Here is a 57,671-nt window from a genome sequence, read left to right as displayed (position 1 = left end):
CAACAACCACATCTCCAGTAAAACCCGTATTAGTATTGTTGAATTGACATATACCAGAGCCTGTTTTAGTTATTTGGTGCACACCAATAATAGCAGCCGCAATATCAAGATTACCCGAAGCATCAATTGTCGCTTCTCCTTTGGTTTTAATAGTGCCTGATAATGACACACTAGCAGCAGAAGATAGGATTGATTGGTTAAGTGTTAATAAAGTTGCTGAACTATTTGCTGAAACATCAATAGTTGCGCCATTTACTAAATTTAAATCGGCCGTAAAATTGCCTCCATTAGCGTTTAAAATCACGCTGCCATTAACATTTGCAACTTCCGAAACTGCAGGAACGCCATCAGGATTCCAGTTATTGGCCTCCAACCATGCGTTGTTAGCGGCGCCACCATCCCAATTATATACCGTTACTGTTGGTGCTATTGCTGTAGGATCCCAATTATCTGAACCTGCCAATACAATTTCTGGCTCGTATAAATCGGCTTCATTTTGATCGACCATGGCTCTTAATCCTGCCCAATTCGCTCTACCGCTCATATTCGCGCCGGCACCAGTATTCATCCATTCATATAAATGAAGATCTGTACTCGTATCAGAATAGGACATATTCCATTTATCGCCCCAACCCTCTGGATGGATTTTTTCAGTCATATTACAATATAACCATGCTACTTTAGGGTATTCATGCCATGGACGGCCTAATCTAATTAGTGCACTGTCATCTGTGGTGCCATTAGTCTTAAAAGTTAAATTACATTTATAAAACACAAAGCCATAAGTTTGATTGATTGTAGTGGAGGGAGCTGTAATCCAGCCACCACCAAAGCTTCTAATTTCACATGCGTTAAAAAAAGCCACACCACGACCATAGATGTAATCTGTTCTGCCTTCAATAACACAAGTATCAAAATAGGCACGCGAGGTTTCGGCCATCCAAAAATAAATGGTGTCTTGATATGCTAATATATCGCAGTTAACAAACACATTTCTATCTGACTGAATTGTGATGGCTTGTGCCTGACCTACATTACCTGCCGTATTTTGGATGGTTATATTTTCAGCCCTAAAATTGTTGGCTTGAATGGTTAGCGTCGCAGCTGTTCGTACAAGTTCACTATTGCTTGACCAAAGCGCTACTTTGTTATCTGGACAAAGTCCGTCGCCACCATCATTACAATTATAAATGTTATAAGAAATAATGGTTTCTTCCCTACTTTCCCCTATTAACGTAATATTTGTTTTATTAGGAGGAACAATTAACTTTTCTTGATCGTAAAGACCTCGTTTTACATAAATTATTGTAGGTGTACCTGCAGGAGCAGCATCAAAAGCGGCCTGAAGCGTTGTAAAATCGCCAGTTCCATTAATGTCCACAACAATATCTGGACTAAAGTTTTGTGCAAATGAAAAATAGGAAACCAAAAGACCAATAAACAAAAGGCCAAAGCTTTTAAATGATTTCATAATACGAAGTAGTTTTGTTTTATATGGCTTAGTTAAATTTAATACTCAATGCAATCGATTACAAATATAAAGTTTAAATTCATTAATTATATGGTCAAATAACAAAAAAAAGTGTCAAACAACAAAAAACTATTTTGGTCATTATAATACATTTTGATAAAAAGACACGAATTCAAGATTCTAAAACCATGTTTAGAACTATTGCAATCAAAAAACGTAACACCTAAACAATTGATGATTTCAAATAAGAATCTTAAAAAATTAACCATGTTAAAGTTAATAGGCCAGTTATCCTAAAACATTTAATATTTATAAGCTATTAAACGTATGGATTGGTACGCGTGGAGACGGACTTTATAAATTAATACCACAAGATAAGCCGCTAACTTATAAAGTGATTCATTATAAAAGTGATGAATTAAACCCATATAGCATAACAAGTAATGATATCTATTCCATTTTTCAAGATAAAAACAATCGTATTTGGGTAGGAACTTTTTATGGTGGCGTTAACCTTATAAACACCAATGAGCAGGGAGAGACACAATTTATTAATTATAAAAACAATTAGAAATAACGTTGAAATAAGCCATATACCCATAATTCTCCTTACGGCAAAAGCTGATATAGAAAGTAAACTTGAAGGACTATCATTTGGCGCTGATGATTATATTACCAAACCATTTAGTGTCTCTTACTTCATGGCTCGAATTGAAAACCTGATAAATCAAAGGGAACGATTACGAACTATTTTTTGTATTTTAGATAAAAATGAATTCAAAAATTTTGCACCTATGCCCTATTTAGTTACAGACCAAGATGAAGAAATAATGAAAAAGGTCATGTTTAAAATAGAACAGAATATAGATAACAACAATTTTTCAGTAGAAGAATTAGGCTTGAGCGTTGGCTTAAACCGAACCACGTTTGGCAATAAAATTAAGGGCCTAACCGGATATACGCCTGTAGAGTTCATTAGGGACATCAGAATAAAAAGAGCTGCACAACTAATTATTAGTAGTCAACTTTTAATAAAGGAAGTTGCCTTTACGACAGGATTTTCAGACATGAAGCACTTCCTCAAAACCTTCAAAAACAAATATGGTGTAACGCCAATGAAATATCGAAAACAAAATAAGTAGGCATTTTGGAATGACTGTATTAAACTGGGCCTAAGTTTGCATCATTTATTCTTGAAATAAAAAACAACAGATAATTCCTTAAATCAACTGAAGTTGTGTAGCCATTCTAATTAAGGAAGCCGTGTTTTTAACTTCAAATTTGGTCAATAGGTTTTTTCGATGTGTTTCAACTGTTGTTGTGCTAATAAATAGCTTTAGGGCAATATCATTATTTGTCATGCCATTGGCGATAAGCAATAATACTTCTTTTTCCCGTCGTGTTATAACTGGAATGATTGGGTTTTCATTTTTTTCTAAAGTTAATTCAGCTTCAGGGCTTAAAAATATTTTACCATGAACGACCTTTTCTATGGCGTTTAACAATTCTTCGAGTGTTGCATTTTTTAATACATAACCCGATGCCCCATTGTCGAGCATTTTTTGAATAAAGCTATGCTGATTGAACGAACTAAGACCTATAATATGCGTCTCTGGGTATTTTGTTTTTACTTCTTTGCAAAGATCGATTCCGTTCTTATCAGGAAGGCTAATGTCCATCAATATTACATCGGGTTCGTGTTGTTTCAAAAAGGCCATACACGACGAAGCATTCATGGCATGCCCCATCCACTCAATTCCTTTTTGAAATTGAAGTAAGGACCGGATTCCTTCTATAATCATATAATGGTCGTCAACTATAAAAATTTTTGTATTCATTCAAATTTCAAATTCAATATGAACGGATGTGCCGTTTCCTTCTTCCGAATTAATATCAAGTTTTCCTTTTAAAAAATCGACACGATGTTTAATGTTTGTATAGCCAATTCCTTTTGAAAGCTCAATCATATTGGTATCAAAACCCTTGCCATCATCTTCTACCGTAACGGCCAATAAATTATTGGATTTTGTGACCTGCACAATGGCATTTTTTGCCGCCCCATGTTTTAAGGTATTGCCAATTAACTCTTGGATGATTCTGTAGATGGAAATTGCCATGGTTTGGTCAAACGTATAATTAGCTAAGCCAATGGACTGGTAACTTACCTGTAAAGCGCCACTTTTGCTTACACTGGTGCAGTAATCCTTTAGGGCCGTATCCAACCCAAATCTCACCAACGATTCTGGCATCATGTTATGTGCCACCCGTCTCATTTCTTTTATAGAACTGTCCAGCATATCCATACTGCGTTCAAAGGCCTGTTGATTTTCAGGCGTCATAATTAAGTTTCCTTTCATAGTTTGAAATGAATATTTAATACCTGAAAGCATGCCACCTAAACCATCATGTAAGTCTTTTGCCAATCGGCTGCGTTCCTGCGCTTCGCCTTTTAACACGGCTTCGGTTGCGGCCAATTGCTTTTCCTTTTCCAACTCGCGTATTTTCTGTGCCTGCAATTTTTGTTTGCCTTTATAATAAAAATAAACTGATAAAAAAATAACCAACAAAGTCATAGTTGACCCTATAAGTGATTTGATTAAAAATGCACGTTTCGCCAATGTTGCTTCTTGAAGTAACAGTTGTTTATTCTTTTTCTCGACCTCGTATTTTTTCTCAAAATCTGAACTGTTTTTTATTATCCTATCACTCAATAAAAATTCCTGAATGGAATCATATTTACTTTTTGCCCATAATGATTTTTTAAAATCGCCATCTCTGGCGGCAATAAAGGAATAAATGGAATAAATGTTTTTTAATTCGTCGGTTAATGAATCATTAATAGCAAGAACCAATGCTTCATCTAAGTTTTTCTTAGCAGAAATATTATTGTCATTAAAATAATTAGCATACGCTACATTGTATAAGGAACTTGCCAAAATTTGATTGCTTTGTAATTTTTTAGACAACACCAAGGATTTTTCGGCAACAGTTAGCATTTCTTTATAATTACCAAGGTCTGCATAAAGGTTAACCATAAAGCCGTATATAGCTGCCTCTGCATACGTGTCATTGCTTTTTACGGATTCTGATATTGCCAGTTTATAATAATGAAGAGCACTATCGTTTACCTTTAATTCCGTATAACCCTGGCCCAACGAGGCGTATAATCTGTTTAAATAAATTTTAGTTCCAGGTTGTTTATGAAGTTTAACAGCCAAAAGCCAGTAATCTATCGCTTTGTTGAATTGGTTTAAATTATAATATGCGTTCCCAACGCTATGATACAAAGAGGCTAGTTTCTCTTTTTTGTTTAGTTTTTCTGAAAGCTTCAACGCCTGTAAAGTATAATCAAGTTGTTTGTCAAACTGACCTAAATAACTATATACAATTCCTGTATTATTAAGCATATTGACAATTAAATTTGAATCCTTTAATTCTTTGGCTTCCTCTAAGGCTTTATTACTTTGTTTCATAGCCAAATCATAATCGCCCTTTGTAAATGAAACGATGGCGCTATTTTCATAATAATGATATAGCCCCATTTTAAAATTTAATTCTTCAGACAGGTTTTTGGATTTTGTTAAGTAATAAACAGAAGAATCCTGATTATTAGTTTCATAAGTATCGGCAATTCGCAACAATAGCATAACTCTACTCGTGTCTTTTTTAGATTCAGAAAGCAGTTTAAATAAACTATCTCGCTTTTTAACCTGAGCACTGGCCAATAAAGAGGCTATAAGTAATAGAACTAAAAATAGAGCCCTTCTCATATTTTAATTTTGAATTATTTTCTACTAAACAAAAGAACAACAATATTATAATAAAAAACATCCTCTTTTACCATGATTTTTCAACTTATATAAAAATCCTGTTTTTAAGGGATTGTTTGAACTTGCTTTTAACCAGACCTTTACCTCATCAGTACATGCAAAAAATTTCAAAACTTAAAAATCATGAAAAAATTACTAACTATTTCAGTACTCGTTTTTTTCATTACAGGTAATATGAACGCTCAATCAACGCTTTATGAAAAACCCGTAAAAAGAACTCAAACTTTAAAAACGATGTCTGATCCAGCTCCTGCTCCTGCTCCGGCACCAGCACCAACTCAAGTAAATAATGTACAAAAAACAGCTCCCAATTTGCCTATATATAGAATTACATCGGCCAGAATACATATCCTTACGGGAAATGACAACAAGGAATTTCCTTCAAAAGTATCGTTTAGTTTGTATCAAAAAAATTATGATGAGAGTAAAGGCGACCGTTGGGAAGACTTCGGTCTTTTTGAAGTCCGTCAACTTAAAAATGAAATGAAAATTAATTCAAATACTGAAATGGGACTTGGTCCCATTAATAACGGCAATACATCAAAAAATTATTTATCTAACATACAAAACAGTGGATTAGTTTTCGAAATTATTTATGACCCCAATTTCTTTGCAGATGCCTGGAGAATTGAAGGCATTTCACTTACACTTGAAGTGAAAGACCAAAACGGAAACTATCACCCAACACTAGGGAGTAAAACCATTAATTTTCAAAATGCAACTGGTTTTTTGAATGGTGAATATCGCAGAATGGTTTGCTCGATTGATGGCTCTTTAAATGGGATAACCGCATCCATTGAAAAGTGTTCCGATTGCTTTTTGTTGTGGAAAAAGAGATTATAAAACACGCATTATCATTTAAACGGTATTCTTAAAATAGAGATAAAACGGAAAAAATACAATCAACCAAATTCATCAAATTATGACAGCAAAATTAAACATTATGGCATTTCTTTTCATATTCAGTGGTTTGTTGTTGTTTTCGCAAACACCTTATATGGTTAAAGATATTAACCTAGGCACTGCCTCATCAAATCCCTCTAAATTAACGGCGGTAAACAACACCCTGTTTTTTACTGTGTTCGATGCTTCAACGGGGTTAGAACTTTGGAAAAGTGATGGCACAACGGCGGGAACGGTTTTAGTAAAAGACATTAACCCGGGAATTGGTAGTTCAAACGTCGATCGATTAACCAATGCTAATGGCACATTGTTTTTTAGAGCGAATGATGGTATCAACGGCCCCGAACTATGGAAAAGTGATGGTACAGCTGCTGGAACGGTTATGGTAAAAAACATCAATCCAAGTACCATTGATAATAATTCTAATCAATTGGCCGAAATAATAAGCATTGTCAATGAAGTATATTTTATGGCTGATGATGGTATTAATGGCTACGAATTATGGAAAAGCAATGGCACGGAAGCTGGTACTTTTATGGTAAAGGACATCAATCAAGGTGCAGAATCATCCTACCCCTTTAATATGGCAAATATTGATGGCATGCTATTTTTTGGGGCATTTGACGCGGCGAATGGCTATGAACTATGGAAAAGCAATGGGACAGAAGCTGGTACTTTATTGGTAAAAAACATAAATCCTGGTGCAAGCAATGGACTGCCTTCCAATTCATATTTTACGAATGTTGATGGTATTGTATTATTTAGAGCTAACGATGGGGTTAATGGATTGGAATTATGGAAAAGTGATGGTACGGAATCCGGTACGGCCATGGTGAAGGACATTTATCCCGGAAACAACGGATCTACAGCTTACAGCTCGATTCCTTTGAATTTAAAAGAAGTCAATGGTGCCTTGTTTTTTACCGCTCAAGATGGCATCCATGGCTATGAATTATGGAAAAGTGATGGTACCGAAGCAGGGACAGTAATGGTTAAGGACCTTAAGGTTGGTATTAATTCTTCCAATCCAACCGCATTGAGTAATTGTAATGGTACACTTTACTTTCAGGCGAACGATGGCCCTAATGGTATCGAAGTATGGAAAAGTGATGGTACGGAATCTGGAACCAAGATGTTAAAGGATCCAGCATCGAGTGTTGTTTATGCCGAACCAAATGAATTTACTTTCTTAAATGGCTTCGTGTATTTCGCAGCTACAAGTTATACTATTGGCTTGGAACTGTTCAGGACAGATGGCACACCTGAAGGCACCATTGGATATAATATAAGATACCTTACAGAAAGTTCTTCCCCAGCAAATTTAACCACTGTTGGCAACACCCTTTACTTTACGGCAAATAATGGCCCCAATGGAAGAGAACTTTGGGCATTAGCAACTGAAGCACTTTCCATAGAAGACCCAATTGCTGTAAATTACCCCATTTCTATTTATCCAAATCCAGCAAAAAACCTATTAACTATAAGAAATCCATCAAATCATACCATTAGCGGTATAACCATTATGGATATGATGGGCAAAATAATAATTAAGCAGAATAATCCATCAAATCAAATTGATATAGAATATTTAAAACAAGGCATGTATTTTTTACAAACCACTATTGAAGGAAAAAGTTCGATAACCAAATTTATAAAGCGTTGAGATTTGAATTGATTAAATACAAACCCAATAACATGAAAAATATGTATATCATAATTAGCTTTATGCTTTTAGCGATCTGTTCATTTGGGCAAAAAAAACCAACTGAAAAACCTCCTACCCAAAAAGAGATGCAGGATATGATGAAGGAAATGCAGCAAGGGATGGATGAAATAAGCGAAGAAGATAAAAAAATGATGGATAGCATGGGTATAAAAATGCCCAATATAAAAGCATTGCAAAAAACGGTATCGGGCGTTTCTGATAAACAACTAAAACAAGCCTGGGAAGAAGCTAACCGCATCGTTCCCGTAAAAGATGCTGCAAGAATAAGCAGTATTTCAAAAGCTCCATTAACTTCAGCAACAATTGAAAAGTACCTATCAACGACCCATGAAAAAATAATGTCGCGTTTATCGCCAGAAGTACGAAGTAAAGGGGAAGAAATTTATAAGTATTTAAAAGCTGAATATCCATCAAACACACCAGTTGGTAATACAGCAGCAGGCTTGTGGCTAATGGGCAAACCCGCTTTAGCCCTCTACCTAATGGGGCAGGCCTGTATTGAAAATTCGGAAGACCCAAATATGCTTAATAATTATGCCGCTATGTTAACCATGTGTGGTGCTGAAGAATTGGCCATACCCGTTCTTAACAACCTAAATAACCAATTTCCTAAAAACAGCACGATACTTAATAATATAGGTCAGGCATGGTTTGGACTGGGTGAAATGGCTAAAGCAGAAACGTATCTGGATAGCACCATCCGGATATATGGTTACCATCCGCAGGCAAATTTATCGAAGAGTGCGATTGAAGAAAGTAAAGGCAATTCCAAAGGAGCGATAGAAGCAGTAAAACGAAGTGTTAAAGGAGGGTATAGCATGGAAAAAGCCAATAAGCTAGAAAAGTTGGGATATAAATTAACGCCAGACGATATTCCCTGGAATGAAAGCATGCCTCAAGACGCACTTGGGTTGGATAAATTTACATGGCCACAAAGACCAATAAAGGTCGATTTTAGCGCCAAACTTGAAGAAAAATGGGACAAATTCAATGAAATATGTAGCAAAGAAATAAGTGTTTTGAAATTGAAGGCAAGCCAACTGGAAACCGAAATGGGAAGTATTACAGAGGATAGAATGAATAGCATCATGGCTGCATCCAAGCAGGGAGGATACATTTCTCCATACCCCAAATTAGCCTTTAAAGCAATGGCAAAGTTAAGTTACCTAGTGCAAGACAAAGATGGAAGCGACTATTTTTCGTATAAAACCAACAATGAAGCTTTGTTAAATAGTTTAAAGCAAATTGAAGAATTGGAAACCAAGCTAGAGCATGATGAAGCAAAAATAAATGAGGAATTCAAGGATCTTTTTGGTGAAGGAAAATCAAACCCTTATGAAGCACATTGTGCAGATCAAAACGCTGTTCGCAATAACTTTCTGGCTTCTGCAAATGCCCTGTTGGATGAATCTTATAATAGCTATCTAAAACACCTGAAAAGAAAAATCAATGATTATGTTTATTATTATCAATACACCCAATGGCCTGAAGTATTTGAAGTTATCAAGATAAATGTAAAAATCCAGTGGCTTTCCGTAATTAGCGGACAACGCGTGTATTTTAAGAATATAGGCGGCTCTTGCGACCAAGTGAAGGTAAAAGATGCAACGGGAAGTCCTAAACTACAGGAATTTGATGATGTGCATTGTATGTACCATAGCGAGCTCTCTACACCGGTTGGTACCATTCGTACAGATTGTAGCCGCATAACTTCAACCTTAGATTTAAAATTTGTGAAACTGGGGCTCAAGCAAGATATGAACAAAAACACGTTTAGCGAACAGTTTATGAATTGTACTGTTGAAGTTGGTGCAGGCGTAGCATTTGGGGAAAAAAATCTAGGTCCCATAAAAGCTGAAGCTGCAGTTGGTGGTTCAATTGCTGTTGAAATAGACCGTTCGGGCATTACAGACGTCATTCTAAAGGGAGCCGCTGGCGTTAGTGTTGGCACCAATGTCATTAATGATGGCAGTGAAGCGGCAGGTGTAAATGTGGGCGTTCAAACCAAGGACGGAAGTGCCAGTGATGTGGGCGCCATCAAAGATTTACAATTGGAAGCTGGCGTTAAAGGGCAAATCAGTCTTATAAGCGGGAAAAGCTCAGTGGGACTTACCGGAATTTTAGAAAAAAAATAAAAATCATGAAATACATAGTATTGCTTTCCGTAATCGTTTTTTCTGTTTCAACATTCTCCCAAAATTGCTCCCCAGAAGCACTTGCCAAATTACCTGGTACTTGGAAAAAAGGGCCACAAGGCTCCATTTCAAATATTAACGCTAGCGATTTGATAAAGGAAAAAGCAGTTTTGAACAATTTACATCAATTGGTTTCAGATAACTATCAACCAAAAGGTTGCCAAATAGCTTATAGTACCGTGTTTGGAAAATACCCCGGAGAAGGCAAAAATTGGATGGCAGATCCTTATCAATACCACCTGTACATACTTAGGTATCTCTGTGATAAGAACAGTAGCGATAAAACCAAATATTATATTGATGTTTCCACACCAACTACCTGCCAGATTACCGCAAACGCCCTATATAACTTGAGATTATACGCTGCTGAAATTCCTGATAGCGATTTAAGAGGCTATCTAAAACTTGAAAAAAGACTAGAAAAAAAAGATGGGGTGTATTATATGGAAGAAGTTGAGGGGCAGCAGTACAGTAAAAACAAGATTATGCAATACAGTTGGCTCATTACCTATAATGACACATTACCCTATATGGATGTAAGTAGAAAAGAGTATTTGCTTCTCACAAAAAAGAAACTTGAAAAAGCCATTGTTGCAAATGGTGGCGACGCAAGTGAATATAAAGTTTATAATGACCGTATTAACGAATATCTAAAACAACCAGAGGATTATTTAAGCGAAACCGCCATTTGTATGTGGAATGATGAAGAACGTTTTAATGGATTTGTAGAAGAAAACACCCCAGGTTCATTTATTGCGGTAAAACCTAATCTTTCGTATTACCAAAAAAACAAGAAATTATCAACGCCCCAGTTTTTTCAAATTCAAATTAAAATTGAACAGGGCAATTCGGTTTTTGATGAAAACATTGCTGGTATAAAAAAGGCCCTGGATTTTGAAAAACTACGAAGTATGTTAGGAAAAGAACCAAACATTGCTTCACAAGTGAATAAAACATCCCCAAATACAACCAAACCAATACCTAAAAAAATTTAATTGGCAAATTCAGCTATCAATAAGCAACAAATAACCTAATAACAATAAAAAATGAAAAAACTACTTTTAACTTTAATGATGCTGCCTATAATGGCTTTAGCGCAAAAAACGGATGTATATATTAATGTAATCAATACATCGGGCATGCCTATTAAAGGTGATGCCGTAACCCGTGGCTTCGAAAAATGGATTCAGGCATTAACCATAGCATCGGGTGGCAAAAACAATTCACAGGTAAATTTCACCATGAATATTGGTGGTTCTGCTGCCGATTTTAAAAAAGCCAAGTTAGGTAATGAATTATTAACCTCTGGTCAAGTATCGGTGATGCAATCTGGAACCACCGCTACCCTATACACCATCAAAATGGAAAGAATAAAGGTGTTGGACTGTACAGAAGCGATGGGTTGCAATGGGGTAATGACCACAACCGTAACCCTCCAGCCAATGCGAATTGGTTGGACTTATTTCAATACTGGCAAAAGTGGCCTGCAAACGGTTTCAAATAAATATGGCTATGATTTAGATACTGGTGGTGCTTGGAATAATTTTTAACCAAACAATTTTAAAACAATAATTCAAATTATAAACCCATGAAAAAATATCTATTACTTATCGGGATGATGGTGATTTGTCAGCTTTCTTACGGACAGCTTTTAAAAAAACTTAAAGACAAAATAATCACAAAAACAGAGCAGAAAATAGAAGCCAAAGAAGACAGAACAATTGATACTTCCTTGGATAGTTTAATGGAGGCAAAATCGCCCATTAAGTTAAAAAAGAAGTCGAATGACGATTCAAGCGAAAAAAGTGAAGCTGTTACAGGAACACAGGCAGGAGCCACTTCCTCATCCAATCTAAAAATTTATAGCAAATTCGATTTTATACCGGGTGCTACCATATTATATTTTGACAATTTTGAAAAAGATAATATGGGCGAAACGCCTCTTGGGTGGATCACATCTGCTTCTGCTGAGGTTGTTAATATTGAAGGGCTTGAAGGAAACTGGGTAAAAATGGCTTCTACAAGTGCCAATCATTTTATACGAAGTAAAAAGCAAAGTTGGGGAACTAATTTTACCATTGAATTTGATTTATTACTTGTGAAAAATTCGTATGACCCCCGAATTGACATCAACTTAATTAATACAGGAGGTCTTCTAGTGACCGATGAAGCCATCTTGCAAAGTGGCAAAAAACCTGCCTTAAATTTTTCGGCCATTTTAAGTGGTGCCAATATGAGTAGAGCCAGTCTCTATGCAGGTGATAAAAAATTGTCGGATGCAATGACCGAAAGTCTTCCTTACAGCAATACCACGCCTGTACATATTAGTATGTGTGTACAAGGAAAGCGTTTTAGAATGTGGTGGAATGATAGAAAATTATACGACCTACAAGCAATTAATGAAGAGTTTCTTCCAAACCAATTAGGCTTTTCATTCTATAGTACAGGTGGATTTGATGCTTACATAAGCAATATTCGAATTGCAAAAGATATTCCTGATACTCGTGCAAAATTTGAAGAAGGGAAAATAGTCAGTAATTTATTATTCTTTACCGGAACATCTAAACTAAAACCTGAAAGTATGGGAGCATTGCTAGATGTGAGTAAAATATTGAAAGAAGTAACAAGCCCTGTAAAAATTGTGGGGCATACTGATGCCGATGGCGATGATGCTTCTAATTTAAAACTTTCAGAACAAAGAGCAGAAACGGTAAAAAATATTTTAGTCAGTCAATTTAAAATTGATGAAAGTAAATTGGAAACAGAAGGGCGTGGTGAAACCCAACCCATTGCAGAGAATAAAAGTGCAGAAGGGAAAGCACAAAATAGAAGGGTAGAATTTATATTTAAAACGGAAGCAGACAACTATAAGGCTCCATCAGGGGTATCAACTGCTACCGACCCAAAAATGGGAAGTGCTGTAAAAAATACTGCTACTAATACAGATGTGTCTGCCATATCAGGTGAGGCAACTGTAAAATTGCAAAGTAAAATCTTAAACGTCAATCTTCCCTTTGCACAAATAATGAAAACAGGAGATAACAGATTCACGTTTACAGCTAGTAAAGAAGAAGGTAATAGCAAAGAAAATTATTTCAAAATACAACTAAAGTCCGTTAACAATTCACTAAAACCAGAAACATTTAATTTTACGGAAATAGCTCAAAAACAACCTTTATATGGTAGTAAACAGTTCGCAGAAATTACAGCCAACGATGCGGTGTTATTTTATGGCAATGCACAGAAACCATACATCTATCGATTTTCACCCATAGTTGCTAACGGCACCATGGCTTCTTATGTAGATAATACTTTGGCAAGGCATTTACCAGCCCCTTCCCAAAATTGCAAATTCGTTATAGAAAAAGTAGAAAATGGAAAAGCAAGTGGGTATTTTACCATGGGAATTATGATAGAAGGCTTAAAACCAGTTACCAAAGGAGATGCAGAACAGCAAACATTTACTGATGGGTTTTCTGGTGAAATGAAATGTACTTTTTCTAATGTGCCAGTATATTAAAAATGTAATGTTATGATTTATGAAAAATATATTTCTAGTCTATTTTCTAAGCCTTTCAATTGTGCAAGTGTTTGCCCAGAAACAAACTTTTGATCTGTTCACCTACACCCCGCCAAAAGGTTGGAAACAAGAAATCAAAGAAGGGGTTGTTAGCTATACTTTTGTTAATAAAAAAGACAAAAGCTGGTGCCAAACGGGTCTGTATAAAAGCACTACAAGCAAAGGAGATATTGAGGCCGATTTTGATAGTGAGTGGAAAACTTTGATTGTAGAGCAATACAAAACCAACGACCCACCAATGGGAATAGACATAAGTGAAGCTGAAGGGTGGAAAATAAAATCTGGTGCCGGTAAATTTATTTTTAATGGTAAAGAAACCATGGTAGTTCTTACTACTTTTTCGGGTTATGATGTATGCTTAAGCGTTGTAGCAATTACTCCGAATCAACGTTATTTACAAGACTTTGAAAACCTTATCGGTTCATTAGAATTGAGAACGCCAGAATTAAAAGATCAAAATTCTGTTACAGAAGAAATTGTCATTACAAATCATAAGCCAATGGATAGTGGATTTTCATTTACCACAACTAATTTTGATGATGGGTGGACAAGTACCGAACAGCCAGATTGGGTAGAAGTAACCAAAGGGAACATAAAAGTGTTATTACACTATCCGAAAGAAGGCACTATTTTCCCTGCAGACCCTGATCCTCAGACCCGTGCAGCCTGGGATATTTTAGTATCACCGCGTTACAGTAATTTGCAAAATTTCAAAACCGCATACATTAGCACTTATAATCGCCCTTATTTAGGAATGGGGAATGCTATTGATAATAGTACTCAAAAGGCAGTCTTTATTGTATTTTTTAAGAAAAGTGCGGGTTGGACAGAAGTTATAGTGCCAGATAAAAATTCATTCATTCAACAATTTAAGTTCGATCCTGAAAAAATTCAATGGGACAGTGATCCTGATGTATTGAAAAGTTTAGACAATATGTCTGACAGAAACAAATTCGCTGTTGCAGCTTCAGATATTGATAATACGGGAAAATGGAGTACCAACTTTTCAAGTAACACGTATTATACAAATATTTACACAGGAAATAGTGCTGGTATGAGTACATATTCATCTTCCCAATCGTTTGAATTTGGAACTGGGCAAACCTACAAGTGGCAATTAGCGGCCGCAAACTCCTACGGTGGCAGCACGAATGTAGCACAGGCAAAAGGAGCTGGAACCTTCAAATCCATAAATAACTGGCAATTAAGTTTTTCAGATATTGAAGGCAAACCAAAAACCTACGACGTTTACTTTACCGCCTTAAAAGGAAAAAGAGTGCTATGGATGAACGATGCACAATATCCCGGTTCAGGAATTTTTACCGGATTTTCAAAATAACAATCCATCATTACAATGAATAATTTTAATAGTGCTGCACCCGCTACCGCACGAATCCTTCCGTATGGTTTTATGAAGCTAATCTATTAAATTTGTAAAAGTTTAAAATTTGCTAATGCAGATAAAAAATAATGTTATTGTTTTTAGAATGTTTGACGGTTAATTAGAGTGTGCCTCACAAAAGGATTCGTGCGGTAGTTGTGAGCAAATGTACAAGTTAACGGAGAATACAATTTTTTTCAGTTGCATACAGGCACTGGCAGAATGTATAAATAAGCTAAATTAAAAGATGAAGAGAAAACAAATATTATTAAGAGTTATACCTGCATTTATTTTCGTTTTCTTGTTTGCATACATTTCAAAACAAGAAGATTATAATAAATGGATTACTTTTTATAAAGATGATATAAATGCTATTATTAGTAAAATTGAAAGAACTAGAGGCACTAAAGTATATTACGGAGATAAAGAAGAAGTTTATTTTTATTTGGAGGATTACAAAGGAGTACCCTTAAAAGAAGGGGATTCAATTAACAAAGTTAATCAGGAAATTGAAGTTTACAGAAAGGAAATTAATGGAGGAGATTTCAAATACATAGGTAAGGGTGTTCCTTTAAAGCCCAAAAATTCTTATTTTGCTTATTTTTTCACTTAAATCCCCCACCGCTACAGCACGAATCCTTCGTGTGGTTTTATGAAGCTAATCTATTAAATTTGTGAAAGTTTAAAATTTGCTTATGCAGTTAAAAAATAATGTTATTGTTTTTAGAATGTTTGACGGTTAATTAGAGTGTGCCTCACAAAAGGATTCGTACGGTAGCGGGGATAAAGATGATGTTGCAAGCGAATCAGTATCTAAAGGACATGCACACTGTACTAATCAAACTTTTAAAAGAACAGCCAAAATGCCTTAAAACACTTCCCTTCCCGAAAAATGAAACGCGCCTTCAATAGCCGCATTGTCATTGCTATCGCTTCCATGAACCGCATTTTCACTAATGGAAGTGGCAAACTGCTTTCTAATGGTGCCATCGGCAGCATCAACAGGATTGGTTGCGCCAATTAATGCCCTAAAATCTTCAACTGCATTTTCTTTTTCCAAAATGGCCGCAACTATGGGGCCACGGGTCATGTAGGTTACCAAATCTGGAAAAAACGGACGCTCACGATGTATCGCATAAAATGTTTCGGCATCGGTTTTGGTCATTTGCGTTAATTTCATGGCCACAATCCGAAAGCCAGAGGCTGCTATTTTTTCTAATATTGCACCAATATGCCCTTTTTCAACAGCATCTGGTTTTAACATGGTGAAAGTTCTGTTTGTCGCCATCTTTCTAATTTAAGTTTGCCACAAAAGTAAGGTATTTATCCTTAAAAACAAGTCCACCCAATTTTAAAAAATTGTATATTCGTCCTCTATGAATACACAAGACCTATTAAACATTAAACAATTATTAGCTTCCAAAAAGCAAATTGTTATTGTACCACATAAAAATCCCGATGGCGATGCCATTGGTTCAACGCTTGGGCTTTATCATTACCTTTTGAAAGGAAACCACCAAGTTCATGTTATTAGCCCCAACGACTATCCTAACTTTTTAAAGTGGATTCCTGGTGAAAAATCCATCCTAAAACACGATACCCAAACCAAAATATGTGAAGCTTTAATTGAAGCTGCCGACATTATTTTTACCCTAGATTTTAACGCATTGCACCGAACCGGCAATATGGAAACGGCGCTAGCTGAAAGTAAGGCCATAAAAATAATGATCGACCACCACCAAGCACCCGATGCTTACGCTACTTACGTTTTTAGCGATGTTACCATGAGTTCAACCTGTGAAATGGTCTATCATTTTATCAACATGTTGGGCGATGCCAACCTAATTGATGCCCCTATTGCAACCTGTTTGTATGTTGGCATTATGACCGATACGGGCTCCTTTAGGTTTCCTTCAACCACCAATAAAACCCATGAGATTATTGCCCAGTTAATTGAAAAAGGTGCCAATAATGCCGAAATACACAATCGGGTTTTTGATGCCAATAGCTACCAAAGTTTACAACTATTGGGTTGTGCCCTCACCAATTTGAAAATCATCCCCGAACTTAGAACCGCCTACATCACCCTTTCGCAAGAGGAATTAAATAGATACGACTATAAAAAAGGCGACACCGAAGGCATTGTAAATTATGGGTTATCTATAGAAAACATGATTCTTGCCGCCATTTTTATTGAAGACAAACAAGAAGGCATCATTAAAATTTCACTCCGCTCTAAAGGCCATTTTTCTGTGAACGATATGGCAAGAGCGCATTTTAACGGTGGCGGCCATATAAATGCTGCTGGCGGAAAGAGCTTTTTATCATTAAAAGATACGGTTGAAAATTTTATTAGTATATTGCCCAAGTATAAAAAAGCCTTGAACAATGAATAAATTTTACCTACTTAGCCTCATTTTATTTGCTTTTATAAGTTGCAAATCGCCAGAGGCCAGACATCCGGTTAGTGTAAAGTCGGGGTCGTTTATCGATGCTTCCGTAGAACGCAACAAGAAAATGAATTCCAAGGAACATGCCCACATCAAAAAGCTTATTCAGCAAGAAAAAAATCTAAAATACATAGCTTCGCCCAATGGCTTTTGGTATGCCTATAAAACAAAACTTGAGGCCGATTCCTTAAAAACCCCAAAATTTGGCGATGTGGTTACCTACAATTATAACATAAAAGCCCTAAATGGCACTGAAATTTACACTACTGAAAACCTTAAAACCCAAACCTACACCATCGATAAAGAAGAACTTTTCTCAGGTTTGCGAGAAGGTTTAAAACTGATGAAGGAAGGCGAGACCGTTACGTTTCTGTTTCCTTCGCAAAAAGCCTACGGATATTATGGCGATGGCAACAAAATAGGCAGAAACACACCGCTTATTTGCGATGTAACCTTATATAGCATTACCGAAAACGAACACAATTAATATGAACCGATCTAGAAATTACATCGCTGCCCTATTCGTTGTTTTAACCGTTTTTTCATCTTGTAAAGTACAATATCCCGATTTGGAAGATGGCTTGTATGCCGAATTTGTAACCACCAAAGGCACCATGTTGGCTAAATTGGCGTTTGATAAAGCACCCATAACCGTTGCCAATTTTGTGGCCCTGGCCGAAGGTGAGAACACCTTGGTTGACAGCATGTACAAAGAAAAAAAGTTCTATAACGGCACCATCTTTCATAGGGTTATTGATAGCTTTATGATTCAAGGTGGCGACCCTTTAGGCACCGGTGAAGGAAATCCAGGATACCGTTTTAACGATGAATTTCACCCCGATTTAAAGCACGACAAACCCGGTATTTTATCGATGGCAAATTCAGGGCCCAATACCAATGGTAGCCAATTTTTTATTACCGAAGTGCCGAAACCCCATTTAGACAACCACTATAATGTATTTGGAGAGCTCGTATTAGGCCTTGATGTGCAGGACAGCATCTCCAATGTTAAAACCGATGCCAACAACAAACCGCTTGAGGCCGTTGTTGTTAAGGAATTAAACATCATTAGAAAAGGAAAAAAAGCCAAGGCCTTTAACGCCCCAAAAATTTTCATTGACCATTTCTTAAAGGCTGAAGAAATTGAAAAAGAAAGAATAGCTAAAGCCGAAGCCATTTTAAAAGCTAACAAACAAAAATTCGACAAACAGCTGGAAGCCGCCGTAACCTTACCATCGGGTTTAAAGTATAACATTACCGAAAAAGGCACTGGAGCAAAATTAAAGGAACACTCGAAAGTACGAACCCATTATGCCGTTTATTTTGAAGACGGCAAGCTACTGGAAACCAGTAAACTGGAAACGGCCGAAGCGGGAAACATGGTTAACCTGCAACGCAAAGCGGCAAACCAGTACCAACCCATTTCGGCAGATATTGGCCCCAACGCCCGCATGATTGCCGGCTTTAAGGAAGGTCTGCAACAATTGCATGTAGGCGATAAAGCAACCCTGTTCATCCCCTATCATCTGGCTTATGGTGAAACGGGCAACCGAGATATTCCTCCAAAAACCAACCTTATTTTTGAAGTTGAAATAGTTGAACTTCTTAAATAATTTTTAACAAACAACGCGTTGTAAAAACGTATATTTACATCGAAAATTGAAAATCTATGTACTTATTAAAATTTGATTGGAACCCCATAACAGGCATCGACATTATTGGTAATTTTAAGTTGCACTTTTACAGTTTAATGTGGGTAGTTGCCTTTGTTTTGGGCTGGTACATTATGAAACGGATTTTTACAAAGGAAAAAGTATCGTTGGAATACTTGGACCCTTTATTTATATACACCGTTTTGGCCACCATGATTGGCGCCAGGTTAGGCCATGTGCTTTTCTATCAATCTGAATTAATTACGGAAGATTTTCTAAGTATTTTTCTTCCCATCCGCACCAATCCCACATTTGAGTTTACTGGGTTTCAAGGTTTGGCAAGCCATGGTGCCGCCATAGGCATTATAATTGGCATGTACCTATACCGTAAAAAATACCAATACAAATCGCTGCTTTGGATTTTGGACCGGGTAGTGATTTCAGTAGCATCAGGAGCAGTATTTATTAGGATTGGCAACTTTATAAACTCGGAAATTATTGGCAAAGTAACCGATTCTTCTTTTGGCGTTCGCTTCATTCAAGATGAATATTACAAGCATCAAATCATGCAGTTAACGGGCATTAACGATGTGCAAAAGGCCTATAATGCCGTAACCAACAATCCGCAATTCCAAAATTTATTGGACGCAGTTCCATACAGGCATCCTGCACAATTATACGAATCGTTCTGCTATATTTTCGTGTTCCTTATTTTATGGTATTTCTATTCAAGAACCACTAAAAAAGATCAAACAGGGTTTTTATTTGGCTTGTTTTTAATCTTGCTTTGGACCATCCGTTTCTTTGTAGAATACGTTAAAGAACCCCAGGGCGACGAGTACATAAACTGGTTCGGGCTCAATACAGGACAATGGTTAAGCATTCCGTTTATAATTATCGGTTTGTATTTTATGTTTGTTTATAAACCAAAAACGGCGGTAAAATAACATGAACCTTAAACAATTTCAATATGTTTTAGTTGTAGCTTTTGGGCTTTTAACTCTCTGTCTTGTAGCCTGTAAAGAAGATAAAAAAACGATTGAACAAACTAAAATCAGCTTTAGAAAAGAAGGGGAGCTTACCATTATTAAAGTGGCCGACTCAACAGAAATAAAACTGGATATTGAAATTGCCGACACCGAATTTGATACCCAAACCGGTTTGATGTACCGCGATTCGATGGCAAAAAACCAAGCAATGCTATTTGTTTTTGATGATGTAACCGAGCGTTATTTCTATATGAAAAACACCAAAATTCCCTTGGACATTATTTTTATAGGTGCCAACAAAAGCATAGTGAGCTTTCAAAAAAACGCCAAACCTTTTGATGAAAATTCTTTGCCATCAAATGCCCCGGCAAAATATGTACTGGAAGTAAATGCTGGTTTGGTTGATACTTGGGGGCTTTCCGTAGGAGACAAAATTGAATATCATCAAATAGGATTATAAACATAAACCACCTCCGTTGCACCGCTATTTTGTAACGATTCAACAGCCTTAAAACCGTTCTTAACGTAAAAAACATCTAGTTTTAACTCTTCAATGGTTAACCAAAAGGCTTGTTTGGGATGTGTTTTCTTTAAATTTTCCAACCAAATAGAGCCCAAATTTTGCTGTCTTCGTTCTTCAATAACATAAATAAAACCTACATACAAATACTGGTTATTAAAGTAGAACGCAGCTTCTTTTTCGGCATAAAACATATCTGGTGGGCATTTTGAGAACACCAAGCCACCTGCCACTATCTTGTTATCATCAAAAAGCAAATAACAGTTTGTAGAAGCCTTATAATCGTCCCAAAAAGGAACGATGCCCGCTTGCCAATCTTGGGGCATCAACTTGAAAAACGGTGCACAATCATGGGTTAACCTGAAAATCATGTTTAAGCTAAAATTTGTGTTACAATAACCCCCACGACCATAATTTATCGGAGTCCTCAGACCAACGGTCGCCAATATCGGTGCGGTAATAGCCATTATTGATAATAACGTTATTAATGCGGTTGTACATCATTTTTTGGGCATCCTTCATGGTATTGCCAACACCCGTAACCAGTACCGCAATGCCTGTGTTGCCCGTAATGAGCCATTCATCCTTCACCTTTTTTAAGTGCATGGGGTGCACACCTTCTTTTCCGTTCTTTTTAAATACCACAACAGCATCCTTTGAAAAAAGGTTAAAGGTTTTTTTATCATCATAAGGAAACGGTGGTACCACAATATAAGCACCCACTTGAAACCCTTTTTTTACGTTTATTCTGAATGTTTTTTTTGATGCCAACTTTAAAAAAAGCTCGCCCAAGGGTTCGTTGATACCTGCCCGTTGAATGAAAATTTGAGGATAGCCAAAACGCGAGGTAAACTCAAGCGGAAAGATGCCGTTACCGTTTACGATGCAGTTAATATCGATATGACCGATGAAGTTGTGCTTTGCAAGCGTGCTTTGGAATTTTAACAATGTCGCTTCAAAAATGGGGGAATCTTTGGTCCAGAACATGCTGGTGCCCATTTCGCCTGTTGAAACACCCAACTCTTTAGGAAACAGTTTTTTATGTTCAAAAGTAATGTTTATAGGATACACAAATTCGTGACCATTAAAAAACGCCGCAATAGAAACCTCTACGCCTTTTACTTTACGCTGTAATTGAAAATTACCAAAATCGTTGCCCCAGGCCTTTTCGTAGGCCCTTAAAATTCGTATCACGTCCAAACCTTCATCATCGCTTCCCACAAACAACAGTTGTTTCAGTTCCTGCGTTTCGCCACAGGGCTTTACTACATAAGTATTTGGGTTGGCTTCAATATAGGTAATGGCATCGTTAAACGAAGTAAACTCTTTTGATGGAATGATTTTTATTTTGTGTTTTTTTAATTCGGCCTGTCCGTAATTCCTATCCAGTTCTAACCTGTCGGTGTATTCAGTACCACCTACTACCAGTTTCCCAGCGCTCCGAAGCTGGGTGGCTATTTTTCCATAACCCGTATAATCAAAAATAATAATATCTGCCCATGCAATATGCTTTTCCCAGTGCGTTGCCTTGTTCACAAAACCAAAGCCTATTTCTTTACAGCCTTTATCCTCGACAAATAGTTTCACCTCGTGACCTTCCTTTTTAATGGTATTGGCAATATCCAGCGACTCGCCCCAACGCGATACAAAAAGAAATTTTTTCATACAGGATTGTTTTGGTTCCAAAGAAAAACAGTATTAAATTTTTAAAGAGTTGAAGTAGTAATTTTGTAACAAATGTATATAATTAAGGGCTTTGTTGTATATACGTTTTAGGGATTGTTTTGGGCTATTTTTATAAAAAAAAGAGCCTACCGACTTATAACGATAGGCTCTTTAGAGAAAATAGTTTGAGTTAGTTTAGCTTTTTATTTTCTTTTTTTCTGCTCTGTCAATAGTATCATACATTAATGGTGTTGCAATAAAAAGTGAGGAATAGGTACCCACAACAATACCAACAATTAATGCGAACATGAAACCTCTAATGGAATCGCCCCCAAAAATGAAAATGGCAAGCAATACCACCAAGGTTGTTGACGAGGTGTTTAAGGTTCTACCCAGCGTACTGCTTAACGACACATCCACTATTTTATCGAATTTCCAAGAAGTATGCTCATTAAAATATTCCCTTACCCTATCGAACACAATTACGGTATCATTTAATGAGTACCCAATTACCGTTAATATGGCCGCAATAAAGGCCTGATCGATTTCCATGCTAAATGGCATAAACTTATAGGTTAATGAAAATACGCCCAACACAATAAGTACATCGTGGAATACCGCAAGAACGGCACCCAACGAATATTGCCATTTTTTGAAACGGAACAAAATATAAAGGAATACTACGATTAACGACCCTAAAACGGCCCAGAATGATTCTTGCTTAATATCATCGGCAATGGTTGGGCTTACTTTATACGATTTCATCAACCCAACGGTTTTAGTTTCGGAGGGCGCGATAAAGTCTTCATAAGAAACACCGTTTAAATGTGGTTGTAAAGAAGTATATAACGTTTTTCTTATCGCTTCATCTACCTCAGAACCTGTTTCGTTTACTTTATATTTAGTAGTAATTTTTAATTGATTGTCCGCACCAAACGTTTTTGCATCGGCACTTCCAAAAGCACCCACCAAGGTGGCCGAAATTTCAGAAGCACTCACATCTTGGGGAAAGCGCACTTGGTAGGTCCTTCCTCCAACAAAATCAACACCTTGGTCCAAACTATTGATAAATAACGACCCCAAGCTTATCAAAATAAGGATGCCCGAAAGAATATAAGCGATTTTGCGTTTCTTCAAGAATTCAATATTGATGTTTCTAAATAAATTTTTGGTTAAAGGCGTTGTAAACTCTAATTTGCCACCTTTGTTAACATACCAATCGATTAATAATCTGGTGATAAAAATAGCGGTAAACAAGGAAGTGAAAATACCAATTAATAAGGTTGTTGCAAAGCCTTTAATAGGGCCTGTACCAAAAACAAACAATATTAAAGCGGTTAAGCCCGTTGTGATGTTTGCATCTAAAATTGAAGACAAGGCGTTACTAAAACCATCTTGAATGGCTTCTTTTAAGCCTTTACCTTTGGCAATTTCTTCCTTGGTACGCTCAAAAATGATTACGTTCGCATCTACCGACATACCAATAGTTAATACGATACCCGCAATACCCGGCAATGTTAACACAGCGCCAAGGCCCGATAAAATACCGAAAATCAAAAGAATGTTCAATAACATGGCTATATCGGCAAAACCACCCGATTTTCCGTAATAAACAATCATCCAGATTAAAACCAAAGCGAGGGCAATCATAAATGAAACGGTACCGCTATGGATGGCTTCCTTACCTAATGATGGCCCAACAACTTCACTTGAAATAATATCGGCATGCGCTGGCAATTTACCGGCACGCAATACATTTGCCAAATCGACCGCTTCGTTTAAGGTAAAGTTTCCTGAAATTTCAGAGCTTCCACCAGAAATGGCACCAGTGGTAACGCCTGGGGCAGAATACACGATATTATCTAAAACAATCGCAATTTGGCTGCCTTGTGCATAGGCTTTTCCGGTCATTTCTTCCCAAATTTTTGCGCCTTTCGCGTTCATTTGCATAGAAACCGTTGGTTTTCCTGTTTGTCCAAAAGCATTGCGCGCATCGGTAACAACAGCTCCACTTAATTGCGGAATGTTGTCCCTGTTGCCTACAAGTCCGTATAAATCAATGATTTCGCTATCTTTTTCCGGTTTGCCGAAAGCAAATTTTACATAGCGCATATCGGCAGGTAGCAACGCCCTAACTTGGGGTTGGTTTAAATAATTTAGAACGGTTTCCCTATCTTTAATTTCAAATTGCGCAATAACCGGCCCACCTTGGTACCCTTGTCCGCGAATAAGGTCGAAAATAGGGTTTACGGTTTTTGTAGCTGTAGAATCGGTTGCCGCTTCGCCCAAAAGATTGTCGATGGTGCTGTCTTTTGCTTGTTCTTCATCCTGACTTTCAACTTTATCGGTGTCGGTATTGGTTTTAACCACGCCTTTTAAAACTTCATTGGCTTGCGATAAAAAGTCGAAAAACTGTTCGCCTTTATAAGCATCCCAAAACTCTAACTGAGCCGTACTTTGCAATAATTTTGTAGCACGCTCAACATCCTTAACCCCTGGTAATTCCACTAAAATTCTGCCAGAAGTTCCTAATCGCTGGATGTTTGGCGAAGTTACCCCAAACTCGTCGATACGTTTGCGCAATACTTCAAAAGCAGAAACGATAGACTCATCTATTTTGGTGCTTATTACTTTTTTAACTTGTTCATCGGTCATACTACCTTCAATATCGCCATCTAAATTTTTGGTATAAAAAATATCTGGGGAAGCTAATTTGGTAGTACCCTTTATTTTATCGAAAGCGATGAAGAAATCCTCTAAATAAGTGTTCTGACTGTTTTTTTGAAGCTCGGTGGCATCATCCAGCGCTTTGTTGAAAACTGGGTTTTTGGTGTTGTTTGCCAAACCTTTCAAGATGTCCTTTACGGAAACTTGCAGGATTACATTGATACCTCCCTTTAGGTCCAAACCTAAATTCATGGCTTTTGTTTTCACATCGTTGTATGTAAACTTTGCGATGCCAATGTTGAAAACGGTATCGGTTGCAACCGATTCTAGATACTTGGCCTCCTCGGCACTGCGAAGTGCGCGATAATCTGGCTCTTTTTCGGAAATTTTATTGATAGCGATTTCCTCTGCTTTTCGCTCTATTTGATTGGCTTTGAATGTGAATGACAACTGGTAAATGCTTACCAAACCAAACAAAACTGCAAATATTTTTACTAATCCTTTATTTTGCATTTTTTAATTATTTATTGGTCAAATTTTAAATCGAGCAAATATAAAATTTACAAGTGATTTGACAATTATTTTTTAAGTTTATGATTTTTATAGGTTTTAAACACACTTTAAAACCCTTAAACCTGTATTTTTTAAAGTGTTGGATAACCGGCAGGACCCGCCCTAACCTCAGGAATTTTATGTGAGGTGTCTTCTAAAATTATGGCGGTGTTTTTGTAGAAAATATAAGATTTTTTTTCGGATGCTACCTCAGCAGCAAAATCTATTTTATTTGAGGAAATGGTTGGCGTTACATTGAAAAACCGATTGGTATCCTGTTTGAAAACAACCGCGTATTTGCCACTAAAACCAGAATCGGTATCTTGTTTCTGTATTTCAAAAATATCCAGATTGTAGTTTTTTGGATGATTGGGTGAAGGTGATTTTATAGGATTACCATCTTCATTGGAAGCAATAAAACCATGCGCTAGATCTTTTTCTTCCGAAAGTATTTTTTTGATGTTGGCAACATCCGTTTCGCTAAAATAAGTGATTTTTAAACTACCATTTTCCTGCTTCTTCACATGGATTGTGGCAATGCCTATACTTAACAACTGCTTTTTTATGATGGCAATGGTACGTTGGGTTTCTTGGGATGAAACCTTGGCATCGGTAAAACGCAAAACAATTTCCTGATTTGGAACCGGAGCTTGTTGCCAATTACTAACCCCTATTAGGGAAAAAATAAAAATTAAAGCGCTAATGCACCATCTTGCTTTCATCTGCCAAATATATGATTTAGGTAATGAATTGACAATTTTTAACAAGTTTTCTTTTTAAGTTCACCAAAATGGCAACTTTAAGGTTTTGGGAATTTGAAGCCATAAAATACTTAAAGTGCCTAAAGTTGGAAGTTACGCTTTCAACCTTAGGCACTTATAACATTCATTTACTTGCAACTTGAATGCAATTTAGGCACTTTTTATAACAATTCGTTTACCGCCTTAACACCTTCTGCACTTTCAAGCATGTTGGCTTTTTCGGCATCGTTCAATTTAACGGATACAATTTCTTCAATACCGTTTTTGCCTAAAATTACCGGAACACCAAGACAAATATCGTTAAAACCATATTCGCCCTCTAACATTACAGAGCAAGGAAACACTTTTTTTGTATCGCAAGCAATGGCCTGAACCATGGCTGAAACCGCTGCACCAGGTGCATACCAAGCCGAAGTACCTAACAATTTGGTAAGGGTCGCGCCACCTACTTTTGTGTCTTCCTTTACTTGGTTTAACCGGTCTTCGCTTAAAAATTCGGTTACAGGCACACCATTTCTAGTAGCCAAACGTGTTAACGGAATCATGCCAGTATCGCTATGGCCGCCAATTACCATGCCATCTACATCGCTAATGGGGCCGCCCAAAGCCTCTGCCAATCTATATTTAAAACGTGCAGAATCTAAAGCACCACCCATACCAATGATTTTGTTTTTTGGTAAGTTGGTAGATTTATGCACTAAGTAAGCCATGGTATCCATAGGGTTACTTACCACAATGATGATGGTGTTTGGCGAAAATTTAATCAAATTTGAAGAAACATCTTTAACAATGCCTGCGTTTATACCAATCAATTCTTCGCGGGTCATTCCCGGTTTACGAGGAATACCAGAGGTAATCACACACACATCGCTATTGGCGGTTTTGCTATAATCGTTTGTAATACCTGTAATTTTGGTATCAAAAGCATTTAATGAAGCTGTTTGCATTAAATCCATGGCTTTACCTTCGGCATACCCTTCCTTAATGTCCAACAAAACAACTTCTGAAGCAAAATTTTTAATGGCAATATACTCTGCACAACTTGCGCCTACTGCTCCGGCACCTACTACTGTTACTTTCATGTTTTTATGTTTAAAATGTTTTTGTTTTTATATTGAAGCTCGTTTTTAGCACCTCTTTTTTTTTATGTTGCGAATTTCGGCTTATTAAAGTTCACATTATATGATTTTAATCAGGCAAAACTACAAATTTATATGTTTTAAATGAAAAAAGTGCCAGATTTAATCTCGCACTTTTTAAATAACTAAACACTAATTTAACTAAAACTAAAACAATTATTACTATGAAAAAAATTTATAATTATTATCTGAAACTAAATGCGATACCCGCTGATAGGGTGTTATATTCCTGCAAGGTATAATCGGCAAAAATTTTAAAGAATCCCAAACTTAATCGGGTTCCCAATGTGGCCTTGATACCGCTGGTTTTAAAGTCCAAATCTAATGGATCTGTAATCGTTTCGGAAATCGTATCATTGGGTGCCGGTTGACCGGTATTGTATTCCAGTTCATAAGTTCCCATCATTTTTAATGACGATTTTCCTGCACTATAACCAATGCCTCCGTAAAAATTTATAATAGGAAAATTTAAGGATGCTATTGCCTGGGCGGTATATGCATTTAATTTAAGTGCGGCATCTTGGTTGCTTCCCGGAATTTCTGTTCCATCCATGTAATAGTTTACATCCATGGAGGTATAGGCCGCTAATACCGAAACATGCAGTGGTAATTTGTCTAATGGCCCAAAAATACTGGTTATTTCTTTTTTAAGGCCAATGCCCAACAATTTCCCTTTTACATCATCACTACCAACTTCTGGCACCAAACGAAGCATCACATCAAACTTATAGGGCAACCCTACACTTACTTGAACTGCCGGTGAAGGTACCGCGCTTAAAGGCAAATCATCTTTTACACCTGAAGGCATATCGAAAGTTGCCGTAACCGATTGACCTTGTACGGTGGCATTTACGTTCATGGTTGCACCATCTCCAGAACCAACTAAGGTTGGACTTGTTGCAGATGAAGATGTTATATTTGTTAACCCTAGGTTGGCAAACGTTATTAGCTCATCTTTTTCGGGAGCCATGGAAGCATTTAAGCCTATTGAAATATCAAAACCGAATTTTTTATGAACTGCCGCCGTATGGTACCAACCACTGTTTACACCGAATGTTAAGCCTTTCATAACTGGGTTTAAATAACTCTCGGTAAGCTTATTGGCATCGCCTCTTGCCGCCAGTAAAATATTTTCTAATTCTTGAGCCTTTGATAATTGTGTTACAACAATAAATAATAGGAATAGGGATATCTTTTTCATTTATATAAAATTTGGTTACAGCAAATATATACAAAAAAACATACGAAAAAACATTTTGTCGTTATTTTTTGCGTTTTAACGATGTTTATGCTAAAAAAATAACCCTGAAGACGGTCTTCAGGGTTATTTCGGATATTGGGTTATGTAGGTTATTGGTTAGTTGGTCGGAAAGCTTAATAACCTAATAACTTAGTAACTTTATAACATAATAATCGTTAAACGATTACGCGTCAATATTAGCATAAATAGCATTTTTCTCAATAAAATCCCTACGGGGCGGTACTTCATCACCCATTAACATCGAGAAAATCCTATCGGCTTCCGTACCATTGTCTATTTGTACTAAGCGCATGGTTCTAAATTCAGGGTTCATGGTGGTATCCCAAAGTTGTTCAGCATTCATTTCACCAAGACCTTTGTAGCGCTGAATGGCTACGCTGCCGCCAAATTCCTCGGCAATGTCGTCGCGCTCTTTATCGGTCCATGCATAGGCTTTTTTCTGGCCTTTTTTTACGAGATACAACGGTGGCGTAGCGATGTAGATATGCCCGTTTTCAATCAATTCGCGCATATACCTAAAGAAGAAGGTAAGTATTAAGGTGGCAATGTGGCTACCATCAATATCGGCATCACACATTATCACTACTTTATGGTATCGTAGTTTTGAAAGGTTTAATGCTTTACTATCTTCCTCAGTGCCAATGGTAACCCCAAGTGCTGTAAAAATATTTTTAATCTCTTCGTTTTCAAATACTTTATGGGTCATCGCTTTTTCAACATTCAATATTTTTCCACGCAATGGAAGAATGGCTTGAAACGCCCTATCGCGACCTTGTTTTGCGGTACCGCCCGCCGAATCGCCCTCAACTAGGAACACTTCACATTTTGAGGGGTCTTGTTCAGAGCAATCGCTTAATTTTCCGGGTAGGCCTCCAATACTCATCACGGTTTTGCGCTGAACCATTTCGCGTGCTTTTTGGGCTGCATGACGCGCTTGTGCGGCCAGCATCACTTTTTGCACAATGGTTTTTGCATCGTCGGGGTGTTCTTCTAGATAATCGGTGAGCATTTCCGATACGGCCTGACTTACTGAGGCGGATACTTCGCGGTTACCCAATTTTGTTTTTGTTTGCCCTTCAAATTGAGGTTCGGCCACTTTTACGGAAATGATAGCCGTTAATCCTTCACGGAAATCATCGCCAGCGATTTCAAACTTTAAGTTTTTTAACAACCCCGATTCATCGGCATATTTCTTTAAGGTCATGGTCAATCCACGACGGAAACCTGCCAAATGCGTTCCGCCTTCGTGGGTATTGATGTTATTTACATACGAATGTAAATTTTCGGCATAGGAGGTATTATAAATCATGGCCACTTCAACGGGCACGCCATTTTTTTCGCCTTCAAAAGCAATAACATCTTTCATTAAAGGCTCTCGGTTGCCATCTAAATATTTTATAAATTCTTTTAAACCCTCTGTGGAATGGAACGTTTCACCTTCAAAAGTGCCATCATCCTTTTTGTTGCGCTTATCAACCAGATGGATGGTAATCCCTTTATTAAGGAACGCCAATTCGCGCATTCTGCTCGCTAAAGTATCATAACTATACTCTAAGGTTTGCGTAAAAATGGTGGGATCTGGTTTAAAGGTTACCGTGGTTCCGCGTTTATCGGACTCGCCAATTTGCTTCACGGGATACATGGCTTTACCACGTTCATATTCTTGCTCATACACTTTACCATCGCGGTAAACGGTGGCCCTTAAATGTTCTGACAATGCATTCACACAACTTACACCTACTCCATGCAACCCACCGGAAACTTTATAGGAATCTTTATCGAACTTACCTCCGGCCCCAATTTTGGTCATGACAACCTCCAGAGCGGAAACACCTTCTTTTTTATGTAAATCTACCGGAATACCACGACCGTCATCTTCAGTGGTAATGGAATTATCTTCATTAATGATTACGGTAATATTGTTACAATGTCCAGCCAGCGCCTCGTCGATGGAGTTATCCACTACCTCGTACACCAAATGATGCAAACCTCGGGTACCGATGTCGCCTATGTACATGGATGGACGCATGCGCACGTGTTCCATACCTTCAAGGGCCTGAATACTATCTGCTGAATAATTGTGCTTGTTAAATTCTTCTTTTGGTTCGCTCATATTAATTAATATTGTTTATTGTATTTATTAACACAAAAAAAGATGCTTAGCGCATCGTTTTTGAATACGAACAAAGATACAAAACGAATAGGCTTTTTAAAAGTTTTTTATCGAATATGAGTTAAAATTATCAACAGTTGTTAATTACTCAAAAGTGCCTTAAATCGTCTAAAAAGCGCCTTAAACGGCATTTGGTCACATTTTTTATCACGTATCAATTTACAAAACATATAACAACGCGCTAGCGGTTTGATTTTAGGGTTGCCCTTTCTTTTTAATAGTAAGAAAAGTTGCTAAAATCTTCAAAAAAATTCTAGCCAGATGCCATTTTGATTATTGGATCTTGGTTTATCTTTAGAATATTTAAACCAAAAAAATTTTGAAATTAACAATAACAACCAATTATTTAAAAAACCTATAACTAAACTTTACATTTTTTAACAATTTGATAAAACAAAACAGCATATTAGAAAAAATAGTGCGTAGCATATATATTCTGCATATATTTGAAACGCAATAAAAAATTTATGGCCAACAATAACAATACTAATTTCAATAATCCTAATTGTTAGGACAGGAAGGTTATTGTTTTAAAAAATATAAAAAGCCTTCCTAAAACTGGGGGGCTTTTTTTAATTTAAAAACACAGAAAATGAGTAAAATTATGACCGTGGACGTATTGTCCAGTATTAAAGGTGCACAACCCAGTGAGGCGGTGAACAAATTATTTGAGGTGATTAAAAATGCACAACCAACAAATAATAATTCTTTTAATATAAATCATAATAGCAGCGTATCGTTAAACGATTTAAGGGACGATGTAGTGATTGAAAGTTCTTCATTGGAAAAACAACTAATCATGGAAAATTTTCCAAAGGAAAAAAACGGCTATTTGGTAGTCTCAAAAGTTATAGAAGAATAATTATGGCGTCTCAAATACGAAAAATACATCAACAATTATTGGACAAAGAAATTTCTTGTACAGGATTGATTCAAGAAAAATTAAGTTTACTAAAAACCAACTCCAACAACACCGTAAATTCCTTATTGGAGCATGTAGCTTTAGAATTGGCTGCCAAAGTGGACACAAAAATTAAAAACGGTGAAGCTATAGGGTTATTGGAAGGCATCCCGTTTGGTATTAAAGACGTGTTTATGCTTCAGGGCACTACCGCCACGGCAAGTTCAAATATGTTAAAAAATTACAAATCGGCCTACACCGCAACGGCCATCCAAAAACTGTTGGATGCCGGCGCCATTCCTATTGTTAAAGAAAATTGCGATAGTTTTGGCCACGGTTCATCCAGTGAAAACACCATTTTTGGTGCCGTTAAAAACGCCATAAACCATAATCTGGTAGGTGGCGGTTCCAGTGGCGGTTCTGCGGTAAATGTTGCTAAAGATTATACCGTATTTTCCATTGGTGGCGATACGGGCGGTTCGGTACGCCAACCTGCCGGCTACAACCGGGTGTATGGATTAAAGCCCACTTACGGCCGTATTTCGCGCTACGGATTGATGGCGTATGCTTCATCAACGGATTGTGTAGGGCCTATTGCCAAGTCGGTTGAAGATATTTGCATTTTGCTGAATGTGATGAGCGGTAAAGACGTAAAAGACCAAACCACTTATGCTTCCGCAGAAATAAACGATGCCAGTTTATCAAATCACTCCAACATCAAAACCGTTGGTTATTTCAAGAATTTTATTGAGAATGAGGCAATCGACCCAAAAATAAAAACCGATTTTTTAACGGCCATTGAAAAAATAAAAGCCCAAGGCATCGCCATAAAAGCACTTGATTTTTTTAATTCGGATATACTTGTGTCAACGTATTACACTTTGGCGATGGCCGAAACGGCTTCCAACCTATCACGATTGGATGGCTCAAACTACGGCAACCGCATTGACGATAAAAACCTAAAAGAATCGTATGCCATCACACGTTCTGAAAATTTTTCAGAAGAAACCAAACGCCGTATTATTGGGGGCAACCAAGTGTTATCCCAAGGTTTTTCAGATGAAATCTACCTGAAAAGCTTAGCGATACGCGATGCCATTTCTGAAAATTTTGAAAAAGACTTTAAAGAGGTCGATATTATTTTGTCGCCGGTTACCCCCATTACCCCACCAAACATTGGCGAGAGCCTAAAAAACCCGCACGCCATGTACCTATCCGATGCCTACACGGTAGGCTTTAGTTTGGGGCAATTGCCTACGTTAACCACGCCACAAGGCACCGAAACGGGCTTACAAATTACAGCCGCAAAAAATAACGACGAACTTGTTTTGAAGTTTGCTAACTTCTTAAAAAACACGCTATAATGAACCTAGAACAATTAGACGCCGCATTAAAAGCGCACGATTTAGAGTTGGTAATCGGGCTGGAAACCCATGTACGGTTAAATACAAAAACCAAATTATTTTGTTCTTGCCCAAACCAAGAAATAGAAACCCCCAACCAAAACATCTGTTCGGTGTGTACTGGGCAAATGGGCGTTTTACCTGCCATTAACAAAGAAGCCATTAAAAAAGCCATCTTTTTTGGGAAAGCGGTAAACTCTTCGTTCCAAAACGAAGTAATTTCTTGGGACAGAAAGCATTATGAATATCCAGACAACCCAAAAAACATTCAAATTACGCAGTACCACAACCCCATTATTCCCGATGGCGAAGTAGCCTGCTTTAGAAACGATGGCACCCAGTTTACCGTTAATTTAACCCAAGTACATATTGAGGAAGATGCCGCCAAATTAATGCACGAAAAAACCGTTTCGTTGGTCGATTTTAACAAAGCGGGCGTACCCTTAATTGAAATTGTAACCGAACCCTGCATTCGGCATATTGAAGATGCTTCAACTTATGCACAGTACATTCAGCGTATTGTCCAGAATTTAAAAATTTCCGAGGCAAATCTTGAAAAAGGCGAGTTTAAATCGGATGTTTCGGTATCGCTACGCAAAAAAAGAAGCTACGATTTAAACCCACGTACCGAAATCAAAAACCTGAACTCGTTTAAGTTTATGGTCGATGCACTTAAGGAAGAAGTTGAAAAACAACTTAACTACTACATTGAACATAAGGAATTTAGACCCGAACAAACCACGGTTTTATGGGATGCCGACCTAAAGCAAACCAAAACCATGCGCAAAAAGGAGTTTGAGGCCGATTACCGTTTTATTTCCGAACCAGATTTGCCCTTTGTAAGCATTAAAGATGTTGTTGAATCCATTGCTGTTGATTTAAGCACCTTGCCGTTTGCGGTAGAATCTATTTTGATTAAAGGCGGTGTGCTGCCACAAGATGCTAAGTTTTTTACGGCCGATTCGTTGCGCTCTGAAACTTTTGTTGCCATTAACAACGCAATCAAAGAACCCTCGTTTGTGGCAAAAACCCTTACCAACAACATCAAGCCCGAAGATTATACAAACATCAAGCATATTTCAGATTTCATCACTGTTTTCAGCTTATTTAAGGATGAAAAAGTAACGCCCGTACTGGCACAGAACGCCATAAAATTGTTATTGGCCGATGCCGCATTTGATTACAAAACGTATTTTGAAGCGAATACCATTTCCGAAGAGAAAATACAGGAAGCCATCGCAAAAGTTATTTCAGAAAACGAAGCCGTAACCCTTGAGGTTAAAGCAGGAAACCAAGGAAAAGCAGGTATTCTGGTAGGAAAAGTGATTGAAATTATAGGAAAAGGTGCTTCAGGGAAAGTGATTCGTGAAGGAATTTTGGAGATGCTTGCCGCTGGCGACCAAACACCGACGGTTAAAAACGAAATTATAACTAAACAACACACAACCCAACAACCAACTGTAAAAATACAGGAAGAAGTGCTTCCTCAAATTCCAATCGTTATAAAAGAGGAATACCGAACGCACTTAATTAGCGCCATTTCCGAAACCAGCATTTCACAAAAAGTAACCTTTGCCGGTTGGGTATCGAGTGTACGCGATCATGGTGAATTGATATTTATCGACCTACGCGATTCGAGCACCGAAATTTTCCAAGTGCGTTTAAGTAGGGAATCGTTTCCCAATTTAGATGACCTGGTGAAGTTGAAACCCGAGTCGGTCATCACCGTTACAGGTACCATTGTGCAACGTAAGGAAGACGATTACAACACCGCCTTAAGAACAGGCACTATTGAATTGGAAGCTTATGAACTGGATATTTTAAACCTTTCCAGAACCTTGCCCTTTGAAATAAAACGCGCTACCAAAACCAATGAAAACGTGCGTTTCCAATATAAATTTTTAGACCACAGGAACGATGATGTGCGCCGTGTTATTGTAAACCGCCATAAGGTAATCAAACTACTTCGCGATATTTTGGACGCGCAAAATTTCCTTGAAATCGAAACGCCCATTTTAAGTGCCGGTACCGATGAAGGCGCACGCGAGTTTATTGTACCAACGCGCAAACAACCCGGGGCATTTTACACGCTACCCCAGGCACCACAACAGTTTAAACAAATGTTGATGGTTTCGGGTTACGAAAAATATTTCCAGATTGCACGTTGCTTTAGGGATGAAGATTCCCGTGGCGACCGCCAACCCGAATTCACACAATTGGATATGGAAATGGCCTACGCCAGCATGCAACAAATTATCTATTTGAACACGAAAATGTTCAATGAGGTGGTTGAAAAAATATATGGCAACAAATGGATTTTGCGTCCGTTTGAAGTCATTACCTACCAAGATGCCATGAATTTTTATGGTTGCGACCGCCCCGATTTGCGTTTCGGATTAAAACTTCAAGACATTACCAACATTGTAAAAGACACAACTTTTCAAGTATTTAGCAAACCTATTGAAGAAGGTGGTATAGTAAAATGCATCAAAGTTTCCGCAAAAGAACAAGGCAACAAGCGCTTATCAAAAGGACAAATTGAAAAATTAACGGCAACTGCACAACAACACGGTTTGGGTGGTTTGGCCTATATTATTGTGAATGAGGACGATTTACAGTCGCCCATCATTAAATTTTTAGGTGAAGACATTGCTGCTGGTATCATCAAAACCACGGATGCTCAAGTAGGCGACATTGTGTTTTTCTCGGCTGCCGATTATGCCACTGCCAACAAAGCTTTGGACGCTGTTCGACAAGAACTTGGCAAAATGCTGCATTTAATCAACCCTAAAGAATTGCGTCCTGCCTGGGTGATTGATTTCCCCATGTTTGAAAAAACAGATGAAGGCCGATGGACCTTTACCCATAACCCCTTCTCGATGCCCGCTGTTTACGATATTGAAAAGCACATGCGCGGTAATGACGAAGAAATTGGCAGCATCATAGCCCAACAATACGATTTAATATTAAATGGTTACGAAATTGGCGGTGGCTCGATACGGGCGCACAAGCCCGAAATTCTGGAAGCTACCTACAAAAACATGGGCTACACCAAGGAAGAAATGCTTAAAAGCGTGGGTACCATGTACAAAGCCTTCCATTATGGCGCACCACCACATGGCGGTATTGCATGGGGTGTTGATAGGTTGATGATGATTTTAGAGAAAAAAGTGTCCATTCGTGAAGTGATGGCTTTCCCAAAAACAGGCACCAGCGACGATTTATTATTTGGCGCACCATCACTACTTTCCGATAAAAAAGTGGAAGAAATGAATGTGAGGGTGATGAGAAAATAGGTTGTTTATTCATTACAATATCATTTTAAAAGAAAATATGCTTAAAAAGAGGCTGTCTCACAACTCGTGAAATAGTCTCTTTTTTTGTTTTTTGTAACAAGCTCTCAATTAAAAAAATCAACTTTCACATTAAAAAAATTTGACTCAAAATTTGTATAGTTAGGATTCCTTACTATATTTGTATTGCAATAATGCATTAATCTAAAAAATATTAAAATGAGTAAATCAATTTTCTATCACGCAGGATGTCCGGTTTGCATAAGTGCAGAACACGATATCGTAAATTTAGTAGGTGCTGAAAATGTTGAAGTCGTAAACATTGGAGAAGACCGAAACAGAATTTCAGAGGCAGAAAAAGCAGGAGTAAAATCTGTTCCAGCTTTAGTTACACCCAATGGTAATACATTGCATATCAACTTTGGTGCTTCAATGGCAGATGTAAAAGGTTAATTTTAAAACTTACAGTTAGGATTCCTAATATTCAAGGGATCCTAACTTAATAAAAACAAAAAATGAAAGTAGCAGTTTGGGACACCTATGTAAAAAGAGAAGATGGCAATATTATGCATTTTGATATTCTCGTTCCTGATTATGAAACCAATGAACAAACCATTATTAATTTCGGAAAAGATTACCTAAAAACTAAAACTTTTAAAGCTACTCAATTAACAGCAGATGAATGTTGTCTGTGCCACATTGAGCAAGCAACGGAAGAAATAGTTTTGTCAATTGAAAAAAAAGGGTATCATATAATAGAAATGGAAAATTGTAATTAATTTAATTAGGATAACTAACTTTGCCTGTCAATCAAATTTCGGCAGGCTTTTTATGAAGAATAGTACATTTAATCCGGCACAACAAGAAAAAGACATTTCGAGTAAAATCGTTGCAGGAATGGAACGCGTTTCGGAAGTATTTAAAATCTTGTTATGGGAAAAAGCTAAATTGGTTGGTCTAAGTCCCATTCAAATTCAGATACTCATTTTCATAGCTTTTCACAAACAAAAATTGTGCAACGTAAGCCATCTTGCCAAAGAATTTAACGTAACCAAGCCAACTGTAAGTGATGCCGTTAGGGTTTTGGACAAGAGAGGATACATTGTAAAGGACTTTTCCTCATCAGATAGTCGCAGTTATTCAATTTCTCTATCCGATTTGGGAAATGATATAATATCTCAAACCTATGATTTCTCGAATCCGTTAAAAAAACAAGTGGATAGCTTTTCGCAATCAGAATTAGAGAGTCTATTCGGCACTTTGAGTCAATTGATTTACAAATTAAATCGCAACGGAATATTGAGCGTACAACGGACTTGTTATGGATGCAAGTTTTATGAAAAACAACAAGAGTCGGATTACTGTGATTTGCTACAAAAGGAATTATTAAATCAAGAGATTAGATTGGATTGTCCAGAGTATGAAGAAAAAGCAATTGGCTAATGTATAAAAAACATAAACTAGGATACCAAAAAATGGAAACCATCTCTATAAAAAACCTTCTTAGTTTTACCCTAATGTCTTATTTTTTAATGGCTTGCAATGCCCCTGCTTACATATCTGGCAGTTTAGAGGGCATAGAGTCAAACAACTTAAAAATATATCTTATCCAACCTGAAAACTTACAGGAAGTAGCGGCTTCCTATTTTGGAAAAGTAGTAGATTCTGCCGTAGTGAATCCAGATGGTTCCTTTGAATTTGTAAATGCACCAAAAACCAAAGAACCTTTACTGTTAGAATTGGCTTTACAGGAACACGGAAAATTTGCTAATTATTTTCAAACGGACAATCCCACAATTTCAAACTACATGCCTATTTTTTGGCAGTTTGGAGAAGCTTTAAAAATCACGTCCACACGGAACGGGTTTCAAAAAGATTTTTACATTGAAAATCCTTCAAAAACCAACAAATCGTTATTAAATTTAAGGGATATTAACCTAAAAGCCTACCAAACCCACCTTGAAGGAAAGCATTGGCAAGTAGAAAAAGGGAATGAATTAATGGCTAAAGAGCATGCCATTTTACAATACCAAAAGGCGCTTATTAACTTTGCCGATAGCACACAAAACCTGATGTCTTCTTTGACGGCGCTACGATGGGTAAGTCCGGAAAATGATTATGAACGGATACCCGAATTTTTGGTACGCCAATGTAATAAATGGAAGCGTAAACAACCTGGACATCCTTGGGTAAAACAGCTTTGCAAACAAAGTGAACCCGCAAAATTACCGGTTTTAATAGGCGATGCATTTCCAAATATCAAGCTGCCTTTGTTAACAAAGGATACGGTTTTTATCAAAGACGTTTTGGGCAAGAGGCTCACTATTATAGATTTATGGGCATCGTGGTGCGGTCCTTGCCGAATAGAAAACCGAGATGTTTTAGGGCCAATTTGGGAAGCCTATCGTAACAGCGGTTTACAAATTATTGCTTATGGCTTAGAAAGTGATGAAAGTACTTGGAGAGCTGCTTCCAAACGTGATGGCGCAGATCGTTGGTTGCAAGCGTCTGATTTGCAAGGTGATGATGCCGATTTCTTAAAAAACATCCGTATTCGCACCATACCTGCTAACTTTATTCTTGATGGTAACGGTGTGGTGGTGGCTAAAAACATACATGGCAAAGCGTTGAGCAAGTGGATAAAAAATTATTTTGAACAGCTATCCCGCTTCTAAAAAAGCACCGTAATGAGCTAGCCGTTGCCATTTTCCTCTTTTCGTTTCTCCGAAAAATAATACAAGCGCTTTAAACTTTTTTTAAGCAGTACAAACCTATAGATACCAATTACAAGAAACACGATACTGAACACCAACGATAAAATGGCCAAGTACTCAAAGTTTGGGAAATCAATTAATTGAAAAAAAGCGATGCTTGCCAACAACAGGTACAATGACGACCGAATATAGGATAAAAACGTGCGTTCGTTTGCCAAACGGGTGCGTTCAATGGCGAGGTAATCTCTTAAAATAACTTGTTCGTCCGGTTTAAAATCGCGACCAAAACGCAAAAGTTTCATTTTTTTTAATTTCAATGGCGTTTTCAAAATGGTTTTTTGTTTTTGAAAATCAAAGTATATAAAAATACACTATTTTTTTTGCTCCATCGCATTTTTACTTGCTTCAAAAAAAAAACACATCAAAAAATAGGAACGTATGGATGCCTTTTCGCAACAACATTTTCCACATAAAGCGGCATGCAAATAGTAGCAATCTGGTTTTTAAATTCAGGTATTTAAAACATAACCCAACAGCCAATATAGGATTATAAAAACAAAGATGGTTCCAATACAGCCACATTTACCGCCACCAATTTTTTTTGCGCCCCAAGCAGCTCCAAGAATTTGCAATAATTTTTTCATAGTGTATAAATTTTAAGCAATTTAAGGAATATTCAAATACTTATGGGTTTGAAGCGACACTTTCCATTGGGGGTTTTTCATTACATAATCTACAATTTCAGGAATCATCTTCTCGCGTTTGCTCCACTCGGGCTGTAAATACAAAATACAGTTTTTAGACACTTTGGCGGCTTGCGCTTCCGCAAAGCGAAAATCGTCCTTATTAAAAATAATCATTTTAAGTTCATCGGCCTTTTGATAGATTTCCGTGGTAGGTAGCTTCATTTTTTTTGGCGATAAACAAATCCAGTCCCAAACACCCGTAAGTTTATAAGCCCCCGAGGTTTCAATATGGGTCTGCAAGTCTTCCGCTTTAAGCATTGTAGTTAAAGGGCCCATATCCCAGGTTAGGGGCTCGCCACCAGTAACAACAATGGTTTTGCTGTGTTTTTTGGCATTTTCAACTATTTTTGAAATGTCCGTTGGCGGGTGTAAGTTGGCGTTCCAGCTTTCCTTCACATCGCACCAGTGGCAACCCACATCGCAACCGCCAATGCGCACAAAATAGGCCGCTGTACCTTTATGGTAACCTTCGCCCTGTATGGTGTAAAACTCTTCCATTAAAGGCAGCATAGTGCCTGAATCAACTAATTTTTGTATGTGCTTATCCATGGGTGCAAAGATACTTTTTAAAAATTACGATTTCGGAATTTTGATTTGTGAATTTTTGAACATTTAACAGAAAACCCAACTTTAAAAGCCAATTTCTGCATTTTTGAAACTTGCTTATGGATTCATTCCAATTTCTAAGAAATGGAAACCATATAGCCTCATTTTCTTATTTAAAACCATATTTTTTTCTTGTTTATTTTTCATGTATTTTTATCGAAATTTATATAAAATGAGTATGAACGACACTTTTTTCAACTACATAACCGAAGGAAACACCTGTAAAGGCGACTTTATACCCGTTGGAGCTGCCATGTTAAACGGCGAAACCATTACCAATGCTTTGGTTAAAATACCATTAAAAACCATGAATCGCCATGGCTTAATTGCTGGTGCTACGGGTACGGGAAAAACAAAATCGCTGCAGGTTTTGGCCGAAAATTTAAGCGATAAGGGCATTCCTGTGTTGCTTATGGATATTAAGGGCGATTTAAGTGGTTTGGCACAACCCGGAGCTGGACACCCGAAAATTGATGAACGCCATGCGAAAATAGGCATACCATTTGAAGCCAAAGGATTTCCTGTGGAAATATTGACCCTATCGGAACAAAACGGGGTACGTCTTCGCGCCACGGTAAGCGAATTTGGCCCTGTACTATTATCGCGCATTCTGGATCTCTCTGAAGCCCAATCGGGGGTGGTGGCCGTTATCTTTAAATATTGCGACGACCAAAAGTTGCCGCTACTGGACTTGAAGGACTTTAAGAAAATGCTGCAATACGCCACCCAAGAGGGAAAAGCCGAATTTGGCGATGCGTATGGCCATATTTCAACAGCTTCAACAGGTTCCATTTTACGAAAAGTGGTAGAGCTGGAACAACAAGGTGCCGATTTGTTTTTTGGGGAAACTTCCTTTGACGTTCAGGATTTATTGCGCATTGACGAAAATGGCAAGGGCTACATCAACATCCTCCGCTTAACGGATATACAAGATAGGCCAAAACTGTTTTCAACCTTTATGCTAAGTTTGTTGGCCGAAATTTATTCAACCTTTCCTGAACAAGGCGATAGCGACAGGCCGGAACTCATCTTGTTTATTGATGAAGCGCATTTAATTTTTAATGAAGCATCGAAAGCACTTTTAAACCAAATAGAAAGTATCGTAAAACTAATTCGCAGTAAAGGTGTTGGCCTGTATTTTGTAACCCAAAACCCAACCGATGTGCCCGAGGCTGTTTTAAGTCAGTTAGGTCTAAAAATCCAGCACGCGTTAAGGGCCTTTACTGCCAACGACCGAAAAGCCATTAAGCTAACGGCACAAAATTACCCCGATTCCGATTATTACAATACCGAAGAGGTTTTAACCTCTCTTGGTATTGGTGAGGCCCTGGTTTCGGCACTCGACGAGAAAGGGCGCCCAACCCCGCTCGCCGCCACCATGATGCGTGCGCCCATGAGTAGAATGGATGTATTGACCGATACCGAATTGAGCAGCCTGCTCTCAAAATCGAAACTGGTAAAAAAATACAACGAAACCATAGACAGGGAAAGTGCTTATGAAATGCTTAACGATAAAATAGACAAAGCAGAAGCCGAAGAAGCCAAGGAAAAAGCAAGGAAAGAACAGGAAGCACTTAAAAAAGCCACCGAAAAACAAAGTACCACGTCCAGTTCCAGACGAACAAGTACCGCCATGAACCCCGTAATAAAAGTGCTTACAAGTGCTACTTTTATTCGCAGTGTTTTTGGTATTTTAACCAAGGTGATGAAGAAATAGTTATTAAGTTATTCAGTCGCAACGTTAAATATCCTTAAAAAAGAAAAATGGTTATTGGGTTATTAAGTTATTCGGTCGCAACGTTAAATATCCTAAAAAAAGAAAAATGGTTATTGGGTTATTAAGTTATTCAGTCGCAACGTTAAATATCCTAAAAAAAGAAAAATGGTTATTAGGTTATTGAGTTATTCAGTCGCAACGTTTTACATCAATGCCTTAACAACTTAACAACTCAACAACTCAACAACAAACAACTTAACAACAAACAAATCAACAACTCAACAACAAACCTAACACGACCCTAAAACTATTCAATGCATCCATTTTTATCAAAATTATTAGTTTCTATTGCCCGCAAACGGCTTCAAAATAAACAAGCCAACAAACCTGTAAGCAAAAAACAAATAGTACCTTTGGTTAGGAGGTTTCAAGTAGAAGTTTCGCATGGCATAAAAGAATATATATTTATTATAATAGGTGTATTTTCGGCAGGTTTTGGTTTAAAGGGCTTCTTATTGCCCAATCGTTTTATTGATGGTGGCGCCACAGGTATTTCACTTTTGCTACAAAACGTAACCGGCTTCGATTTAAGTTATTTTTTAATACTCGTAAACGTACCGTTTATCATTTTGGCTTCAAGAATCATCAACATTAAGTTTGCGTTTCGCAGTATTGCCGCCATTTCGTTTTTAGCGTTTGTGGTACATTTTGTTGAATATCCAACTGTTACCGACGATAAGCTGTTAATTTCTGTGTTTGGAGGATTCTTTTTGGGCCTAGGAATTGGGATGTCCATGCGAGGTGGAAGCGTTATTGATGGCACCGAGGTTCTGGCCATTTATTTAAGTAAGAAACTATCCTTGACTATTGGCGATATTCTGCTGTTAATCAATATATTAATATTTTCGGTTGGTGCCTATATCCTTTCCATGGAAACGGCCCTTTATGCCATTCTAACATATTTAGCCGCTGCAAAAACGGTCGATTTTGTGGTTGATGGTGTTGAAGAATATGTGGGCGTTACCATCATTTCAACCCAACACGAGGCCATTCGAGTTATGCTTACCGAAAATTTACGTCGCGCCTGTACCATTTATGCCGGTAAGGGCGGCTACGGCAAAAACGGCGAAAGCTATGACAAAGACATCATTTACACCGTAGTTACCCGTTTAGAACTGGCCAAACTACAAACCGAAATCGATAAAATTGATAGAAATGCCTTCATTATTATGGGCATAGTTAAAGATTTAAAGGGAGGGATGATCAAGAAAAAACCCCTTAAATAATGAAAAATGAATAATTAAAAATGAATGATTAAATTCATGACAAATAAAAAATACACCATACAGAACAAACCCTTTGTAGTTCCAACAAGCGATGGCAAAGTTATTAAAGAACATTTTGGAATGGCAACAAATGGCGATTCGCAACTAAGCATCGCCCACATGATAGCTCCGGCGGGTTGGAGCGAACCCTTTCAAACACCTGAATTTGATGAATACACCTTCATCATAAAAGGCAAAAAACAATTTATTATTGAAAACGAAACCTTGGTTTTAGAAGCGGGCCAATCGATAAAAATAAACAGCAACACCCGTGTTCAGTATTCAAATCCGTTTGCCGAGGCTTGTGAATATCTTGCTATTTGTACACCGGCCTTTTCCATGGATTTAGTAAACAGAGAATAAATTAAATGAACAACACGCTTATAAAAACCATTGGAAACCTAATCAATGCCATTAGCTACCCGCTACCACATTATGCCGCAAAACAAGCTGTAAAAATATTTTCAACACCTCGAAAAGGCAAGTTAAACGACGAAGAAACAGCGTATTTAAAAACGGCCATCCAAAAAACCATCACCTACCAAACCATTCCTTTAAAAACATACCATTGGCAGGGAAAAAAAAGCACCGTTTTACTGGTTCATGGTTGGGAAAGCAATGCCTTTAGATGGAAGGACTTGATAGAAATCCTAAAGGCTGAAGATTATCAAATTATTGCGGTTGATGCGCCCGCACACGGCAATTCGGGAAGCAAACTTTTCAATGCGGTGCTGTATTCAGAATGTATCAATTTGGTAATCAAACAGTTTAACCCACAAATGGTGATTGGCCATTCCATTGGTGGTACCGCCTCTGCCCTGGCCATCAACAACCATCAACTGCCCATTAAAAAATTGGTGTTACTGGGTGCCCCTTCAAATTTTGATGAAGTTATAGACAATTACATCAAAATTATGGGCTACAACAAACGCGTGGTTAAAGCCATCAACGCCTATTACCTAAAACATTTTGGGTACCTCCCCGAATTCTACACCGTCGAGAATTTCTCAAAAAACCTAAATGCAGAAGGACTTATCATTCACGATAAAAAAGATCGCATCATTTCGTACCGCGACGCGTTGCATATCAACAAATATTATAAAAACTCGAAGCTTATAAAAACAGTAGGGTTTGGCCACGGATTAAAAAACGACACGGTTTACCATCACATTCTGGAATTTTTAAACCCCTAATTTATTGTACTTTTGAGGTATGGAAACAGAGTTAAAACGCATAAATAAATTTTTAAGTGAAGTTGGTTATTGCTCGCGAAGGGAAGCCGACAAACTTATTGAAGCAGGCAGAGTTACCATAAACGGCGTTATACCCGAAATGGGCACCAAAATAGCGCCAAACGATGTGGTTGAAGTTGATGGTAAAGCCGTAGCCAAAACCAAGGAAAAATTTGTTTACCTAGCGTTCAATAAGCCTGTTGGCATTGTTTGTACCACCGATACGAACGTTGAAAAAGACAACATTATCGATTTTATAAACTATCCTAAACGTATTTTCCCAATTGGAAGACTGGACAAACCCAGTGAAGGCCTCATTCTTTTAACCGATGACGGCGATATTGTAAACAAAATACTGCGTGCCAGCAACAACCATGAAAAAGAATATATTGTTACGGTTGATAAGCCCATTTCGCAAACGTTTATAGAACGGATGCGCGGTGGTATTCCGCTAACCGAATTAAACAAAACCACCAAAAAATGTGTCGTTGAAAAATTAGGCCCTTCCACATTCAAAATCATACTTACCCAAGGCCTTAACAGGCAAATTCGCCGGATGTGCGAATACCTAACCTACGAGGTTGTTACACTAAAGCGCGTTCGTATTATGAATATTCCGTTGGATATGCCCGTTGGCAAGTATAGAGAACTTACCGATGAGGAATTTAACGAGCTAAACCGGTTGATACACGACTCCACCAAAGAATTTAAGCCCCAAGCCCCAAGAAGAAAAAGGCCCTAAAGGCTGCGTGAAAAACAAAAAATCCCGCATGGTGCGGGATTTTGTTTATGGATTACAGAACATTAAATATCTTCTGCGTCTCTTAAACCTTGAATATATTGTGCTTTTTGTATTTGCGCTCTACGTTCAACAGATGGCTTTGTAAATTGTTTGCGATTTTGTAACTGACGCTTAACGCCTGTTTTATCAAACTTTCTTTTAAAACGCTTTAGCGCTCTATCTATATTTTCTCCTTCTTTTATGGGTATTATTAACATAGTGTCTTAACCTCCTCTCTTTTAGATTTTCAGTGTGCAAATATAAAAATAATTCTGAATTCTGAATTCTCAATTCAAAATTATTTTCACATTGGTAATTTATAGTTTTTAATCGACGCTTATTCTCGCAAAAATCTCTCTATTTCTAATTTCTGAATTATTCAAGTAACCGGTTTATAATCTTTTTTATCGATGATTATTTTTGCCAAAATTTCACGTAAAATCTCCGAGGTGCCGCCACCAATGGGGCCTAACCTACTGTCGCGCATCAAACGGGCCATGGGATATTCTTCCATATAGCCATAGCCACCCAAAAACTGCAAACATTGGTAAATAACCTCATCGGCCATTTTGGTCGATTTTAATTTCGACATGGTAGCTTCCTTCACTACATACTCGCCTTTGTTCAATCGGTAAGCTATTGAATAATTAAAGGCCTTACACATTTCCATTTCGGTATATAAATCGGCTATGGTATGGCGCAATGCTTGAAACTTGTTGATGGTTTTACCGAACGCGCTTCGTTCAGACATGTATTTTAAGGCATATTCCAATGCGAATTCTGCTCTGGCATGGGCATTGATGCCCATTATCAAGCGTTCAAAAGCAAAATGCTGCATAATGTACGGAAAGCCATTATTTTCTTCGCCCATAAGGTTTTCAACAGGAATCTTTACATTATCAAACGCGATTTCACCCGTATCGGAAGCGTGCCAACCCAACTTGTTCAATTTGGTTGCCGAAACGCCTTCTGCGCTCCTATCAATTAAAAAAATACTAATGCCCCTATTGCCCAATTCGGGGGTCGTTTTTGCAGCAACAACCAAATAATCGCTATAAACCCCATTGGTAATAAACGTTTTGGAGCCATTAATAAGGTAATGGTCGCCATGCTTAACCGCTGTGGTACGCATGCCCGCTACATCGCTACCGCCAAAAGGCTCGGTAATGCACAAGCACCCAATTTTATCGCCTGTAATGCTTGGTTTTAGGTAATTTTGTTTGATAGTTTCGCTGCCTTCTGCATTAAGATGGGTCATGGCCAAATAAACATGTGCCCAAATAGCGGCAGCAAACCCGCCCGAGTTTACTTTTTGAAGTTCCTCGAGCAGGATAACGGTATAAAATAAATCTAAATTTAAACCACCATAAGCTTCGGGATAGTTGATACCAAAAAAGCCCATGTCGCCAAATTTCTTCCAAATAAACCGATCTATTTTACCCGCTTTTTCCCAAGTTTCAATGTGTGGAACCACTTCTTTTTGTAAAAAATCCTGTAAACTTTTTCTAAAAAGTTGATGCTCTTCCGTGAAGTACATACTATTCATTTATGCTTTCTTTTTCAGTCAAGCGACAAATATAATTTAATTATATCGATTTTATTTACTGGAAAGTCCTTAACTTTTTTTAATTCATCTAAAGATTTAAAGCCATCACGCAATTGGCGCTGCTCGATAATTTGATGGGCCAAATTGTAATCGATATGCTGAATGGTTACCAACTCATCAACCGATGCCCTGTTCAATAGTATTTTTTGAACGTTACGAGGTGTTTTTACGGCAAACTCTGCGCTGATGCGTTCTATGACCTCGGGCGTTAACCCATACACATCTTGAAGTTGTGCCACATCGATAAATCCACCACTAAATTTATTCCGCAATTTTAGTATCCGTTCAGAAAGTACGGCGCCCACCCCGTTAATTTTTTGGAGCTGTTGTGCCGTTGCCGTATTCAAATCTTGTTTTTGCTGAAAACTTTTCGGTGCATTATTAAAAGTATAGGTAGCGGCATACTCCTTTTTAGTTGGATGTGTTACCCAATCGGGAAACTTAAAGTAGGGCGAAATGGCGTTTAATAAGGAATCGGAAATTTTAGTAACTTCTTGAAATTGTTGAGCGGAATTGATCCATTTGTTTTGCTTTCTAAAGGCCAACAACCTATCAATTTCCTCATTGGTCATTCCTAAGGCAGCACCCTTAAAATCGCTTATATAATTCGGGTTGAAGGGATACGTTTTTGGTTTTCGCAATGCGATTTCGGCCCATTTAAGAGTATCTATTTCCTTTTGGAATCTCGCCAATTCAGCTTTATTTATGGACAAGTCTTTTGAAGGCACCCAAAAAAATGCGGTCGCCAAGAAATAGATACCTTGCAAAAAGAGGATGAGCACAATTAATAAAAATATCCCGTTTCGTTGACTTCTCGAAAACGTGAAACGGGATATTTTAACATTGGATTTCAATGTATGGTCATCTTACTACATCGTCATTCTCAGAATAGGAATCTGGCTCTGGGTTAGGCGGTGTTGTTAAAACTCTATAGAAAAAGTAACACATTAAGGAAATTACAACGCCTTGTGCGCCTATTAACATAATTAATGCTTCGGTATTCATAATGTGGCCCTCCCTTCTTTTCTTCGTTTATTAAATGCTAAATATACTAATAATGAAATAAATATAAACAATCCCATCAACATTATTCTAGCCATGTTTATATAAAACATTTTGTCGTTTAAACTTTCAATCACCATTGGGTCGGTGGCTACGGCAAGCTGTTCCTTTAAACCAGATTGTGAGATGGTTTTAATAATAGATGCATTCGACAAGGCCCAACCATCACCAGAAAACAAGCTTTTAAAATTTCCTGACCAATCGTTATCCTTTGGTGCAAAAACCGATCCTAAAAACACCACGATCAGCATGACGGGCGTAATAAATTTAATGATGAACTTGTAGATACGCGGCACAACAATATCGGCACCATCGGTAATTTCCTTCCAACCCTTTTTCATTCCGAATATCCATGAAAACAAGATGGTTTCCATCATGGCAAAAACCACCAAACTTACGGTTCCTGCCCAATAATCGTATTCATCAAAAACACCTTGTTGGTAAAAAAACACCGTGGGCAAGCCCATTATAAGCGCCAATGCCCCAAAGGTCCAGGCTCCTTTATTACTGCTCCACCCAAACTCGTCGCGCATAAAGCCCATCCAAGGTGTTCCCATGGCCAAGGAACTGGTAATGCCCGCAAAAAACAAGAGGCCAAACCACATAAAACCAGCCATGGCCGCTAAAAATGGCCCCCATTGCTGAAATAGATAGGGCATGGTTTGAAATGCCATACCAAAACCGGCATTGTTTAAAACCCAGTCTAGACCTAAATAACCAGCAGCGATTGGAATAACGATGGCACTTCCTAAAACCACTTCAACAAACTCGTTCATAAAACCTGCAGAAACAGCATTTAAGGCCACATCATCCTTTGATTTTAAGTAGGCCGCATAACAGTGGATGGTACCCATACCAACGGAGAGGGTAAAGAATATTTGGCCCGCTGCGGCCATCCAAACCTTTAAGTCGAGCAGCGAACTGTATTGTGGTGTCCATAAAAAGTTTAGTCCGTCCCAAGCGTTGGCATCTGGAAAGGTTTCAGAAGCGCCACTTGTACCCAATGTGTAACCTCTTGCTGCCAAAATAATACCAAATAAAATCAATAATGGCATGCCTATCTTCGCCACTTTTTCAACACCCTTTAGTCCTTTTGAAAGAATATAAACGTTTATGGTTAAACATAAGATATAAAATAAAACCGCTTCGTACGGGATGCCGGTTGTGCTATGTGCTATATCAATATAAGAATCGAAAAAACCGGCCACTTCGCTTTGCGACATCCCAGAAAAAGTTCCGGTTAAGGAGTGGTACACATAAGACATGGTCCAGGATTCGATGTAAGCATAATAGGAAACAACTGCTATATTGGTAAAAATACCGAAGACCCCAATGTATTTTAAAACACGTCCCTTGACCATGGAGTCGAGGATGTAAGGCGTACTGTGATTGCCAAATTTACCGCCAAACCTACCAGAGGACCACTCGATAAACAATAAAGGAATACCCATTAACAGAAAACACACTAAATAAGGAATAATAAATGCACCGCCCCCGTTTTGAACAGCTTGTACGGGAAATCTGAGGAAGTTACCTAATCCAACAGCATTTCCAGCCATTGCCAAAATGAGACCGATACGTGAGCCCCAGGACTCGTTTGTTTGCGACATAAAATTTTATAATTTAAGATTGAAAAAAAATATCAATACGGCGAATATCGTAAAAAAATATAAACATTTTCCCCTAATTCAATATTTAAGTGCCTTAAACCTACAAAAAAAAATGATTCAGGCAATTTTTTCCGTAATGCCGGTAACTACAAATAAAATATGCCCGTAAAAAATTTAGTCCTAAAAAAAATATGAAAATAAATTGGTATAACTATAAATCGAAGACCGAAGACCGCTTGGTATAAATCAAATCTTTAATGCGCATCCAAAAAGCCATGAACAAATAGAGGGCAAAACCAAAACCCAAGGTTACAAAGGTTAAGTACATAAAAGTTATGCGTACAACTTTTGCACGAATGCCCAAACGTTCGGCAATGCGCTGACAAACAAAATAACCATGTTTTTGAAAAAACAATAAGGGTTTGTAAATGCTGTTCATGCCTGCAATTTAGTAATTTGTTATTAGGTTTAAAAGTTTGCGGGTTTAAAGTTTACGGGGTTACGAGGTGATGATGGTTTTTATAACGGTTGTCCGGTGATAAGCTTATTGCCAATGGCGCATTGCAAACAGTTGTTGTTATTACAATAGGCCGTTTTAAGCTGAAGAAGTGCCTGCGATTGCATTGCCGATTTCGATACCTTTTTTAAATGGTTGAACGCATCAATAATACTGTTTTTTTCTGAAGCGATTTCATTTGAAATTTTTAGGATGCTGGCATCAACGTCATGGCCGGTTTTTTTTGCATAACTAAATTTAATGGGCAAAATGGTATTGACAAGCAATAAATCTATAAACGCCTTGGTTAGCCTTTTTGCTGATGGCTTTGAAACTTTTCCAAACGAAAAATGGCTGTCCCAATAACTTGAGGCCGATACATTAAGAAGTTCATAAAAATCGTTCAGCGCGTGAAGCTCTAAAATTTTTGAAAATAAATTTTGATTGTTGCAGTACAGACTTGCTAATTGAGAAAGCCTAATGGTAGGGAAATTTGGCGGACGCAACCTAAAAAATTGTGGCGTCATTATGCTACTATTATCTAAATGAAACTTTTGCTTCAAAAACCGGTATTCTTTGGTGCAGCTTAGGTAATAAGCATCTTCTATATCTTCTTCCAACAAACCTGCCTGCCCAAACAACAAGGCCTCTAAGGTTAGCTGATTGGATTGTGATTTCCGTACCAAAGAAAAATCAACGGATTGTGCGATGCTAAAAAACGAATCGCCGTTTACCTTCAGCCCAAAGTTTTTGGCCAACAACATAAACAAAACCGCTTCCCAATTGTTCTTTGTTTTTTCCAGAAGCAGGTCTATGGCATCGGCTTTTCGTTCCAAACGCTCAAAATACAAACGCTCCAGCCAGTTATCGAAAGCAAAAGCATCAACGCTTGCAAAATCGTTTTCACAATTAATCCATTTACTGTTTTTAGAAATCAGTTTTAAATAATTATCTAAAATATTTTTACTTACAAAATCCTGTAACCGTAAAGTAGGGATGGTGGTATTATCTTTTCTAAACACCTCGGTATCGTGTTCCCAGACCACGTGCAAAATAACGTTGTCGTAAGCTTTGTCCTGTTCGTGGTTATGCAAGTACCAATCGGACGATTTTATGTGAATTTCCACGTTGCCCGCCCACAATTGGTTGCCAATGGAAAGTTGGGCATTAAAAAAATCGGGGCCCGCATGCAGGTTATGTTGCCCTACACCATGCACACAAACAGCTTCCCCTTGGGTTGTTTTTAAATTTGTTATTTGAAATTTTTTATGTTTCCAGATGTAGTGTAAAAAATCTTCTTGCATGCAACTAAAGTAAAAAAATACAATGCAATTTAAGTAAATATTTTTTTGTATTTTAAAACAAACTATTCTATAAAAGAAGGGTCTAAGTTATAAAATCATCGAATTGTGAATCAAGATGTTGAACTTATAAAAAAACTTAAAAATCCAAAGTTCAAAAATAAAGCCTTTAAGGATTTGCTTGATCGTTATCAAGAGCGCTTATATTGGCATATTCGGAAAATAGTGGTTACCCATGATAACGCTAACGATGTACTACAAGAAACCTTCATCCGAATTTTTAATGGCATACACAACTTTGAAGAAAAAAGCGCGCTACATACCTGGATGTATAGAATAGCCTACAATGAATCCATTCGCTTTTTAGAAAAAAACAAGGTTAAAAGTTCAGTATCCATTGAACAAGATTCAAACGCCTATATCAAAAACTTAACCCAAGACATTTTTTTTAATGGCAATGAACTACAATTAAAATTGAACAAAGCCATATCTGAACTCACAGACAAACAAAAAATGGTTTTTCAAATGAAATACTTTGACGATTTAAGTTTTCATCAAATATCGGAGATTTTAAACATTAGTGAAAACACCTTAAAATCGTCTTATTACAACGCCGTAAAAGCCATTGAAGAAAAAATATTGGCCCAATGCTAAACAAACTTTGTAACGAATTTAAGGTCTAACTGAAATCAATATTTTAAAAAACACTATGGAAAATTCAAATCAACATAAAAACAACATTTCAAAACTTCATAAAGATAAGCTTGGAATGGATATTCCTGAAGATTTCTTTGCTAAATCCAAGGAAAATATTCTTAATAAAGTCATAAAACCAGAAAAACCAAAACAAACCATCTTTTGGTTAAGGCCAATGGTTGCATATCCTTTGGCAGCCAGTTTTTTGCTTGCCATTGGACTTACTTTTTATTTGCGGAAAAACAGCACAAAAACCACCGAACAGATTACAAATACTGAAGCTGTTAAAACCGTGAGGTCTTATTTTAATGAAAATGATTTCTTAACATCATCATTATTGGTGCCAGACTCAGACATAGATGCCTATTTAGATAATTACATAGTTAATAATGTGGTAATTGAAACCGAATTATCCGAACAACAATTGGAAAATATTTTCATAAATTCTGTTTTAATAGAAGACTCGTTAATAAACAATTACCTCGATAAAAGCTTAATTGAAAATATTGTGTTATAATTTCAAACTATTTTAAAGTTTCGGGTTCTAAGTGAGTAGAACAGATTTAATAATTTAATGTCATACATCATGAAAACAACATCCTTAAAAACAGTCATCGCATTATTTGGTATAGTAATGCTTTTAACAACAGGAAGTACTCTTTTTGCCCAAGAAGATGATTACACTGCTATTATGAACCAACTAACCGTTAAACAAAAAGACATGTTGCAAACACAGCGCCAATTAATGTTAAAAAACCGCGAACTGCTCAAAGCCTCTTTAACAGCCGAACAGTTAGCTATTTTGCAAGACAAAACCCAAACCAAAGAACAAATTAGATTGCGTTTGCGAGAAACCTTCACCGATGCTCAAAACCAAATGGTTCAAAGTCAAGAACGCCAATTACGACAATTAAGAGACCAGTTTAGAGAATCGTGCACTCAAGAACAAAGACAAATGCTACAAGAACACATGCAACAAACCCGACAACAATCTGGCCAAGGTGAAATGAGAAATGGTGAAGGCTTTGGAGGCAATGGAGACAATGGAGACAAAACCAGAAATAACGATGGAACCCGTACTGGAAATGGTGGCGGAAAAGGTAATGGAAAAGGAGGAAGTTAAAATCTTATCTTGTAAAGATGAAAACGAAACTCTTGTATAACAAACAAATTTTAGCACTTTGGTTGCTGCTGGTAACAGCGGCAACCCCTGTTAATTTATATGCCCAAGAGCCCAAAGAAGATGATATAGATTTGCTTCTTGACGAACTCTTTTTCAACGACCAACAATTTATGAATGATATTTTAAATTCATTCAACTCCAATAATTTTATATACACCAATGTATCTTTTAACAGCAATACCTTTTTTACGGGTCGCGATTCTGGAATCGATCAATTTAATATAGTGCCACAACTATCTTATTATACTGCTTCAGGTTTTAACATAAGCGTTTCTGGAATTTATTATGAAACCTTTAGTCCAAATTGGGATTTTACCAATATTTCTCTAGGCTATTACAACACCATTGGCAAAAAAAATATTTTTAATTACAACGTGGGATATACCAGATATTTCTATGCCAATGGTTGGGATACATTTACAAACTCTATAGATTTAAGTTTAGGCATACGGAATAAAAAACGAACACTAGGCACAAAACTGGCAACTTCCTATTTATTCGGCACAGATCAATCGTTTCAAATGGTATCACGAAGCTACGCCAATTTAACTTTAGCAAAAAAAAAGGATTATTTATTAAAACTAAGACCACAAATTAGTTTTGTAATAGCACAACAAACTACCGCTTTAGAGCAGCTAAACACTATTGGCGATATAACCACAGTAGAATATATTTATAACGATATTTTCGATTTACTAAACACACAAGTCAACATCCCGCTTACCTTAGTAACCAAATCGTGGGATTTTGAATTAGGCTATAACTTTAACCTCCCTTCTCGTGTTGAAACGGAACCCCAGTTAAACAAAACCGGTTTTTTTAATATATCCATAGGTTACCTAATTGATTTATAATAGAAAATAATTTGGCATAAAATATGTCTTCTTAAAATTTAAAGTTACTAAATTTGAGTAAACTTTTAAATACATGGAAGAATTAACACTTACCACGCCAGCCTTGTTATTTTCGGCAATCTCATTAATTATGCTGGCATATACCAATCGGTTTTTAGCCTATGCCGCCGTTATAAGGGATTTACACAATAAATACAAAAAAAACAAAGACAAGGTTTTAATTGCGCAGATAATAAATATAAAACAACGCCTGTACCTAACACGAAGCATGCAAATTTTTGGTATTTCCAGTTTATTACTTTGTGTTTTGACCATGTTTTTAATTTACATCCAACAACATACCCTAGCGGTTTGGGTGTTTGGTACAGCCCTTATTTTATTGATTATATCGTTGGCACTGTTAATTATGGAAATTCAAATTTCAGTAAAAGCACTGGAGCATCATATTAGTGATATTGAGAATAATTAAGGTATCGCTGCTTTTTAATCCATAAAAAAAAATAGCATCATTTTTCAGTCAATTAAAAAAAAACAGAAAGCTTTACACCAAACTTAAAAACCCACGGCTCCCAAAAGTTTTTAACCGAACCTGTGTATAAGCTATATGAACGATTTCAACAAAAAATAAATGACCGATGAGGAATTAATTTCTGGTATCATTGATAAAAACCAACTGTATTTTAAAATTTTTGTTGACAAATATCAGTCGTTGGTGCTAAACACTTGTTTTCATTTTACCCACAACAAAAACGATGCGGAAGATATTACCCAAGAAGTGTTTATACAAGCCTATCAAAACATCCATAAATTTACATTTCAATCGAAAATAGCAACGTGGCTGTACCGAATTGCCGTAAACAAATCGCTCAATTTTATAAGAGACCATAAAAAACATGCTATTTTCAAAAGCATTGAAAATCTTTTTAGTTCCAGTGCTTCATCCCCCTTACAAATGGAAGACAGCCCCGTTGATGATGCCCTTGATGACCTTAAAAAACAACGGCTTACGCTATTAAGAAACGCCATTCACTTACTTCCCGAAAACCAAAAAACAGCCTTTATCCTTCACAATTACGAAGCCGTTCCGTATAAAGACATTGCGTCCATCATGGACCTGTCATTAGCTTCGGTTGAAGGCCTGATCCACAGAGCTAAAATGAACATCCAAAAAAATATTTTAAAAAAAATAAAAAAAGGCACAAGTTTATAACCTAAACGGTGTCCAATATATAAACGCATGAACCATGAACGGTAAATTATCAAATAACACGATGTTGAAGTATTTTAACAACCAACTTCCTGCCAAAGACATGGAACGCGTAAGTACTATTATAAACCATTCAGAAAACTATAAAAACATATTAAATGAACTGGAAGCAACCTACCATTTAACCAATGAAAAGGAACAATTAGAAAACAATCCGTTGTTATTTTCTAAAATTTGTAACAAACTCCAAAACAACAAAAAACAAGCCACCTATATTGGCACAACTTGGGCAACAAGCATTTTTAAACCCATTATGGCACTAGCAATTATAGCAATAACCTTATATACCGGTTTCGCCATTGGCAACTTAGCCAGCAACACCAATGCGACCTTTACAGCGCTAAAATACAGCTCGGAATTTCACTTCAACGACCTACAACTAGAAAAAATGGAAACCGTATTGTTAAAAAAAGAATGAACAAATGCAAAAAAACATTAAAATATTATTAGGAATCATAGGGCTTTTGGTACTACTGAACCTAAGCATTGTTGGAACGATTTTATACAGAAAAAATGAAATTACCAATTATAAATCGCAAAACAACAACGAAAAGGCTTCGCCAACCAAACACCTAGGCCGTTATTTTAAGGAAGCATTAAACCTGTCGAACCAACAACAACGTGCGTTCCAGGAAATTAGACAGCGTTATCATCAAAACTCAGACATCCTTTTAGAAAAAATGGATAAAAACAGAAATGACATAGTTACAGAATTAGGCAAACCAGCATCGGACACCTTGAAACTGCACCAATTATCAAAAAACTTAGGCCATTTGCACACAGCCTTAAAAAACCTAACCATTCAATACTATCTCGACATGAAAGCAATATGCCATGAAGATCAAAAAACGAAACTATTCCAAACCTTTAAAATGATGGTCAATTCAAACGGCGATTTAACCATGCCCGAAGAAAAACATTATAAAAACAATTAAAAAAGCAATAAAATGAAAACAACAATCTGCACATTAGCAACCTTAGCAACCGTATTGTTATTCAATATCAATACCTATGCACAAAGTGGCGGCATGGGAAAAGGCATGCAAAACAGACCCACTTTTGAAACTTTCGACCTCAATTCCGATGGGTTTATTACCGCATCAGAATTTACTGAAGCCAGGGCACAACGGCAAAATCAAAATGCCAAAAATGGGGGCATGATGAGAAACAGTGCAAACGCGCCATCCTTTGAAAGTATCGACTTGAATAAAGACGGAAAAGTAACAAAAGACGAATTTGCAAAACATCAAACAAACACCCTTGCCAATAGAGGAAACAAACAAAACAAACAAGGTGCAAAAAGTGGTATGAACATGCAAAACAGAGCTACTTTTGAAACTTTCGACTTAGACGGAAACGGACAAATAACTGCCGAAGAATTTGAAAAAACAAGAACTGAAAGACAAACCCAAAACGCTGAAAATGGCGGAAGGATGCAAAATGCCGCCAATGCGCCAACCTTTGAAAGTATCGACCTAAACAAAGATGGTGTTATTTTACCGGCCGAATTCGCAAAAAACCAAGCAAAAAGATTTAAAAACAAATAGTTACAAACATCGGGTGCCCTAAAAAGCACCTGGTATTTAATTTATAAAAAAACCAAAATGAAACCTTTTATTAAATTTTTGACCATTGCCATTTTTGCAACTACCTTCTTAACGTCGTGCAACCAAAAACAAACCAAAACAGAAGCCGCTACTGCCCTAGCCCAACCCAACCTTACAGACACAAAGGGTTACGAACTTATGGTAAGCAAATGCTATATCTGCCATTTTGAAAGTCCCGACCCAGCAAAAATGGACCAAATGATAGCCCCACCCATGTTGCGCGTAAAGGAACATTATTTACCTAACTACCAAAACAAAGAAGACTTTGTAAAGGCCATAACCTACATTGTAAATAATCCTTCAGAAGAAAAAACCCTAATGCCGGGAGCCATAAAAAAATTTAATTTAATGCCGAA

At 37.3% G+C, this 57,671-nt stretch carries 57 protein-coding genes (2 of these 57 running past the window's edge); 37 read left to right on the top strand and 20 right to left on the bottom strand.

Annotated features, from left to right (window positions below; genetic code table 11):
- Window positions 1-1,471 carry the 5' portion of a pectinesterase family protein gene (locus GQO80_RS11680; RefSeq protein WP_157208541.1) on the bottom strand. 1,244 nt of this gene lie to the left of the window's left edge, so only the first 1,471 of its 2,715 coding nucleotides appear in the window; the start codon lies at window positions 1,469-1,471; its stop codon lies beyond the left edge, outside the window.
- Between the two features lie 394 nt (window positions 1,472-1,865).
- On the opposite strand from GQO80_RS11680, the gene GQO80_RS16020 reads away from it, so the two are divergent.
- Window positions 1,866-2,042, top strand: a complete 177-nt coding sequence (locus GQO80_RS16020) for a two-component regulator propeller domain-containing protein (RefSeq protein ID WP_198037775.1) — start codon at window positions 1,866-1,868, stop codon at window positions 2,040-2,042.
- Window positions 1,999-2,613: a response regulator transcription factor gene (locus GQO80_RS11670; RefSeq protein WP_157208540.1), complete on the top strand. Its 615-nt coding sequence runs from the start codon at window positions 1,999-2,001 to the stop codon at window positions 2,611-2,613. The genes GQO80_RS16020 and GQO80_RS11670 overlap by 44 nt, the downstream gene beginning before the upstream one ends.
- Window positions 2,614-2,691: 78 nt before the next feature.
- Here GQO80_RS11670 and GQO80_RS11665 read toward each other — a convergent pair whose 3' ends face one another.
- Window positions 2,692-3,309 (bottom strand): response regulator, encoded by a 618-nt coding sequence (locus GQO80_RS11665; RefSeq protein ID WP_157208539.1) that lies wholly within the window; start codon window positions 3,307-3,309, stop codon window positions 2,692-2,694.
- Complete coding sequence (locus GQO80_RS11660; protein ID WP_157208538.1) at window positions 3,310-5,241, bottom strand: tetratricopeptide repeat-containing sensor histidine kinase; 1,932 nt, start codon at window positions 5,239-5,241, stop codon at window positions 3,310-3,312. It lies immediately after the preceding gene.
- A 183-nt stretch (window positions 5,242-5,424) separates the two neighbouring features.
- Between GQO80_RS11660 and GQO80_RS11655 the strand changes: the two genes are divergently transcribed.
- The 8 genes from GQO80_RS11655 (at window position 5,425) to GQO80_RS11620 (ending at window position 15,699) form a co-directional block, all read left to right on the top strand.
- Window positions 5,425-6,144 carry a hypothetical protein gene (locus tag GQO80_RS11655; RefSeq protein ID WP_157208537.1) on the top strand — a complete coding sequence of 240 codons (720 nt, stop codon included), beginning with the start codon at window positions 5,425-5,427 and terminating at the stop codon, window positions 6,142-6,144.
- 79 nt (window positions 6,145-6,223) lie between these two features.
- Entirely contained in the window at window positions 6,224-7,867 is a 1,644-nt protein-coding gene (locus GQO80_RS11650; RefSeq protein ID WP_157208536.1) for an ELWxxDGT repeat protein, read from the top strand.
- Window positions 7,868-7,899: 32 nt separating this feature from the next.
- Window positions 7,900-10,065 carry a tetratricopeptide repeat protein gene (locus GQO80_RS11645; protein WP_157208535.1) on the top strand — a complete coding sequence of 722 codons (2,166 nt, stop codon included), beginning with the start codon at window positions 7,900-7,902 and terminating at the stop codon, window positions 10,063-10,065.
- Window positions 10,066-10,070: 5 nt separating this feature from the next.
- On the top strand, window positions 10,071-11,120 hold the full coding sequence (locus GQO80_RS11640) for a hypothetical protein (RefSeq protein ID WP_157208534.1): 1,050 nt from the start codon (window positions 10,071-10,073) through the stop codon (window positions 11,118-11,120).
- Between the two features lie 51 nt (window positions 11,121-11,171).
- Window positions 11,172-11,675: a hypothetical protein gene (locus tag GQO80_RS11635; protein WP_157208533.1), complete on the top strand. Its 504-nt coding sequence runs from the start codon at window positions 11,172-11,174 to the stop codon at window positions 11,673-11,675.
- A gap of 38 nt (window positions 11,676-11,713) precedes the next feature.
- On the top strand, window positions 11,714-13,645 hold the full coding sequence (locus GQO80_RS11630; protein WP_157208532.1) for an OmpA family protein: 1,932 nt from the start codon (window positions 11,714-11,716) through the stop codon (window positions 13,643-13,645).
- A 19-nt stretch (window positions 13,646-13,664) separates the two neighbouring features.
- Window positions 13,665-15,044: a hypothetical protein gene (locus GQO80_RS11625; protein ID WP_157208531.1), complete on the top strand. Its 1,380-nt coding sequence runs from the start codon at window positions 13,665-13,667 to the stop codon at window positions 15,042-15,044.
- Between the two features lie 289 nt (window positions 15,045-15,333).
- A complete protein-coding gene (locus tag GQO80_RS11620; RefSeq protein ID WP_157208530.1) occupies window positions 15,334-15,699 on the top strand; it encodes a hypothetical protein in 366 nt (121 codons plus the stop codon).
- 255 nt (window positions 15,700-15,954) lie between these two features.
- Here GQO80_RS11620 and GQO80_RS11615 read toward each other — a convergent pair whose 3' ends face one another.
- On the bottom strand, window positions 15,955-16,374 hold the full coding sequence (locus tag GQO80_RS11615; protein ID WP_157208529.1) for a nucleoside-diphosphate kinase: 420 nt from the start codon (window positions 16,372-16,374) through the stop codon (window positions 15,955-15,957).
- 88 nt (window positions 16,375-16,462) lie between these two features.
- On the opposite strand from GQO80_RS11615, the gene GQO80_RS11610 reads away from it, so the two are divergent.
- Genes GQO80_RS11610 through GQO80_RS11590 form a run of 5 tightly spaced genes read left to right on the top strand, consistent with a single transcriptional unit; the run spans window position 16,463 to window position 20,637 of the window.
- Window positions 16,463-17,482 carry a DHH family phosphoesterase gene (locus GQO80_RS11610; RefSeq protein ID WP_157208528.1) on the top strand — a complete coding sequence of 340 codons (1,020 nt, stop codon included), beginning with the start codon at window positions 16,463-16,465 and terminating at the stop codon, window positions 17,480-17,482.
- Window positions 17,475-18,023: a gliding motility-associated peptidyl-prolyl isomerase GldI gene (gldI, locus tag GQO80_RS11605; protein ID WP_157208527.1), complete on the top strand. Its 549-nt coding sequence runs from the start codon at window positions 17,475-17,477 to the stop codon at window positions 18,021-18,023. Before GQO80_RS11610 ends, gldI begins: the two co-directional genes overlap by 8 nt.
- 1 nt (window position 18,024) lies before the next feature.
- Window positions 18,025-19,149, top strand: a complete 1,125-nt coding sequence (locus GQO80_RS11600; RefSeq protein WP_157208526.1) for a peptidylprolyl isomerase — start codon at window positions 18,025-18,027, stop codon at window positions 19,147-19,149.
- Window positions 19,150-19,205: 56 nt separating this feature from the next.
- On the top strand, window positions 19,206-20,135 hold the full coding sequence (gene lgt, locus GQO80_RS11595; RefSeq protein WP_157208525.1) for a prolipoprotein diacylglyceryl transferase: 930 nt from the start codon (window positions 19,206-19,208) through the stop codon (window positions 20,133-20,135).
- A gap of 1 nt (window position 20,136) precedes the next feature.
- Window positions 20,137-20,637 carry a DUF192 domain-containing protein gene (locus tag GQO80_RS11590; protein ID WP_157208524.1) on the top strand — a complete coding sequence of 167 codons (501 nt, stop codon included), beginning with the start codon at window positions 20,137-20,139 and terminating at the stop codon, window positions 20,635-20,637.
- On the opposite strand, the gene GQO80_RS11585 is transcribed toward GQO80_RS11590, so the two are convergent.
- The 7 genes from GQO80_RS11585 to gyrB form a co-directional block, all read right to left on the bottom strand.
- Complete coding sequence (locus tag GQO80_RS11585) at window positions 20,622-21,068, bottom strand: GNAT family N-acetyltransferase (RefSeq protein WP_157208523.1); 447 nt, start codon at window positions 21,066-21,068, stop codon at window positions 20,622-20,624. The genes GQO80_RS11590 and GQO80_RS11585 overlap by 16 nt on opposite strands.
- Window positions 21,069-21,087: 19 nt before the next feature.
- Window positions 21,088-22,362 (bottom strand): phosphoribosylamine--glycine ligase, encoded by a 1,275-nt coding sequence (locus GQO80_RS11580; protein ID WP_157208522.1) that lies wholly within the window; start codon window positions 22,360-22,362, stop codon window positions 21,088-21,090.
- 195 nt (window positions 22,363-22,557) lie between these two features.
- Window positions 22,558-25,542: a protein translocase subunit SecDF gene (gene secDF, locus GQO80_RS11575; protein WP_157208521.1), complete on the bottom strand. Its 2,985-nt coding sequence runs from the start codon at window positions 25,540-25,542 to the stop codon at window positions 22,558-22,560.
- Window positions 25,543-25,673: 131 nt separating this feature from the next.
- On the bottom strand, window positions 25,674-26,303 hold the full coding sequence (locus tag GQO80_RS11570; RefSeq protein ID WP_157208520.1) for a hypothetical protein: 630 nt from the start codon (window positions 26,301-26,303) through the stop codon (window positions 25,674-25,676).
- Between the two features lie 200 nt (window positions 26,304-26,503).
- A complete protein-coding gene (gene mdh, locus GQO80_RS11565; protein WP_157208519.1) occupies window positions 26,504-27,424 on the bottom strand; it encodes a malate dehydrogenase in 921 nt (306 codons plus the stop codon).
- Window positions 27,425-27,665: 241 nt separating this feature from the next.
- Window positions 27,666-28,682 (bottom strand): DUF6588 family protein, encoded by a 1,017-nt coding sequence (locus GQO80_RS11560; RefSeq protein WP_157208518.1) that lies wholly within the window; start codon window positions 28,680-28,682, stop codon window positions 27,666-27,668.
- A 223-nt stretch (window positions 28,683-28,905) separates the two neighbouring features.
- On the bottom strand, window positions 28,906-30,855 hold the full coding sequence (gene gyrB / locus GQO80_RS11555; RefSeq protein ID WP_157208517.1) for a DNA topoisomerase (ATP-hydrolyzing) subunit B: 1,950 nt from the start codon (window positions 30,853-30,855) through the stop codon (window positions 28,906-28,908).
- A gap of 652 nt (window positions 30,856-31,507) precedes the next feature.
- Here gyrB and GQO80_RS11550 point away from each other — a divergent pair.
- From GQO80_RS11550 to GQO80_RS11520, 7 genes are all read left to right on the top strand, one after another.
- Window positions 31,508-31,777, top strand: coding sequence for an Asp-tRNA(Asn)/Glu-tRNA(Gln) amidotransferase subunit GatC (locus GQO80_RS11550; protein WP_198037773.1), 270 nt, complete (start codon window positions 31,508-31,510; stop codon window positions 31,775-31,777).
- 2 nt (window positions 31,778-31,779) lie between these two features.
- Complete coding sequence (locus GQO80_RS11545; protein ID WP_157208516.1) at window positions 31,780-33,180, top strand: amidase family protein; 1,401 nt, start codon at window positions 31,780-31,782, stop codon at window positions 33,178-33,180.
- A complete protein-coding gene (gene gatB/aspS / locus GQO80_RS11540; protein WP_157208515.1) occupies window positions 33,180-36,515 on the top strand; it encodes a bifunctional amidotransferase subunit GatB/aspartate--tRNA ligase AspS in 3,336 nt (1,111 codons plus the stop codon). Before GQO80_RS11545 ends, gatB/aspS begins: the two co-directional genes overlap by 1 nt.
- A 216-nt stretch (window positions 36,516-36,731) precedes the next feature.
- Complete coding sequence (locus tag GQO80_RS11535) at window positions 36,732-36,965, top strand: thioredoxin family protein (RefSeq protein WP_157208514.1); 234 nt, start codon at window positions 36,732-36,734, stop codon at window positions 36,963-36,965.
- Between the two features lie 62 nt (window positions 36,966-37,027).
- Window positions 37,028-37,291 carry a DUF2024 family protein gene (locus GQO80_RS11530; protein WP_157208513.1) on the top strand — a complete coding sequence of 88 codons (264 nt, stop codon included), beginning with the start codon at window positions 37,028-37,030 and terminating at the stop codon, window positions 37,289-37,291.
- Between the two features lie 52 nt (window positions 37,292-37,343).
- Window positions 37,344-37,955, top strand: a complete 612-nt coding sequence (locus GQO80_RS11525) for a MarR family transcriptional regulator (protein ID WP_157208512.1) — start codon at window positions 37,344-37,346, stop codon at window positions 37,953-37,955.
- Window positions 37,955-39,187, top strand: a complete 1,233-nt coding sequence (locus GQO80_RS11520; protein WP_157208511.1) for a TlpA family protein disulfide reductase — start codon at window positions 37,955-37,957, stop codon at window positions 39,185-39,187. The genes GQO80_RS11525 and GQO80_RS11520 overlap by 1 nt, the downstream gene beginning before the upstream one ends.
- Window positions 39,188-39,204: 17 nt before the next feature.
- On the opposite strand, the gene GQO80_RS11515 is transcribed toward GQO80_RS11520, so the two are convergent.
- The 3 genes from GQO80_RS11515 to GQO80_RS11510 all read right to left on the bottom strand — a co-directional run bounded on the left by GQO80_RS11515 (window position 39,205) and on the right by GQO80_RS11510 (window position 40,521).
- Window positions 39,205-39,528 (bottom strand): DUF202 domain-containing protein, encoded by a 324-nt coding sequence (locus tag GQO80_RS11515; RefSeq protein WP_157208510.1) that lies wholly within the window; start codon window positions 39,526-39,528, stop codon window positions 39,205-39,207.
- A gap of 207 nt (window positions 39,529-39,735) precedes the next feature.
- Window positions 39,736-39,870, bottom strand: a complete 135-nt coding sequence (locus GQO80_RS15925) for a hypothetical protein (RefSeq protein WP_262885572.1) — start codon at window positions 39,868-39,870, stop codon at window positions 39,736-39,738.
- A 21-nt stretch (window positions 39,871-39,891) separates the two neighbouring features.
- Complete coding sequence (locus GQO80_RS11510; protein WP_157208509.1) at window positions 39,892-40,521, bottom strand: 7-carboxy-7-deazaguanine synthase QueE; 630 nt, start codon at window positions 40,519-40,521, stop codon at window positions 39,892-39,894.
- A 229-nt stretch (window positions 40,522-40,750) separates the two neighbouring features.
- On the opposite strand from GQO80_RS11510, the gene GQO80_RS11505 reads away from it, so the two are divergent.
- The 5 genes from GQO80_RS11505 (at window position 40,751) to rluF (ending at window position 45,594) form a co-directional block, all read left to right on the top strand.
- Window positions 40,751-42,295, top strand: a complete 1,545-nt coding sequence (locus tag GQO80_RS11505; protein ID WP_157208508.1) for a helicase HerA-like domain-containing protein — start codon at window positions 40,751-40,753, stop codon at window positions 42,293-42,295.
- Between the two features lie 314 nt (window positions 42,296-42,609).
- Window positions 42,610-43,581 carry a YitT family protein gene (locus tag GQO80_RS11500; RefSeq protein ID WP_157208507.1) on the top strand — a complete coding sequence of 324 codons (972 nt, stop codon included), beginning with the start codon at window positions 42,610-42,612 and terminating at the stop codon, window positions 43,579-43,581.
- Between the two features lie 36 nt (window positions 43,582-43,617).
- On the top strand, window positions 43,618-43,983 hold the full coding sequence (locus GQO80_RS11495) for a cupin domain-containing protein (protein WP_157208506.1): 366 nt from the start codon (window positions 43,618-43,620) through the stop codon (window positions 43,981-43,983).
- Window positions 43,984-43,988: 5 nt separating this feature from the next.
- On the top strand, window positions 43,989-44,813 hold the full coding sequence (locus GQO80_RS11490; RefSeq protein WP_157208505.1) for an alpha/beta hydrolase: 825 nt from the start codon (window positions 43,989-43,991) through the stop codon (window positions 44,811-44,813).
- Between the two features lie 19 nt (window positions 44,814-44,832).
- Window positions 44,833-45,594, top strand: coding sequence for a 23S rRNA pseudouridine(2604) synthase RluF (rluF, locus tag GQO80_RS11485; protein ID WP_157208504.1), 762 nt, complete (start codon window positions 44,833-44,835; stop codon window positions 45,592-45,594).
- Window positions 45,595-45,656: 62 nt separating this feature from the next.
- Here the strand turns inward: rluF and rpsU are convergent, their stop codons facing one another.
- The 6 genes from rpsU to GQO80_RS11455 all read right to left on the bottom strand — a co-directional run bounded on the left by rpsU (window position 45,657) and on the right by GQO80_RS11455 (window position 51,711).
- Window positions 45,657-45,851 (bottom strand): 30S ribosomal protein S21, encoded by a 195-nt coding sequence (gene rpsU, locus GQO80_RS11480; protein WP_157208503.1) that lies wholly within the window; start codon window positions 45,849-45,851, stop codon window positions 45,657-45,659.
- Window positions 45,852-46,012: 161 nt separating this feature from the next.
- The gene (locus tag GQO80_RS11475) at window positions 46,013-47,179 is read right to left on the bottom strand and encodes an acyl-CoA dehydrogenase family protein (RefSeq protein ID WP_157208502.1); all 1,167 of its coding nucleotides are present in this window, start codon (window positions 47,177-47,179) and stop codon (window positions 46,013-46,015) included.
- Window positions 47,180-47,193: 14 nt separating this feature from the next.
- A complete protein-coding gene (locus GQO80_RS11470; RefSeq protein ID WP_232333167.1) occupies window positions 47,194-48,021 on the bottom strand; it encodes a ComEA family DNA-binding protein in 828 nt (275 codons plus the stop codon).
- A 219-nt stretch (window positions 48,022-48,240) separates the two neighbouring features.
- Entirely contained in the window at window positions 48,241-49,911 is a 1,671-nt protein-coding gene (locus tag GQO80_RS11465; protein ID WP_157208501.1) for a sodium-dependent transporter, read from the bottom strand.
- A 211-nt stretch (window positions 49,912-50,122) separates the two neighbouring features.
- On the bottom strand, window positions 50,123-50,350 hold the full coding sequence (locus GQO80_RS11460; protein WP_157208500.1) for a PspC domain-containing protein: 228 nt from the start codon (window positions 50,348-50,350) through the stop codon (window positions 50,123-50,125).
- A gap of 80 nt (window positions 50,351-50,430) precedes the next feature.
- Window positions 50,431-51,711 carry a DUF2851 family protein gene (locus GQO80_RS11455; RefSeq protein ID WP_157208499.1) on the bottom strand — a complete coding sequence of 427 codons (1,281 nt, stop codon included), beginning with the start codon at window positions 51,709-51,711 and terminating at the stop codon, window positions 50,431-50,433.
- Between the two features lie 105 nt (window positions 51,712-51,816).
- On the opposite strand from GQO80_RS11455, the gene GQO80_RS11450 reads away from it, so the two are divergent.
- The 10 genes from GQO80_RS11450 to GQO80_RS11405 form a co-directional block, all read left to right on the top strand.
- Window positions 51,817-52,362: an RNA polymerase sigma factor gene (locus GQO80_RS11450; RefSeq protein ID WP_157208498.1), complete on the top strand. Its 546-nt coding sequence runs from the start codon at window positions 51,817-51,819 to the stop codon at window positions 52,360-52,362.
- A gap of 55 nt (window positions 52,363-52,417) precedes the next feature.
- Window positions 52,418-52,921: a hypothetical protein gene (locus tag GQO80_RS11445; protein WP_157208497.1), complete on the top strand. Its 504-nt coding sequence runs from the start codon at window positions 52,418-52,420 to the stop codon at window positions 52,919-52,921.
- Window positions 52,922-52,990: 69 nt separating this feature from the next.
- Window positions 52,991-53,527: a hypothetical protein gene (locus tag GQO80_RS11440; protein ID WP_157208496.1), complete on the top strand. Its 537-nt coding sequence runs from the start codon at window positions 52,991-52,993 to the stop codon at window positions 53,525-53,527.
- Window positions 53,528-53,544: 17 nt separating this feature from the next.
- Entirely contained in the window at window positions 53,545-54,441 is an 897-nt protein-coding gene (locus tag GQO80_RS11435; protein WP_157208495.1) for a hypothetical protein, read from the top strand.
- A gap of 73 nt (window positions 54,442-54,514) precedes the next feature.
- Window positions 54,515-54,910 carry a DUF2721 domain-containing protein gene (locus GQO80_RS11430; protein ID WP_157208494.1) on the top strand — a complete coding sequence of 132 codons (396 nt, stop codon included), beginning with the start codon at window positions 54,515-54,517 and terminating at the stop codon, window positions 54,908-54,910.
- Window positions 54,911-55,069: 159 nt separating this feature from the next.
- Entirely contained in the window at window positions 55,070-55,651 is a 582-nt protein-coding gene (locus GQO80_RS11425) for an RNA polymerase sigma factor (protein WP_157208493.1), read from the top strand.
- 34 nt (window positions 55,652-55,685) lie between these two features.
- The gene (locus GQO80_RS11420; RefSeq protein WP_157208492.1) at window positions 55,686-56,126 is read left to right on the top strand and encodes a hypothetical protein; all 441 of its coding nucleotides are present in this window, start codon (window positions 55,686-55,688) and stop codon (window positions 56,124-56,126) included.
- A gap of 4 nt (window positions 56,127-56,130) precedes the next feature.
- The gene (locus GQO80_RS11415; RefSeq protein WP_157208491.1) at window positions 56,131-56,643 is read left to right on the top strand and encodes a Spy/CpxP family protein refolding chaperone; all 513 of its coding nucleotides are present in this window, start codon (window positions 56,131-56,133) and stop codon (window positions 56,641-56,643) included.
- Window positions 56,644-56,655: 12 nt separating this feature from the next.
- Entirely contained in the window at window positions 56,656-57,255 is a 600-nt protein-coding gene (locus GQO80_RS11410; protein WP_157208490.1) for an EF-hand domain-containing protein, read from the top strand.
- A 57-nt stretch (window positions 57,256-57,312) separates the two neighbouring features.
- Window positions 57,313-57,671, top strand: the start of a protein-coding gene (locus GQO80_RS11405; RefSeq protein ID WP_157208489.1) for a hypothetical protein. 430 nt of this gene lie beyond the right edge of the window; only the first 359 of its 789 coding nucleotides appear in the window; the start codon lies at window positions 57,313-57,315; its stop codon lies beyond the right edge, outside the window.

Origin of the sequence: Mariniflexile maritimum (assembly GCF_009746565.1) — a bacterium.
In the GTDB taxonomy this organism is placed as follows: Bacteria; Bacteroidota; Bacteroidia; order Flavobacteriales; family Flavobacteriaceae; genus Mariniflexile; species Mariniflexile maritimum.
Note: the sequence above shows the minus strand (reverse complement) of the source record. Positions and strands in the feature narration are given on the sequence as shown.

Bases quoted from the DNA above. Each gene is read 5' to 3' on its own strand.
- GQO80_RS11670 (WP_157208540.1), top strand. From the start codon at position 1,999: ATGAGCAGGGAGAGACACAATTTATTAATTATAAAAACAATTAGAAAT.
- GQO80_RS11665 (WP_157208539.1), bottom strand. From the start codon at position 3,309: ATGAATACAAAAATTTTTATAGTTGACGACCATTATATGATTATAGAA.
- GQO80_RS11660 (WP_157208538.1), bottom strand. From the start codon at position 5,241: ATGAGAAGGGCTCTATTTTTAGTTCTATTACTTATAGCCTCTTTATTG.
- GQO80_RS11655 (WP_157208537.1), top strand. From the start codon at position 5,425: ATGAAAAAATTACTAACTATTTCAGTACTCGTTTTTTTCATTACAGGT.
- GQO80_RS11650 (WP_157208536.1), top strand. From the start codon at position 6,224: ATGACAGCAAAATTAAACATTATGGCATTTCTTTTCATATTCAGTGGT.
- GQO80_RS11645 (WP_157208535.1), top strand. From the start codon at position 7,900: ATGAAAAATATGTATATCATAATTAGCTTTATGCTTTTAGCGATCTGT.
- GQO80_RS11640 (WP_157208534.1), top strand. From the start codon at position 10,071: ATGAAATACATAGTATTGCTTTCCGTAATCGTTTTTTCTGTTTCAACA.
- GQO80_RS11635 (WP_157208533.1), top strand. From the start codon at position 11,172: ATGAAAAAACTACTTTTAACTTTAATGATGCTGCCTATAATGGCTTTA.
- GQO80_RS11630 (WP_157208532.1), top strand. From the start codon at position 11,714: ATGAAAAAATATCTATTACTTATCGGGATGATGGTGATTTGTCAGCTT.
- GQO80_RS11625 (WP_157208531.1), top strand. From the start codon at position 13,665: ATGAAAAATATATTTCTAGTCTATTTTCTAAGCCTTTCAATTGTGCAA.
- GQO80_RS11620 (WP_157208530.1), top strand. From the start codon at position 15,334: ATGAAGAGAAAACAAATATTATTAAGAGTTATACCTGCATTTATTTTC.
- GQO80_RS11615 (WP_157208529.1), bottom strand. From the start codon at position 16,374: ATGGCGACAAACAGAACTTTCACCATGTTAAAACCAGATGCTGTTGAA.
- GQO80_RS11610 (WP_157208528.1), top strand. From the start codon at position 16,463: ATGAATACACAAGACCTATTAAACATTAAACAATTATTAGCTTCCAAA.
- gldI (WP_157208527.1), top strand. From the start codon at position 17,475: ATGAATAAATTTTACCTACTTAGCCTCATTTTATTTGCTTTTATAAGT.
- GQO80_RS11600 (WP_157208526.1), top strand. From the start codon at position 18,025: ATGAACCGATCTAGAAATTACATCGCTGCCCTATTCGTTGTTTTAACC.
- lgt (WP_157208525.1), top strand. From the start codon at position 19,206: ATGTACTTATTAAAATTTGATTGGAACCCCATAACAGGCATCGACATT.
- GQO80_RS11590 (WP_157208524.1), top strand. From the start codon at position 20,137: ATGAACCTTAAACAATTTCAATATGTTTTAGTTGTAGCTTTTGGGCTT.
- GQO80_RS11585 (WP_157208523.1), bottom strand. From the start codon at position 21,068: ATGATTTTCAGGTTAACCCATGATTGTGCACCGTTTTTCAAGTTGATG.
- GQO80_RS11580 (WP_157208522.1), bottom strand. From the start codon at position 22,362: ATGAAAAAATTTCTTTTTGTATCGCGTTGGGGCGAGTCGCTGGATATT.
- secDF (WP_157208521.1), bottom strand. From the start codon at position 25,542: ATGCAAAATAAAGGATTAGTAAAAATATTTGCAGTTTTGTTTGGTTTG.
- GQO80_RS11570 (WP_157208520.1), bottom strand. From the start codon at position 26,303: ATGAAAGCAAGATGGTGCATTAGCGCTTTAATTTTTATTTTTTCCCTA.
- mdh (WP_157208519.1), bottom strand. From the start codon at position 27,424: ATGAAAGTAACAGTAGTAGGTGCCGGAGCAGTAGGCGCAAGTTGTGCA.
- GQO80_RS11560 (WP_157208518.1), bottom strand. From the start codon at position 28,682: ATGAAAAAGATATCCCTATTCCTATTATTTATTGTTGTAACACAATTA.
- gyrB (WP_157208517.1), bottom strand. From the start codon at position 30,855: ATGAGCGAACCAAAAGAAGAATTTAACAAGCACAATTATTCAGCAGAT.
- GQO80_RS11550 (WP_198037773.1), top strand. From the start codon at position 31,508: ATGAGTAAAATTATGACCGTGGACGTATTGTCCAGTATTAAAGGTGCA.
- GQO80_RS11545 (WP_157208516.1), top strand. From the start codon at position 31,780: ATGGCGTCTCAAATACGAAAAATACATCAACAATTATTGGACAAAGAA.
- gatB/aspS (WP_157208515.1), top strand. From the start codon at position 33,180: ATGAACCTAGAACAATTAGACGCCGCATTAAAAGCGCACGATTTAGAG.
- GQO80_RS11535 (WP_157208514.1), top strand. From the start codon at position 36,732: ATGAGTAAATCAATTTTCTATCACGCAGGATGTCCGGTTTGCATAAGT.
- GQO80_RS11530 (WP_157208513.1), top strand. From the start codon at position 37,028: ATGAAAGTAGCAGTTTGGGACACCTATGTAAAAAGAGAAGATGGCAAT.
- GQO80_RS11525 (WP_157208512.1), top strand. From the start codon at position 37,344: ATGAAGAATAGTACATTTAATCCGGCACAACAAGAAAAAGACATTTCG.
- GQO80_RS11520 (WP_157208511.1), top strand. From the start codon at position 37,955: ATGTATAAAAAACATAAACTAGGATACCAAAAAATGGAAACCATCTCT.
- GQO80_RS11515 (WP_157208510.1), bottom strand. From the start codon at position 39,528: ATGAAACTTTTGCGTTTTGGTCGCGATTTTAAACCGGACGAACAAGTT.
- GQO80_RS15925 (WP_262885572.1), bottom strand. From the start codon at position 39,870: ATGAAAAAATTATTGCAAATTCTTGGAGCTGCTTGGGGCGCAAAAAAA.
- GQO80_RS11510 (WP_157208509.1), bottom strand. From the start codon at position 40,521: ATGGATAAGCACATACAAAAATTAGTTGATTCAGGCACTATGCTGCCT.
- GQO80_RS11505 (WP_157208508.1), top strand. From the start codon at position 40,751: ATGAGTATGAACGACACTTTTTTCAACTACATAACCGAAGGAAACACC.
- GQO80_RS11500 (WP_157208507.1), top strand. From the start codon at position 42,610: ATGCATCCATTTTTATCAAAATTATTAGTTTCTATTGCCCGCAAACGG.
- GQO80_RS11495 (WP_157208506.1), top strand. From the start codon at position 43,618: ATGACAAATAAAAAATACACCATACAGAACAAACCCTTTGTAGTTCCA.
- GQO80_RS11490 (WP_157208505.1), top strand. From the start codon at position 43,989: ATGAACAACACGCTTATAAAAACCATTGGAAACCTAATCAATGCCATT.
- rluF (WP_157208504.1), top strand. From the start codon at position 44,833: ATGGAAACAGAGTTAAAACGCATAAATAAATTTTTAAGTGAAGTTGGT.
- rpsU (WP_157208503.1), bottom strand. From the start codon at position 45,851: ATGTTAATAATACCCATAAAAGAAGGAGAAAATATAGATAGAGCGCTA.
- GQO80_RS11475 (WP_157208502.1), bottom strand. From the start codon at position 47,179: ATGAATAGTATGTACTTCACGGAAGAGCATCAACTTTTTAGAAAAAGT.
- GQO80_RS11465 (WP_157208501.1), bottom strand. From the start codon at position 49,911: ATGTCGCAAACAAACGAGTCCTGGGGCTCACGTATCGGTCTCATTTTG.
- GQO80_RS11460 (WP_157208500.1), bottom strand. From the start codon at position 50,350: ATGAACAGCATTTACAAACCCTTATTGTTTTTTCAAAAACATGGTTAT.
- GQO80_RS11455 (WP_157208499.1), bottom strand. From the start codon at position 51,711: ATGCAAGAAGATTTTTTACACTACATCTGGAAACATAAAAAATTTCAA.
- GQO80_RS11445 (WP_157208497.1), top strand. From the start codon at position 52,418: ATGGAAAATTCAAATCAACATAAAAACAACATTTCAAAACTTCATAAA.
- GQO80_RS11440 (WP_157208496.1), top strand. From the start codon at position 52,991: ATGAAAACAACATCCTTAAAAACAGTCATCGCATTATTTGGTATAGTA.
- GQO80_RS11435 (WP_157208495.1), top strand. From the start codon at position 53,545: ATGAAAACGAAACTCTTGTATAACAAACAAATTTTAGCACTTTGGTTG.
- GQO80_RS11430 (WP_157208494.1), top strand. From the start codon at position 54,515: ATGGAAGAATTAACACTTACCACGCCAGCCTTGTTATTTTCGGCAATC.
- GQO80_RS11425 (WP_157208493.1), top strand. From the start codon at position 55,070: ATGACCGATGAGGAATTAATTTCTGGTATCATTGATAAAAACCAACTG.
- GQO80_RS11420 (WP_157208492.1), top strand. From the start codon at position 55,686: ATGAACGGTAAATTATCAAATAACACGATGTTGAAGTATTTTAACAAC.
- GQO80_RS11415 (WP_157208491.1), top strand. From the start codon at position 56,131: ATGCAAAAAAACATTAAAATATTATTAGGAATCATAGGGCTTTTGGTA.
- GQO80_RS11410 (WP_157208490.1), top strand. From the start codon at position 56,656: ATGAAAACAACAATCTGCACATTAGCAACCTTAGCAACCGTATTGTTA.